The following is a 55,596-nucleotide window of genomic DNA, read 5'->3' on the forward strand; positions in this document are numbered from 1 at the left end:
CACGCTGACGGACTTCAGGTGAAAACTTGTTCGTTGTCTTGCTCATGGTGGCTCCACTTTCTCAGAAGTTGGAGCCTCCGGCAAACCCGGCGCGGTTCATGAATTCAAAGTCGGCGGCAATTTTTCGTACTTAATTGAGCACGGAAAACGCCGTATTCTGGTAATCGCCAGCGGAAACTTTGTCCCAGGTAAGTTCAAAAACATTAAGGCCGACGTCGTGTTCCTTGGAATTGCGACACTCGGCAAGCAAAGTTCCGACTTCGTGGCGACCTACTGGCATGAATCAGTGCAACTAACCGAAGCAAAGCTGGTCATTCCTATTCATTGGGACAGTTTTTTCGATCCGCTGGATGAACCCAGCAAGGCACTTCCCCGCGCCATGGATTCGTTCTCGGATAACATGAAAATGCTCCTTGCGCTTGCGCGCCGCGACAACGTTGAACTGCGCTTACCAACGCCATTTGCTCCAATTGATCTAGGCTCCTCCGATTAAACCCCGGTGGAAATTTGCGAAATGACCTGTAAGTATCTACTCAACGCGGTAGCGGACACTCAAGTTTGGAATAATCAAAAGCGCAGATAGCTTTCTAAGTATATGGTCCTATTGGCATGGGTGCCACTTATCTAGAATGCGCATCTCTGATTTCATGTCTAATCCCGCGATCTCAGCTGCTGACGATGACGTCGCCTCTCCGACCGAATAATTCGTATGGGCAAGCTTAAGAAGGTTTTGACTTGGCTTTCGCACTGGTTAAGCGCGGCGACGCAATCAACGAGTTGGTTCCATCGACTGCATTGCTTTTGCGGTAAAGCTGTCTTCAGAAGCTCGTACAGGTAACAGTGTTCATTTTAGGCATGGCTGATGACGAGGACATGTTCAGCCGATCGGGCGAGTGTATACTCATGGATATTGAGGTGTGCAGCGGCCTCCATTTTGTCAAAATCCCACGATCCCGGAGGCGGTCATAGGGTGATCTCAGCTTGTACTCGCGAACGAGATAGGTGACGCGTTTGGTTGTGAAGCGGGCGTTGCGCTGGTCGCGGCGCGTCACTTAGGGGGGACGGTATCCCTGGTTGTTGAGAGACTCTGCGATCTCGGAAAAAATATGATCATCAAGGAGTTTATCGATCAACACGATGATGTCGGAGTTCGTCTTGACCTGCTGGCTGCGCGATCTTGGGTCATGGTGACGAGCATCTGGGTTTTGCCGCATTGAAACGAATATGGGCCTTGGTAGCGCCTCTCTCGGGTAGTTTGAGGAGGGTGCATGGCTCATCCCCGCGGCGCGTTGTCGAGGCACTCAAAAATTCATATAGACAGACTATTCTGTAATTTCTCAGATTGCGAATTTATACGGTCTGTCTATTATAGGACAAGGCAAATAAGTAGAGGCAGAAGTAACCGCTGATTTCAACTCGTTTGGGCAAAATCGTGGTTCGCGTCTGCTACCTGCAGCGAACCGCGTTTTCAATGTTGAGGTGGTATCGCATGACAGCTTACGCAATCTTCATTCAAGAACGTAGCCGGGATGAGGCGGAACTGCAGACTTATACTGAAATGTTGAGACGATGGTTGGGAACATCGGGACGGACGTCCTTGCCGTCCGAGGTTCTCAATATTTCCTCGAAGAGCGGTGCCAGAGGGCGTTTTAATAGTAAGCTTTTCTACCATGGACGCAGCGCGCGCCTTATACGACAGTCCCATATATCAAGCTGCCGCAGAACACCGCTTTATCGGGGCTACCTATCGTTCCTCCATCATCGAAGGGGTGCGATGGACATTTCCCAGTTCAACAAGATGCTTGGTAATTACTCGAGTGCGAGTGAGCATCGGTTTTATTGCAATGCTGCAAGGCAACTTTCGTCTTTTCTTAGATCATCAGCCTTTAGGAAACGGAGTTCCATAAACTGGATTATGCGATATGTTATAACATAATATCTTGAAGCCTGCGGGAGAAGCTAATGCTGAGTAAAGCCAAAGTACCCCACGCTATCGATGTAGAAGTCGGCTCACGTGTTCGCGTTCGCCGAAAAATACTCGAGATGAGCCAGACGCAACTGGCCGAAAGTCTTGGGGTGACATTCCAGCAGGTCCAGAAATATGAAAAGGGCTCAAACAGGATTGGTGCAAGCCGCCTTCAGAATATGGCGGAAATTCTGTCTGTTCCGATCTCATACTTTTTCGGCGAAAGTGCCTTGAGTTCCATAGGCTCTGACGTGAAGACCGAGCTCTCCGAGGGTCGCGATCTTACAGCGTTTGTTGAAACACCCGAGGCCACAGAGCTTAATCTTGCATTTTCTAAGATCAAATCTCCGATTGTGCGCAAGCGTATTGTCGTGCTGCTTAAAAGCATTGCCATGTGCTCAAACCCCAATGATAAAATGAGAAATGACAGCTTCCGCCGCTGCACATTTAGGATGCTCTGTCCGCCGCCAGGCTGACGGTTAAACACGTAGTTGGCGCGCCGCTAGCATGGCGTCTGAGGACTCATATTCGCACGGAGTTCGGGAATGGATTTGAACAGCCAGTCACCCCATTTGGTTGACGCACATTTAGAGATAGGAAAAGCAGAAAGCGTATTGGAAGCGTTGAGAATCCTTCAGCGTATCTACAGCGTCGATTTCGTGACCTATCATCTTGCACATACGGTCGCAGACGTTGTTGATGCTCCATTTGTTAAAACCACCTACACTGATATCTGGGTTTCCCGGTACTTACTGAGTGGCTACGTCAAAGTCGATCCAGTGGTTAAGCAGGGCTTCCTGAGGCAAATGCCGTTTGACTGGCGAGAACTTGAAATCACATCGACTGCTTATGAATTCCTTCGCGATGCCCAGAACCATGGCGTCGGTCGCAATGGATACTCTGTCCCGATTGTCGACAAGAAACGTCGCGCCCTGCTCTCTTTGAATTCCCGCAAGCCACCTGACGAATGGAGCGGGATCGTAGACCAATTTCGCGGTGAGTGGCTGGAACTTGCATTCCTCATCCACAAGAAGGCGATTCAAGAGATTCACGGAGAGCATGATCCCGTCCCCAGTCTCAGCAAGCGGGAGAAAGAGTGCCTCCATTGGACTGCGCTCGGAAAGACCAGCACGGATATTGCGCAAATTCTTGGGTTGTCCGAACATACGACACAGACGTACCTATCAAACGTACGACACAAGTTTGGAAGCGGTCCTATTACGTCTGCGGTCGCTTTGGCAATTCAGCTTCGCCTGATTAATCCATATGGCAATACCCAGACTTAGGGGAGCCGATCTCTGGAGGTTTATCCCGCAGATGGCGGGCCGGATACTGTCTCCGTCAACAGGAGGCAATGATGTATCTTCTCGTTCAAGCTAATGAATATCACAAATATGCCGGACTGCTCGAGCAATCGCTTCGGCTGAGGAAAAGAGTCTTCGCCGATTGGCTGGGCTGGAAGGTCTCGGTATCTGGTCTCTACGAACGAGATCATTATGACGACCTACAGCCTGCCTACCTCCTCTGGTGCGACGAACAGCGGGAGCGACTCTACGGTTCGCTTCGACTGATGCCGACAACCGGCCCGACACTCCTCTATGACGTCTTCCGTGAAACATTCCCTGAAGCATGCGACCTCGTCGCACCTGGCATCTGGGAGGGCACGCGGATGTGTGTCGACGAAACGGCTATCGCGCGCGACTTCCGTGACATGCGCCCGGAACGGGCTCTTTGCCTGCTTCTCCTGGCACTTTGCGAGGTCGCTCTGAATAATGGGATCCATACGATGATCTCGAATTACGAACCACATATGAAGCGGGTATATCAAAGAGCGGGCGCCCAATTTGACGAGCTTGGTCGCGCCGACGGGTATGGAAGATTTCCGGTATGCTGCGCGGCGTTTGAGGTTTCGCCACGTGTTCTCGCCGAGATGCGCCTGAAGATGCAGATTACCGAACCGCTTTACAGGCGCCCCGAGTTTTTCCGACCAGACGTCATTGTCGCCGAACTAGCAAGCGCTTGAATCGGGGTCTGCATTCCTGCGGTCAGACCGCGCGCAGGAGAAAACTTCCGCTAATGAAAATTGCCGAGGAATAGCCATGGATGATAGTTTTGACGGGGCTCTCCTCCGCCTTGCCGAGTCCCACGCGCACGCCGTCTCTGAGCTCAAAATGCTGCGACAAAGTAAGCTGCGCGCCAGGGACCACGACCCGAACACCGCTCTTCCCCAAGCCCTTGCTCGAGAAGAAAGGGCGCGTGCAGCGCTCATCGAGTGGAGACCTGATTCAAACATCGAAGCGCAAACGAAATTGTTGTACCTGGTGCACTATTTAATCAGCACCAAAAAATCATTGGATCGCAAAGAGATGGAAGAATTGATGGATTCGATCGCGCATTTCGTGGAGAAATAGTGATAGCGAAAAGCGCGAAGTAGGCGCACGTGATTCGTGGTCGATGAAGTGCGTAGCCTTTCGCCCTGAACGTGATGTATGCTTCTATACGTCACGTTTTGGGTCAAGAAGATATGAGTAAGAACTTAGATAGCTACATCGCCGAATTGGGCCTGGTGAAAACCGCCGATCCCGAAAATGAGAAGCCAGTCTATCGTCGGGAAGGTCTTGACGGAATTTCCACATTCGAGGAGCTCGACGCCCGGCTCGGCGAAAAGCTACGCGAGTGTCGTCAGGCGAAGGATCTAAGCAGAGCTGACCTCGCCACGCTTGTGGGCTTGAGCGAACAGGTCTACGGGCGATATGAGCGAAGTTCATCGAGGATGCAGGTGAGCAGGCTGATCCACCTGAGCGAGATTCTTGGAATATCCCCGCTTGGCATGCTCTTTGCTGCGGCGCCCCATCTTTGGGGAAAAACGCCAGAAGAAGCCGATACGAGATTTCGCATGATCAGATTACTAGACGAGTTGCCGACCGATACGATGGCGTCGATCGTCACACTCCTGGAAACTGTCTCTGTGCTCCAGCAGCCCCCCAAAAAAGACCCCACGGCTGAGCGTCCGTAGGCGCTCAGGCATTCCCATGCCCCAGTTTGTCAACGTTCGAGGCTAAACCAGAACCGTCTGGATTGCCCGGTCGTTTCGTCTCGTAGATCGAAATAATGTGGGTCTTGTCGTAGAGGTCTCGCCTTGAACTCCGTATAAGAGCAGGAGCTTGAAGTGCTATAGACGCGTGTCACGCCATCGGAAGTCGTCCGCCTCTGCTCTACGTTCCCAGAACCGAAGAGGTGTTGCCTTCCCTTGCATTGGTTCACAGCTCGCATACAACGCGACTTAGCCCGGCTAAAAGATGAACTGTCATCGCTGTCTCCGTTCGCCGGCGTCCATCCAGCCGGGCACTCTGCATATTGCTCATAGCCCGGCTCGCCGGCCCCGCCCTCGGGGCATGTGGGCCATGAAAACCCGAGCTTCTTCATCGCCGAGATGAGCTTTTCCATGGGCGGTTGGCAGCTTTCCACGCCGCGCCAGGAGGGATTGGAGGAAGCCGCACAAAGCAAAACTTCGCAACCCCAATCGCTCGCTTCTGCAGATGTCGTGGAAAGTCCGGCGAAAGCCATCGAAGCAAACAATGCTAGAAGGTATTTCATTGGAGCCTCCGTTGCTCAATGCGTTATCGGTCCCGACGCTTCGGCTGGCGCCGCGCATCAAAGAAGGGGGGTGAGATCTCGCTACCACGCTCCCTTAGCAGGTTGATGTCGGCCTGCGGCCTGCGCCCCAAGGTCGTGTCGATCGCTTTCCCGCGCCATTCCTTCATGTCGAGCACATAGGTTCCCCACATTCCGTAGCGCGCCGCAATCGCCGACTGCTGCGCCTCGAGATAGCGCCTGTCTTGAGGAATTGGCGTGTTCAGTCTCGCCCATCCCACCCTGAGCATTTCCAGCCCAAGATCGCGGCTGCCGATCCGGCACTTGCCAGTTAATCCGATCGGATGATTATCTACGATCGCGTCACAGTGAACGACGCGGCTTCCCGTCGTTCTTTTCAGCCAGGCCTTTGCCAAGGCGCCGCACGGTACAGGCGCCAGCGAGGCCGCAGTCATTGATGTTGCGTTGGGATTGAATGACCACTGGACCAAGTCGCAACTGTCTATCTGGGACAGTCGCACAAGTAGCCGTTCCGCAGGAAACCAAAGTGTCCGTCCGTCAACGACGGCGACCTTACCACTCACTACTGCAAGCGGCGCCATCTCTGCTGATCCGGGCCGGCTGTCATCCGTGAAGTCTGCTGCAGCGGACACACCTTGTAGTCCGATGAAAATCGTAATAGCACAGATGATACGACGGATCATGGCAGAACTCCCGGCTTTCTGGCGGCGCGGCTTAGCAATATCGCTGGATGCTGAACATCTTTGAACTGCCAAAGGCCACGCCGCGCCTTGCGAGCGACCTGCTCTGCCACGGCATAGGCTGGATAGATCGGCGCCCCGGTGTCATCTAGGCTAGCAAAGCCATAGCCCTCGCTGATCATCATCATGGCAAGATCGAGCCGTTGCCCGCCCACCAACGCGTAGCAAACCGTAAAGGTCAGATCCGTGCGACCGACAATAGGAGCGCAAACCGGGCCGGCATCCTTTACAAACGCGGCAAGCACGGCAATTGATGCCTCGCCACAGTCGCGCTTATGTCCCGACGCGTTGGTATAGGACGTACCTCTCAGGCATGATTGGAGGCCGTAAAGGCGATACCGCTTTCCAGCGGAAATCCATGTGTCGCCCGTTTCAAGAACTGCGCCGGTCGCGAATTCGAAATAGCCAGGGGGTGCAGCGCCAACGGCTTGAGTTGCTATCAGGGCCGATGATACTGCGACCAGCACTCTCCGTCTCATTGCTTTTGAACCCTTGGATCGGCCCACATGCCGAAACCGCCCCTGCCCGTCTTCTCAGCGTCAGAGAGATCGGGTCGCATCGGCGAGCCATCAGGCTTTTTCGATAGCCTGAGAGCCCCAAGCGAGACCAGCTGCTCTTCCAGGCTATCAACGGAATCGAGTGAGCCGGGAAAATTGTAGTATCCGAAGCATGTAGCGTCCTGCAACGAAGCATCGCGTTCCGTCAGGAACGCCCGGCAAAAGATCACTTTCGCTGTCCTTACCAGTATCGCCAGTTGCTCCTGAGCGTAAGCATCACAGGTTCCAGCAAAACCCTCCTTCTGATTGACCATGTCCCCAGCGCAGGGTTCCAGCCCATAGAGATGAAGGCTGGTCTTCCCATCGATAGCGATTTGGACTGGCGTTTCGACGGCGAAGCCGGTTGCGGAGGCAAAACCCTTTCGATTCACCACCTTCCCGTTTGGATCATAATACTCAACGACCAGAACCGCTTTCCCGGGCGCAGCCAACGACTTGACATACGTCTGGTCGATCGTTCCACCCGCCCAGCACGAAGGCGCGACCATGGACGCACCCAGCGCAAGTACGATTGCTCTTTTTCGACCCTTTACCTCTCCTGTTCTCATCGCCGTCACCTTGGTTCGTGTTTTTTCTCTTTTCGATCGGATTTTTTCGATGTAATGATGAACACAAATGGTAACTGAATCAATCAAAAAAATTTGCCTTGAAGATCGCCCTTCCGTACATTTACGTACCAAGATAGATCATGAGATCAAATAAAAATGAAGGGTTTTCGCGTGAAAATGTTTTTATGCCCCCTTTTGATAGCGCCAGTCTTGGCGTGGCAGATCCCAGCCTATGGTTTTGATTACGGACGCTTTTATAGAGGTAGCGCGGAAACGGAAAGCGTTCGTATCCTCGCATCCCAAGCCGGAGAACGCGCTAAAGGTGATGCATTCGAGCTGTCGCCCTCCGGGCGAGTAGACAAAGTTTCATCCATCGAAACCGTGAACACAGATGGTTCCATTGGGCGTATAAGTGATCAAGGCCTTGGGACAAAAGACACCAGATCGGAGTTGGTTCTAAACTCGAACACATCGTATTCACACGGAGGTGACGGACGCGAATTGGCACGCGAGTGCGGCCCATCGCCGATGACTGCCGCCGAGATTGAGGACCTCGTCGGACGTACCGCACAAACTTACGGGATTGATCCGGGTTTAGCGAAGGCGATTGCTTGGACCGAGAGCCGGTTCGACCGAAACCGCAACAGTCAACAAGGCGCCCGCGGTCCGATGCAACTCATGCCCGCCACCGCCGAGGAACTTGGCGTGATCGAAATCTGCGACCCGGTTGCAAATATCGACGGGGGCATCCGCCACCTCAAGCTAATGCTCGACGAATTCCAGAACCCGATCCTCGCCGCCGCCGCTTATAACGCTGGAGCACAAGCCGTCTACGACAATGGCGGCGTGCCTCCTTTTGGCGAGACCGTTCGCTACGTCGCGAATGTCATCAACCGCCAGATGGGTTTGCAGGTCCAACGCAAGAAACGAACGCGTGGAACAACTGCCGACACTGACCCCCCCTCCACTAACGAAATGGCCAGCGATGTGATCGGTGCGCGCGGAAGCCGGTTCATCAAGGGCGTCATGCAGTTCTGAACGCAAAGGAGAGATTCAATGACTGTCAGCCTTTCTTCAAACCAAATGAGGGCAATCCGCGTCGCTGGTGTGATGTCTGCGATCGTCCTATCACAGCTCGCCACGGCTGATTTCGCGGTGGCGCAGGCCACCAATCAGGCCTTTGCACCGCTTCAGACTGTCGTGCAGGCCGTGGTCGACTTTATCACCGGCCCATTCGGTCGTTTGGTCGCCATCATCGCGGTTATCGGCCTGGGTTTCCTGGCCTTCGCGGGCCGGTTGAGTTGGTTTACCGCAGGCGCCGTGGTGCTGGGTATTGGTCTGGTCTTCGGAGCACCCGCCATTGTTGACGAATTGATGTCGACGGTCGGGAACTGACGGATGGCTGAGTTCGAAGACGACAAGCCCGTCCTGACTCCTCTCATCATTGGCCTGACCCGATCGCCCACGCTCTGGGGTGTTCCCTACATGGTGGTGGTCTTGGTGATTGGCATGACGATCATCGCCTGGCTCGCCACGAATACTGTCTGGGCGCTGCTGACAGCGCCTGGCTCATACGTGATCCTGTTCACGCTGTGCAGTTGGGACAGCCGGATCCTGGACGTGTTGCAGGTGGCAACCCGCCTGACGCCGAAGACACCGAACAAAACATTTTGGGGCGCCAACTCTTACGGACCGTAACGACCATGTTGAAGCTCATTCGAGAAGAACTCGGGTTTGGCAACAGACTCGCCCGCGAAAAACCAATGGCGAAGCATATACCGTACTTGCGGCATGTCGCCGACACGGTCGTCAAGCTGGAGAGTGGGGCCCTGCTCGCGGTCGTTCGCCTCAATGGCCTGTTTTTCCAGACGGAGGACCAGGCTGAACTCAACATGCGATCCGTCGTGCAAAACACGATGATCAGGGCGCTCGGCTCCAGCCGCTATTCACTTTGGTCAACCGTCATCCGGCGGCAGGTCGATAGTGATCTGGACGGTCAATTCAAAGACCCCTTCTGCGACCTGCTCAATCGCCGATACATGGCGCAGTTGAGCGAAAAGCGGATGTTCACCAACGAGCTCTACCTCTCGGTCATCCGATCAGGAATGCGCGGTGCGCTGGCTGTCGGCGACAAGGCGCGGCGCCTCATCGACAAAGCGGGATCCCGCGATGCGGCCGATGATCAACTTCGAGAGGCTGTCAGCGAACTCGAAGAACTTGTCGGTAACATCTGCAAGGATCTCCAGAAATATGCCGCACGTCCCCTCGGTATCGTTCATCGCGATGACGACCCCTATTCAGAGCCCTGCGAGTTCTTCCAGACGATCCTGAGCGGCGGCATTCCCCGCCGCATGCGCCTGCCCCGGATGAGCATCTCCAACTACATCGGGAGTTCGCGCCTGCATTTCTCCCGGCGGACCATGCAGGCACAGGGACCAGTCAAGGAGGATGATCGGTTCGGCGCCATGCTATCGATCAAGGAGTACCCTCCCTTCACAGGTCCGGGCATGCTGGATGGCTTGCTGCAGGTCAACCATGAATTCATTCTCACCCAGTCTTTCGCCATCACGGACAAGCCGATCGCCCAGGAGCGCATTTCGCGTCTCAAACGGCAGATTGCGGCCTCTGACGAAGCCGGCAGCGATGTCGAAAACGATATCGACTTTGCCCTGAACAGCCTCATGAATCAGGAGGCTGTGTTTGGCCTCCATCATATGACCCTCTTATGCCTGTCGCGAGATCTGGATGGGGTCAACAAATCGGTATCCGACCTTGGCGCCTGCCTGACGGACATGAACATCAACTGGTTGCGGGAGGATCTCAATCTGGAGGCCGGCTTCTGGGCGCAGCTTCCAGGCAATCACAGCTACATCGCCCGGAAGGCACTGCTCTCCAGCGCCAATTATGCGGGTCTGTCGTCCATGCACAATTTTGCTAGCGGACAGACAGACGGCACCCACTGGAACACGCCGATCACCATTCTGGAGACGACCAGTCAGACGCCCTACTGGTTCAATTTCCATCGGCGAGACATCGGCCATTTTCTGGTGACGGGGCCTACGGGCTCCGGCAAAACAGTCGTCTTGACCTTTTTGCTCGCGCAGGCTTTTCGCGTTCAACCCAATCCCAAAGCCGTTTTCTTTGACAAGGACCGAGGCGGCGAGATCTTCGTGCGAGCCATGAACGGTGCCTACGAGGTGCTGACGCCTGGGACATCGTCCGGGTTCAATCCGCTCCAGCTTGAAAACAACGGACCCAACCGCGAGTTTCTGCTTCGCTTGTTGAAGGCCATGCTCCGACACAGCGATGGCAATACTTTCGACCAGGAGGAGGAAGACATCCTCGAGCGGGCGCTGCTCCGGCTGATGCAGGAGCCAGCGGCCGAAAGAAACCTTGCCAACCTCTCCGGTCTTCTGATCGGACGTGTCCGCGCCGGCCCCAATGATCTCAGCTCGAGGCTCAGACCATGGATCGACGGCGAGAAGGCCTGGCTTTTCAATGCCCAGCACGACGTCCTTTCCTTCTCCGACCGACAGATATTCGGTTTCGACATGACCAGCATCCTCGACAACGAGGAGCTCAGGACGCCAGCGCTCATGTATATCTTTCACCGCCTGGACGAGCTACTCGACGGCAGACCCGTGATGATTTTTATGGACGAAGGCTGGCGCCTTTTGCGGGATGCGACGTTCAGCGACTTCATCGTCGATAAGATGAAAACGATCCGCAAGCTAAACGGCATCGTCGGCTTTGGCACCCAGTCCGCCGCGGATATCGCGCGAGCGCCGGCATCGCATACTTTGATCGAGCAGTCATCGACCAACATCCATTTCCCCAACCCGCGTGCGGACGAAGAAAGTTACATCCGGCGCTTTGGTCTGACGGTCAAAGAATTCAACTTCATCCGAACCACGCCCCCGGAAAAGCGGACGTTCCTAATCAAACACGGCAATGACAGCGTCATTGCAAGGCTTGATCTCAATGCCATGCCTGACATGGTTAAGGTCTTGTCCGGCCGCAAGGAAAGCATCGAAGAGTGCGCGCGCCTGAGAGATGCGCTGGGTGATGACCCTCTCGCCTGGCTTCCTCCATTCTGTGGATGGGAGACATGGCCATGAAGCGTTTCGCACTTCCCCTGTTGGCTGTCGCTGTGTTCGAGGTTCCGGGTCTTGCCTTGGCCGACGTCCCTGTTATCGATGACACAATTCTGCAGGAAGACACCGCGCGCGACGAGACAACGCGCAAAATCGAAACGACTGACAAGGATCGCCATACGATCAACACTTCGGTGACCTGCTCCATGTACCGTCCATCGCGCCGCAACGATCCGGTGGGCGCGGCGGAGCAAAATGCCGAGATCTCCGGCCTTGTCCGCAGGGTGGCACGGGAAGAAGGCGTCAACGAAAACGAGTTTCTCGCGCTGGTCTATCAAGAGAGCCGGTTCAACCCCTGCGCCAAGTCCGGCGTGGGTGCCACCGGGCTTGCACAGTTGATGCCAGGGACCGCGGCCGAACTCGGTGTGAACGAAAACAATATCGAAGAAAACCTGCGAGGCGGAGCGCGGTACTACAAGCAGCAACTGCGCCGCTACAATGGCAACGTGGCCCTGGCGCTAGCTGCTTACAATTCGGGTGCCGGCAACGTCAACAAATATGGCGGTATCCCTCCGTTCAAGGAAACGCAGGGCTATGTGCGCAGCATCACGCAGGATTGGCTGCCGGCTTTCGGCGGATCCGACAAATCCGGCATTCCGCTGAACTTTGGTGGTGGCGAGACGGCCTATACAGGCATGCGATCTTCCACGTTGAATGCTATGGGCACAACGACGGCCACGTCGGAAAGCCTCTCAAATGTCGGAAGCTGGTACCAGCAATTGGCTGGTATGCAGACCGGAACCATTCAGGACAGTTGGGACCACAATTCCACAGCGCGCAACGCCAATCTGGAAATGATGAACAACGTCATCAAGCTCAGCACAGCCATGGCCGATCTCATCAATTCACGCAATTCCGTCACGACCTCCAACCTGTCGAGTTCGTCCCAATCGGCATCCACCGGCAAACATGGGGACAGGCCAAGAGACACGACCAGTCTGTGCGACCCAAAGGTCAACCTCATCTGGGATCCTGAGAAACGAGCCTGCATCGATAAACGTGAAGGTACCTCAAACGTGCAGTTGTTGCTGCAACCACAATAGGAGCCAATCATGAAACTGCTGACAACAACTGCTGCGCTTGCCTTGATTCCGCTTGGCGTCGCCCATGCAGACGTTCCGGTGATCGACAAGGAAAACTATAAGATCGCCAAAGAGACCGCAGACACGACGACCAAGATCCTCGACACAAATTCGAACATTTTGACGACCGTCCAGGACACGCTGAAAGCCGTGACCGGCGACAGAGGGAGCACGTCTCAACCTCTGCAGAACCTCGCCATCGGCCAAGGCTTCAGCGTCGCTTCGATGCCGTCGCTCGACAGTCTTATCAAGGGCGGCGTTCCCAATTTCGGCAATATGAGTGGTGACATTTCCAAGGTCGCGACAACGTTCATCAACGGCCTGCAACTTGTAAAATCGCTATCCAGCAAGGACAACAGCGACTTCTCCGGCGACAAATCCTACGAGCAACTGGTCAACACTGTCCTTGGCGTTTCGGCCCTGATCAACGGATCGCAAAAGGCCACGGAAACACGACGCAGTGCTTTCGAGGCCGCCGGGCAGAAGATTGGCACGGCCGAGGACATTAAGGGATCTATCGACCAGAACACGCAGTTGCAGGTGCAATCCGGCCTGACCCTTAACGAAATGATCGGCGTCATGAACGGGGCGGTATCATCACTTCAGGCCGACAACCAGCGACGCCTGACCGACATATCGAACAGCAAGAAAGCGCTCGCCTATGGCGATTGATGGCATGACCAAACTTCTGCCCGTGGCTCTTCTGTTGGCAACGTCAATGCTCACGGGTTGCGGAACCGTCAAGGAAAAGACTGCCCCGTGCAAGCGGCCGGCGGAGCTGACCTCTTATGCAGTTGACCGCCGGCAGTCCTGCGGGCCGATGCGCAGTGTCAACGATCCAGCCGCCGCCTTTGCCGCGATCGGGTTTGAATAGGGGCTGCTATGGAAGACTTTCTGGGTGACCTGCTGCAGCGCATCGAGGATTCGGGAACGTCGTTCTCGGAGCAGGCCTACACCGTCGTCGGTCAAGAGATCATGCCGCTGCTGCAGATGATGCTGGTTGCCTACGTCGCCTATTACGGCCTCCAGCTCTTTCTTGGGACCGCGCGCATAGGTGTGTCAGAGATCGTCGGCCGCATCGTCCGCATGATGATCATTCTGGCCCTCGTCAGTTCATGGGCAAATTTCAACAATCTGCTCTACCAGTGGATCAACGACACCCCCGAGGACGTTGGCCGTGCCATTCTGGCTGCTTCCGGAACAGGAATAACCGAACCCACCAATGGCCTGTCGCAGATCTGGCGCACCGCCAATCAGGCGGCGTCCGCGTTTGCCGAGCAATCCGGTTACTTTTCGATCCTTCCGAGTATGATCGGCGTGCTGATCATGGTCGGCGCGGGGATTTTCATCGCCGTGGCACTCGCGATCCTGATTCTGGCCAAGGTTATGCTGTGGGTTCTAATCGGCACAGCGCCGATCTTCATTGCCTGCATGCTGTTTGAGCGAACCCGTGGTTATGGCGTCGGCTGGTTCAACCAGGTCCTCACCTATGCACTGATCCCTTTGTTTATCTATGTCGTCGCCTCCTTCCTGATCGCCGCGATGAATCCGGAACTGACCAAGATCGATGCTGCAAGTGGCTCAAGAACGCTCACCCTTGCCGATGTCGCCGGCTTCCTACTGCTGTGCGCCGCAGGGGCCTTTGTCATGCTTTACATTCAGTCGATCGGCCAGGGGATCGCCGGCGGGATCAGCGCGGGAATCGGGGCAGCGGCAAGCCAAGCGACAAAAGCCTTGGGGCTGGGAGCAGTGCGCGGAGGAGTATCCGCTGGACGCGTGGCCTACCGCGGAGGTCGCGCACTTCGCGACAGGTACAGATCCGGAGGCGACAATGACAGTTCCGGCACCAAGGCTGCCATGCAGACGAAAATCACGCAGAACAGTACACCGGCTTAGCGCGCCAAACATCCGAAGGGCATGAGGGGAAATGGCAGAAACGAATGACGAACGACTGCGCACCTATTACCAGAGCGGCGATATCTGGGAACAGGAGGTCGTCAAGAAAGCCAAACGCTCGCGAGCACTTGCCTGGTTTGTAACAACGATCTTCGGCGCGATCACGCTTGTAAGTCTTGGCACGCTTGCGATGCTGGTTCCGTTGAAGAGCTTCGAACCCTATATCGTCGAGGTCGACAAGAACACCGGCTATGTCGAGGTCAAGTCTGGGCTCACAAGGCCCACAAATCTGACCGAGCAGCAGGCGATCACCCAGGCGAATATCGTCCGGTACATACGGTCGCGCGAAGGCTACGATCCCTTTGCGATCGAGCAGAATTTTGGCATTGCAGCACTTTTATCAACGGGTAACGCGGCTCGCCAACTGCAAGATCTTTACAGCGCAGCCAATTTGCAGAACCCCGCAAAGGTCTATGGGCGCAACAAGCGCGTGACGACGGAAATCGCCTCCGTCACCTTTCCAAATGCCAGCACCGGCATCGTACGCTTCACGACTGTCGAGCAATCAGAAACGGAATCGATCCCACGTCATTGGATCGCTGTCGTTCGTTATAGATATACCGACACTCCGGCGACGAACGAATGGCGTTTTGAAAACCCACTAGGTTTCCAGGTGTACGAGTATCGCCGCGATCAGGAGACTGTGACCGAGGGTGCCCGTTGATGATCCCTCGCATTTTTCTCGCCGCCACTCTGACGGTACTCACATCTGGAACATCCGTCTTTGGTGCGCAGACGCCAGCGTCTGGTCGACTCGATCCAAGGGTCACTAGCGTCGTCTATCAGCCGAACAACGTTGTGCGTGTCTTTGCCACCTATGGCATTTCGACGATGATCATTTTCGACGAGGACGAAAAGTTCGAGACCGTCGCGCTCGGTGACACCGAGAGCTGGGATGTTGTGCCGACCGACAAAGGCAATATCCTCTTCGTCAAACCCAAAGCCAAACAAGTCACCACCAACATGAATGTGGTGACGACCAAGCGGATCTATTATCTGGAGCTCAATGATTACGCGCCCGAGGACGGCAAGAAGGTTTTCGGCATCCGCTTCGTTTATCCTGAGAAGGATCTGAACGCTTCGCTTCGCAAGGAGGCCGAGGCGCGCGCCGCCAATCCAAACCTCGCGGGCATCGACAAGGCCAACGTCAATATTGACTATTCATTTTCCGGCGACGGCAAGCTCAAGCCCTTGATGGTGTTCGATGACGGCAAGAAGACATTTTTTAAATTTGGCACGACCGTGCCAGCAATCTTTGCAGTGAACGCTGACTTCTCAGAGACCTTACGAAACTTCCGACGTGAGGGTGAATACATTGTCGTCGACGGAACGGCGACCCAATACACATTGCGTGATGGCAACCAATGGACCTGTATCTTCAATCTCCGAAAGCCGGATCTGGGGACGCCCGATCCCGACATCATGGCACCGAGTCTGGACGATAAGGCAAGAACACGCCGAAGGAGCGGAAACTGATGCAGAGGTCTCCAGAGCTTGAAGCGATGCTTGCCGGTGATGAGGTTGACATCAGAGACAAGCGCGCCCGCCGAAAGCAACTACTCGGAGGTGCTGCCCTCCTGATCGGGGGCGCGGCGGTGGCCTATGTCGTCGTATTTGCTCCTGAACAGCGAAGGCCAGAGAGCGTTAGAGGCGACGAGGAATTCACCACAACGACCTTCCGTCCGCCGTCTTTTCTTCGCGAAGGTGAGAAGCAGCCCGAAAAGGAGCCGGAGCCGATCATCAAACTGCCTGACCCTCCCGTCGAGGAGAAGAAAGAAGCACCCTCGGATACAACGAGGTTCGACGTCCCTGCTCCACCGGGCATCGTCGAAACCAACAATGAACCATTGGCCGAGCCTGAAAAGGTTGAGGAGTTTCCGAAACGTTTCCTTTCGAAGCAGGTGGTGATTGACTCGACCAAGGCCGACGGGCGCGGCTCCTTGGCTTCTGGCAGTAATGAGGGTGGACCAACAGTTGCAGGGGAGGATCGAAACAGCAAGTTTCTGGCATCCGCGTCAGCGATTGGTGATCGGTCCGCCAAAGCCCGCCAGATGGAGCGAATCGACGCAATGATCCCCGAGGGCACTTTAATTCCCGGTATTCTCGAGACAGCGATCAATAGCGACCTGCCTGGTCAGATCAGGGCTATAACTTCACAGGAGGTCTACTCGTTTGACGGTCGCCGCGTCCTGATACCGACCGGAACAAGGCTCATCGGAGAATATCAGTCCGAGGTCACGCGGGGGCAGAAACGTATCTTTGTCATCTGGACACGCTTGCTGCGAGACGACGGCGTGACGGTTCGGCTGAACAGCATCGGCACGGACAGCCTGGGACGATCCGGCCTGACGGGTCTTGTTGACAATAAATGGCGGGAGCGTTTCGGTTCGGCGATCCTGCTTTCGATCGTGGGCGCGGGCTCCTCCTATCTAACAGGCTATGGCAGCAACCAATATGGTTCCGGCAGCGGCAACGATGGATCCTCGGACTCCGACCGCGCCGCAGAACTTGCTCGCGAGACGATTGCACAGACGTTTTCCGACATGGCCAACCAAGCACTGGCGGAGAACCTCAAAATTCCCCCGACGATAAGCGTTCACCAGGGCGAGCGCATCTTCGTCTATGTCCGCCAGGACCTCGACTTCTCCGCCATGTATCCGGACCCGGTCGAGGAAGCGCTGAAGGAAATCAAGCATGAGCGAGGCATCCGCCAAAATCAAAGCCGCTGATCATAGTCCTTACTATTTCCTGCGGCGATCGCTTGACCCACTTTCCACCTTTCTGTCTGATCCGACAGTGGTGGAAATCTCGGTCAATCGGCCAGGGCACGTCTACATCGAACGGCTCGGCGCCGACGTGATGGAGCATCATGAGCTCCCAGGCCTGACAATGGCTGAGATCGAAAACATCGGTGAACGGGTCGCTGGTGCAACACATCAGTTCATCAGCAGAGCAAACCCCATTCTATCAGCAGCCTTGCCGACGGGTGAGCGAATTCAGATTGTTCTGCCGCCCGCGGCGCCCGACGGCGGTGCCATCTCGATCCGCAAGCAGGTGACGAGTGACTTCACCCTCGAAGAATACCGTGACAATGGCTCGCTGGAGAAGGTCTCTGTCGCCGTTGGTGGTCTTACAGATGTCGAACAGGCCCTCATCGAACATCTTAAAGGGGAGCGCATCTATGAGTTTATTCGTTCTGCCATCAAGCAGCGGGTCTCGATCCTGATCAGCGGCGGGACATCCACGGGAAAAACAACCTTTCTCAATGCATGCCTCAAGACGATCGACCCATTCGAACGCATTCTAACCCTGGAGGATACGCGGGAGCTTTTTCCGCCGCAAAAGAACGCTGTCCATCTCCTGGCCTCGAGGGGTGATCAGGGTACGGCACAGGTCACGATCCAGTCGCTCCTCGAGGCGTCGCTGCGGATGCGGCCCGATCGCCTGTTCGTCGGTGAGATCAGAGGATCTGAGGCCTTTGCGTTCTTGCGCGCCATTAATACTGGTCACCCCGGCAGCATGTCGACCGTCCATGCCGACACGCCTCTGGGCGCCTACGAACAGCTTGCCATGATGGTGCAACAGCGCGGAATGTCGGCAGGCTACTCCAAGCAGGATCTGATGTCCTACATCCAGATGGTGATCCCGGTTGTCATCCAGTTGAGCCGCGAGGGTGGCCGCAGGGGTGTTTCCGAAATCTACTACGCAAGGCATATGGCATGAGCAGGACATATCTTGCCGCCTACATCCTATTTTGCGCGCTAATCGCCGTCGCGGTCTGGACGATAGGCTATGCCTTGATCCTGCAGTTTGTATACAAGGACAGCCGTATCCTCCATCTGACTGTGACAGCCAACCCGTTTGCGCCGCTCCAACAATTTTGGCTCTATTCGGGCAATCCAGCGCTTCAGGTCGCAGCTTTGGGCGCGCTTGTTCCCGCTATTGCGGTTGCCTCGGGAGCCGGAATATTCGGGCTGCGCCGGCCATCCAATCCGTTGGGAGATGCGGCGTTCCAGGATATTGCCTCGATCCGGAGAGGAAAATGGTTTCGTAAGGAAGGTCACATCTTCGGCAAAATGGGCCGAAATATACTGAGGCGGCTCGATGATCGGCATCATCTCGTCATTGGTCCCACACGATCGGGAAAAGGCGTCGGATATGTCATTCCGAACGCCTTGATGTTTTCAGGCTCGATGATCGTCACCGATCTGAAAGGCGAGATCTATCAGCATACCGCAGGTTACCGAAAAGCGAACGGGCATCAGGTCTTCCTGTTTTCGCCGGGAGCTTCAACAACGCATCGATGGAACCCGATGGACTTCGTTCGGCAGGATCGCGGCAGCCGGACGATCGACATCCAGAACATGGCAAGCATTCTTATTCCCGAAACGCTCGGCTCAGACAATGCCGTGTGGCAGGGGACGGCTCAACAGGTCATAGCTGGCGTGATCAGCTACGTGTTGGAAAGCGGCCACTACCGAAACCGTCGCAACCTAGGTGAGGTCAATAGCATATTCAACGCGGGCGTTGACCTGCAGGCCCTGATGAAACTGATCAAGGAGAAGGAACCGGATCTATCGAGGTTCACGACCGATAGCTTTAACGCCTACATTTCCCTCAATGAACGGGCGGCAAGGTCCGCGTTGCTGGACATTCAAAAGTCAATGCAACCATTCCGAAACGAGCGGGTAATTGCAGCAACAAATGTTACTGACATCGACCTTGCTTCAATGCGCCGGCGGCCAGTGTCAATCTATCTGGCGCCAAACATCAGTGACGTAACCATCCTGCGACCACTCCTCACTTTGTTTGTCCAACAAAGCATGGACCTGCTGACCCGCGATTTCGACCCCAACGCCCTGCCTGCTTACTTCCTGCTCGACGAGTTCAGGCAGTTGAAGCGGATGGACGAGATCATGAACAAGCTTCCTTATGTCGCCGGCTACAACATTAAAATGGCCTTCATCATCCAAGACCTTAAAAGCCTGGATGAGATCTACGGCGAAACATCTCGCCATTCGCTCCTCGGCAATTGCGGCCTGCAGCTCATTCTCGGTGCCAACGATCAAGCCACGGCCGAATACGCTTCACGGGCGCTGGGCAAGAAAACAATCCGGTACAAGTCGGAATCTCGAACATTGGAATTGATGGGTCTGCCGCGCCGGACGAAAGTTGAACAGATCCGCGAACGCGACTTGATGATGCCGCAGGAAATTCGTCAGATGCCGGAGAATCGCATGCTCCTCCTCGTCGAAGGCCAGAAAGCCATATTTGGACAAAAGCTCCGTTTTCATGAGCTTGCTGCATTTAAAACCGCCGCACATTTTGCTGCTGAGAACCAGCCCGCCGTTCCAGATGCCGACTTTGTAACCTTACTGCCGGTTCCGGCAATTGATGAACAGTATGGAGGCCGTTCGACATCAGCCAATGAGGAACAAGTACAGACTGTTGATCGCGCTCCTAGTGAAAGCACACCCGCTGTTGTAGCCAAGGCGTTGCAATTGGCGCCAATCAGGAAAGGCGTCAATAAGTTTAACAATAAGCTATTTGAAAGGACGGGTGATACAACGGAAGTAGAAGCGGCAAAGCTAGAGTCACGACTAAAACCAACTGCCGAACGGCTCCGAACAGCCATCGATGCAAAACTCACCCAAACGGGGAGCGTCTCATCCCGAAGCAGACGGAGCATCACGGAGATTTTAAAGCAGACAGTCCCAGATCCGGCCGAACTGGGAATAGGCTGAGCGCGAAAGCCGGTAGATATCGGGCTCAAGGGGAAGATCACCAATGGCGCGAGGTAACGTGCTATGTCGTAAATATCAGTCGTAAGTGACTCACTCTAGCTGGAATAGTTGCGACAACGGGGGCGAGTAGTCCACCAAGGAGAGCAGAAAATTTTGTTTCATGTCAACCTCTTAGACTGGTGCAAATATTCCGAGTTCGTCCGAGATCCCAACCTAGCCTTTACAACGCGCGAAATTGCGTATCCGCTAACGACGGCGAGGTAGGAAGTTGTGCGAAACGCTGCGTCAGATCCCCTAAAACAAATGCCGATTGAGCCACGTGGTCACCGTTACCCACGCCACTGTAAGACCGCGATCGACCACCGCAAGAGTCATGACCACGAGGAAAACCGTACCGAATAGCTTAGCCCAGCCAGCGCCGGTTTTTCTGTCTTCCTCGACAACAACGATCCGTCTGTCATCACGCATCGCTTTTCCTCCTATCGCTCGCGCTCATCCTGGTCGCGTTCGCTCCGCTCCTTTGTCTCGCGTTGAATTTCTTCCAGGCGAGGAACATGCTGTTTCGCGGGATCACTCTTGGTCGTATCACCGCTTTCTTGTCGCGATGCAGTGTCCTTCGGCCCTTTCTGTCCGTGGACATCACGTTCATCAGACCGGCTCTGTGTTTGCTCACTTCTAGGCGTAGCGCGATCGACGTTGGTAACTTCGTCGGATTGCGCCCTCGTAGACGACTTTTCACTCTCACGCCTTAATCGATCGCGTTCCAGTGATTGCAGCGCGGTTTTCAGATCGTCATCGATTTCGGCCACCTCGCGAATGATGCCGTTCCCCGATGCACCAAGCTCCGCGGCCCTGGTGATTTGTGTGTCCAGCTCTTTCTTTAAAGCAGGAACTTCGTCAGGCTTTTCTGACGCCTTTCGCTCAATTGCTTCGCGTGTTTTCTCGATATCGAGAAGCGCCTTGTTTGCTGCATCGGCCGCCACGAATCCGTGTCTCTCGACGGCATCGCTCCAGCGTTGTTTATCATCCTGCTGGATATCGCCATTCCGTTCCGAGGACCGTTGATCCGAAACCTCAGACGTCCCACGGACCTCGAGCATCTCGACGATCTCGCGGCGGACATTGACATGCTCGCGTGCCGCTTGCGCAATCTCCTCGAAATCCTTGCGCTCCTCGGGCGGCATGGTTTTCTCTGCCTGGAACAACGCAGTCTCGACCCGCTTTTCATATGCTTCGAATTCCGGTCGCGTCATGTGGCGCATATCGTCACCCTCAGAAACAAGCTCCGCCAACTTTACCAAATGTGTTCGAAAATGCGAGCTGGAATTTCCGCTTTCTTGATGAGCTGTCTCGCGGCTTCCTGCGCTGGTTCTAACTTCATCCAGCCGAATGATCTGTGATCTGATGAAGTCCCGTTGAGACTCAAACTCTTGGGATCGCAATCTTTCCCGCCACTCTCCCTGCGCTGTATCCATATAACCCTGACTGCGGCTCGTTGTCGAAGGACTGGATATGTCGTCTCTTTTGGCATGCAACCGCCGCTCAGCGACAACCGTTGTTCCCTCATGCTGTGTGCGACCGATTGTGTTCACTGGGCGCACCTGGTTCTTCGAATAGGCAGGCGCGCTAGCCCGATCGCGGCGATCGGTCATCTCCATGTTGATGCCATGTGCCCGCGCCTTCTCGGCCATGCCAAGCCTCCACTGGCGAAAAGCGGCAATGGTTGTCTCGACCCGGTCGCCGGCATCCGATCGCATCGCGACTATGGCGTGGACATGAACGTGGGGACGCTTGCCCCCGTCCACCTCCGGCTTCGGATCGCTGCCTGCATCGTGGAGCGAGAAGACGTAGCGATGGCCTGCGAATTGCTCAGCCAGGAAATCCCGCGCCGCATTCTGAAACGCAGCTGTGTCGGTGCCCGCGCGCGCCGAGAGGATCAGATGCATGACATCGCGCGACTTTCGACTGTGAAGCTGGTCCCGCCATTCGAGCTGAACGAGATCGCCAGCTTGCTTCGCATCTGAGATCACGCGTCCCCGTTCGTCCTGCACCTCGCCCTTATGTGATGCCACCATCGATCGCACATGGCCTGTGCCGTACTCCGTGCCGTTGCCGTAGCCGGTAAATCGAAAGGCTGCATTCGCACCGGCGCTCTCCAGGCGCCTCTGTACGATCACCGAAGCCTTGTCGTCCGCCGTCAATCGCTCACCGTGGGTACTTCTAAGCACCGTCACGCCGTCAACGTCGAACCCGCCTCCATCCGCGCGGGCCGTGACCGCAAACGCGAAGGCGCGGTCCCCCAAGCCGTGTTTCACAATCTCACGGGCTCGGTCCATCAGCGCGTCATCAGCGCGTCCGACATCGGCCACCGCGATCTTGAACAGGCCGACGTCCCGGCTCTCGGCGCGGTTCTTCATCAGGTGATCCCATTCGTCGCCGACGGCGGAGAGTTCATCACGGCCACGAAGCTGATCGCCACGCTCGTTCTCGACGACAACGTCGCCATTGCGGGAGACATAATTGATCATCGCACCTAGTCTCGACCCGCCGGCAAACGATGCCATTTTGACGACCGCCGGCTGGCTACCGGAGGCAAGACCGGCAAAGCGCGCGCGCATGGGCCGATCGGCGCGCCGCTGAACGGCGCCCGTACGACCCTCCCCACCCTTCCGAAATCGAAAGCCCGACGACTTTGCCATTCCGGCAGACCCTGCCGGCGCCACAGCCCCTCCCCTGCGGCGGCGTTCATCGTCTTCTGGCGACGGTCGGCGTCCGAGTGTCAGATCGTGGAGGAAAGCTGCCTTGCGCTGCTCCCATTCAGACGTGAACGCGCCAAGGAAAATCTCCATCACACTCTCCCGACGCCCCTACGAGCGCCACGCTCGGCGAAGGCCTGCAGTTCAAACAGCACAATGGCGACGACGCGTTGAACATCATTGATCACCTTTTTCTCTTCTTGGGACTGACCCGCCTCTCCTCTGTTGCGTGCTCGCGACAACTGATTCAGGTTGACACCAACAGCCCTGACGTCGCCAAGAAGCAAGGAAAGAACCGCCCTGTCCGCGTCTGTGAAGAACGGACGAACCCCTGCTTCCTCCAACGTGAGAGAGCGCAAGAACCCCGAAACGGTCATCCCGGCAGCTTTGGCGGCATGCTCGATCCGCTCGATTTCGGTCGTGCTGAAACGCGCGTGGACGACCTTGTCTCTACGCTTTCCCCGTTGATCGCGACTTGCAAACGCGCTCATCAGACCTTCCTTGAATTCGGCCGCAGGCCTCATCGACGGCTCGTCCGTCGATCGTCAGCAAATTTGTATCACAAATTTGCGTATCCTGCCAAAAAACAATTACCTTATCGGTAACGTTTTTCAAGTCTCCAAGCCAGATCTGACCCATGTCTGGTGTCGCATCCTTTCGTTCTCAAACTCAAACTGTCCCGCTGCCTCTCGATGACCCTTTGGTCGATACACGACAAAGGCACACTACAGCCATACACAACACATGCGTAAAGCAACTGTTTTATAGGCTGTATTCCTTGTCCATAGGATTACTCGCCATATTCCGACAACTCGATAGGAAGGTGGATTTGAGCAGAGTGGAATATATTCCACACTGTGGTGATGGATCATACAAACTCAAGAAGCGGGAATTGTGGATGAACACGTTGTATTCATTTTTTTCTTGCGCCTACACCCGTGTTTGCAGCACAATGGCTACACCGGAGTAGATGCGGAAAGATTCCATGACCCGAACCTATGCGGCGGTGAGCAACAAAGGTGGCGCTGGCAAAACGACGCTAGTGACCCTAATCGGCGGTGAATACGCCCTTCGAGGGGAACGCGTTCTGCTGATCGACGCGGACAACCGTCAGAACCTTTCAGGATGGTGGCGTCTGTGCGCGGAAAAGGACAACGTGCCGGGGAATATCGAGGTTACCGTCGCTTCGACGCAGAGATCCATTGAGCAGGCAATCGACAATCTTGGGCAGGGTTTCGATCTTGTGATCATCGACGCACCGGGGGTGGATAGTTCGCTGCAGACCACCATTATCCGCTCCGCTGAATTGGTGATTTCTCCCATCCAGCCGGCGATTAAAGAACTTGAGGCGGCCGGTCAGGCAGTTGCGGCGGTGAACGAGATCAATGACCGGTTCGGGCTCTCCATTGATCATATCAATGTCCGCACTCGTATTTCCATACCTGGGCGCAATCTGGAAGCATATCGCTATATCCGCCCTTTTGTCGCCGGACTGGTAGAGGGAGATTACCGGACGCGCCTGCTCAATACGGAGCTTTTTGAACGCAACATCTACCGTGAGATTCAAAACGGTCTCGGCACCTTGCAGATGCAGGAACTTACGGATCCGGTGCGCAAGGCGAGAATTGAGGTTCACACCCTCGTCAACGAGATCGAGGACCATAGAGCCTCCGCACGAAGTGAGGGCGCAGCGTGAACAAGGCGGGGCTTGGGCTTTCTAACCTATCAATCGCACCGCGCAAAGCCGAGCGCCAGACGGAAGAGGTCGCTGTCGCGGTGACGCCCCCCACGCCGCCGTCCACGGAGAAAGTGGGCGGTACGATGTTGCCAAAACCGAGTGAAAAACAGCGACGGGAGACGGCCGAGGCGCGTGCCATAGCGCAGGAGGACGTGCGTTACAGTCTTAAAAATCTGAAGCGTTCCAAGCAGCGCAATGTGAAATTCTTCATCAACATCGCGCTCGACTATGAGCTGAAAGCCCGGTTACAGCGGGCGGCCTCTGAGAATGATCTCAAAATGACGGCTGTCGTTAAGGCAGCCCTAGATTATTATCTGACGGAGAATGAGTATTGAGGGCGACCCACGATATCGGCGCCGGTCGATCCGGCGCGGAGATCGCAGCCGCGACGGGAATCTGGTCCCTAGTCAGGGACCATGTTCTCCAGCAGGGCGTCGAGCTCGGCGACGACAGCGGCCAGTTCCGCCACAATCTGCTGACGCTCTTTTCGGTCGACTGCGTTGGGAAGCTCAGCGCGCAGTTCTTCGATGTGCTGTTCGATCGTCATCTTCGTCTCCTTGACGTTTGTGAAAGATGGAACCGACGCGGCGGAAGGACGATGACGAGTCAAGGTTCGCGTCAGCGACCGGCGGAGCCGGCACGAGGAGGAACCGATTTTGTCGGAGCAAAGCGCAGGCAAAATTGGAGGGGCCGCGTGACCTTGAGGCGGCATTGGCCTTTTGCCATACTCGCAGATCTCAGCAGACAGGGGTATTCTCTCGTGTGGCACCCTCTTGCAGCGGCGCGTCAAACGAGAGATCGCTTGAAGGCACGGGTGCGATGAGCAGACGCTACCGAATAGGTCACGCCGTTTTGGCAGAGGAGGATCCGGCCTTCGGTGCGACCCTGACAGAGGCATACCGGATCCGGCAAAGACCTGTCTGCCTGTGCTGTGAGAAAGGCGTGGAGATGTATATCGCACGCATCAGCGAGCAGTATTTCATCAAACGGATGCCCCTGACAGGGTCTGACCACGATCCGCTGTGTCAATCCTATGAACCGCCCTATGAGCTTTCCGGTCTTGGGCCGCTGATCGGCGGGGCAATACAGCTCGACCAGGTGAGCGGAACGGCGGCACTCAAACTGGATTTCTCTCTCTCAAAGCGTGGCGCGCAGAAATCTGCGGGTGGATCCGCGCAAGGTGAAGGTCCGGTCAAGAATGAGGTCAGAAAACTGTCGCTGCGCGCACTTCTCCATTTCTTATGGCATCAAGGTGGATTGACCGAATGGACGGCCCATTGGGCCGGCAAGCGCCATTGGTTTCAGGTGCGCAGCCATCTTCTGGAAGCCGCGGCGACGACAACGGTCAAAGGGTCGGCGCTGTCAGACCGCCTGCTCATTCCGGAGAACTTTCGTCTAGACGAGAAGGCTGCCATCGAACAGCGGCGGGCCTCCGCTCTTGCAGATATCCGAGCACCGTCGTCTGGGCCCAGAAAACTGATGGTGCTGATTGGTGAGGTGAAGGAATTTGCGTCAGCCCGCAGCGGTCAGAAGATTATCGTCAAGCATATGCCCGGTTTCCCTCTGATGATGGAGGAGGGCACCTGGCGTCGGCTGCAGTCTCGTTACGCCGGCGAGCTGGAACTCTGGCGGGCCAATGACCAGTTCCATCTTGTCGCCATTACGACGTTTGGTATGACCCATTCCGGCCTCGCCACGATAGACGAGATCGCCCTGATGTCGGCGACCGAGCAATGGCTGCCGATCGAAAATGCCTACGAGCACCGGCTCATCGAAGCTCTGTCGAGGCTCAGTTCGAAAAGCGTCAAGGGCCTTCGGTTCAACATGGCGTCGACACAGCCGATTGCAGCGGCGACCCTGCGGCATCGCCGACCGATGCCCGCAGCGCTCTACATCATACCCCCGGACGCCAATGAAGACTTCGAGGCCACGCTTTCGGAGATGATTTCGGCTCGGGATGATGTTGAGGCCTGGGTCTGGCGTGTGGCTGAAGGCGAGATGCCACCCCTTCCTCTCGGATGATGTGACCTTCGACCGATATCACTGTCGTGAATCGATCCGACACGACCGATTCAAAACTCTCATTGGACGCAGAATCCCAAAAAGACGAATCTGGGTCGATGATTGCCCAGCCCTATCATCTCTATATCGAGCGGATCGATCCTGCGAAAAACATGGCGCGCTTCTATGCGCTCGCTATTCAGCCGACCCTATTCGGACAGGCGTCGCTTATGCGGTGCTGGGGCCGCATCGGTTGCCGCGGTCAGCAGAAGCTTCATATGTTCGAGCGTGAAGATCAGGCAGTCGAAATGTTCCTCGAATTGCTTTCTGAAAAACGCAAAAGAGGCTATCGGCCGCGTGCAAGCTGTGGAAACCCCGCAAATTCTCCGCGATTTGCAGCGGCAGCACAATGACATCGCCCCGATTGACTGTCACTGATTCCGACATTCATAACGATGCGGAGAATTTGACATGACCACAACAAATGAAATTGCTGACAAGATTGCGACCGAGCACGGTCTGACCAAGGTTCAGGGCAAGGCGGTGGTTGAGGCAGTGATCGCGGCCATCACAGATGCAACGATGGCCGGTAACGAAACCTCGTTGCCGGGCTTTGGAAAGTTCAAAATCAAAGATACGCCCGAGCGCGAGGGCCGCAATCCAGCGACGGGCGAGGCCATGAAGATCGCCGCTTCGAAAAAGCTGGCGTTCACGCCAGCCAAGGCCCTGAAGGACGCACTCAACAAGTGACATGACAAAAGCCCCGCTCGGATCGAGCGGGGCTTTGCGAATTTCAGCGGCGGGTATTTCGCGACCAGATGAGTTGCAGGCCTTCCTGGCCCTGGACTTCGGTGAGCGTGGCGTAGATCGGAGCTGGAAAGCTCGGGTCGTCGAGCTTGACCGAGATGTAGTCTCGCTCGGTTTCGCGGGCCTGCTTTTGCCATCCGGCGCCGAACTCGACATTGCCGGCGAGGACCCGGAAGTCGGGAGCGTCTTCGGAGGAGCGCTCGACCCGGATGATCTTGGCCTTGACGTTGAGATTAAGGGTCTTGATGGTGCCGGAGAAGCCGTTGTCCGAAGCGGTGAAAGAGCCGATGGTTGCCATTGTCGTATTCCTTTTCCAGTTGCTCGGACCGCGCCCATCGCGATCTCGATGGCTGTCGATCAGACCGGGGGACGATCGGCCCGCACCTGACAAGGCCGCAACGAAGTGGAGGACGGCCATGGGCCGAGGCTTTCTTGCCTCGCGAGGAATGGCGGCGTAGCCGACAGGGGAAGAAAACGAGCCGGCCGTTGCGGAGATCGATCGAGCCGAACAACGTGAGGTGGTCTTCGGTCAGACATGCCCCATCGAGACCGCAGTGGGTGCCGCTCGTGAGATTGGAAGGAAACACAATGGCTGAAAGAGGCGAAGACGCGTTGCAATGTGGCGTCGGCCTACTGCCCCTCTGCGTCTCAAGGCGGAGACAATCCTAAGAGTGCACGACACCTGTGAGCTTCCGGGAAGCGGCCGCCTGCTTTTGACAGTCAGAGCAATGGTTTTCAAAAAAGCCTGGCTGAAACTACCAAGCGACTTGGTCGATTCAAAATCGAATGCCTTGTCCAGTTCGACGCGGTTATACTCATCGAGAATGATCCAGCAGGGAAAATCCAAGCCGGCCCGTCGGCACTCCATCTGCGTGATGGCAAGCGAAAGACGGTCGGTTGCGGGCAATTGCGACGTGATCGGGAACAGGAATACGGCGCCTGGCATGGCGGCGGTCCGCACAACGACGCAGACTGGTCTCGCCTTGCGGCCCGACTCTTCGCCGACCGCCGCCTGGCGGCTCCACAGATAAAAAAATCGGACGATATTGCCTGGCTCAAGCATCGTCTTGACCCATGATGTCGTCAAGGCCGGTCATCAGTTCCTGATGAATATCCTGTGGCGCATCGAGCAGATTATAGGCCTTGGTATGGGAACTGCCGATCAATTTCCGATATTGATCTGCAGTGAGAATGACAAGCTTGTCCTTGCCACGCTTCGTCAAGGTCACGGGTTCGATCAACGCTGTCTCAAGGATCTCGCCGGAGGCGCGGTTCATGTCTGAGAAGGTGTACTGTTTCATGGTGGTCACTCCATTGAAGTACCTACAATACGTAATCTATGCGATTGCGACAAGCTCCGTCCGCGGGAAGAGATGACATCATGGTCGGAGATGAGCAGGGTCAGGGTCCGTGGCTTGCATCGGAACCGCATCCTGACCGTGGCTCCATCCCACGCAGCCAATATTATGGCCTAGGGCGCCTGCCGTCGTGTCTCTGGCTGCAGCTCGTGAAGATAGGCCACCGCGCGCTGCGCTTGCGCTGCCGCCTGCACGATGAAGCGCTTGTCATTGGCAAGCACCTGAAGCCAGGAGGCGAGGTAACTCGCATGATCAGGTCGCGGCTCCATTTCCGGGACGATATGAAGATCGGCCGCGAGGAAGACCGCCCCCAATTCGGCGATCAGCTCTTCTCGGGCGCGTTCGCTACGATCTTTGGCATATCGTGACAGATCACGGTCGAGCCGGTGGGCAGCGCCCACCCAATGGATGCTCTCATGCGCAAGCGTCGCGTAATAACTTTCGACGTCTCGGAACGTCTCGATGGGTGGCATCTGGATCATGTCTGGGCCCGGCGCATAAAATGCCTTCGCCCCACCGTGGCGGATGTTGGCACCGGTGGAGGCAAAGAAGGCGTCGGCCTCAGTGATCCGGCCGACGGGCCGCTCTACGATCTCCTCCCGGCTATCGGCGTAGCGGTCACCGAGACCGTCGATCTGTTCGACATTGAAGACCGTGTAGGCCTTGAGGAAAGCGATATCGCGCTTGATGTCGTGGTCGCCGCCATCGGTCTCGGTCTTGGTGATGCGGTTGGCATAGACCACCATGGAGCCGGTCTCGCCCTTTCGCACAGATGCACCCAGTTCCTGAGCCTGGCGAAACGTCATCCACGTCGATGCAGCATAACCCCTCGCCGTCGCCTCCGACCACAGAAGCAAGACATTGATGCCGGAATAGGGTTCGCCATTGTGGCGCAACGGCCGCGAGACGCGGCCAGCGAGATGGCGGCTGTTCCAGGGCTGGACCCACGGACGCACGCCTTCGTCAAGGGCCGCGATTATCTTGTCTGTGATACGCGCGTAGACATCGGCCCGCGGTTCGGTCTTGCTATAGGTCCGGCCTTCAACTTCCTTAATTTTCTTCTTCATAATTCCGTCTCCTCTTTGTCGACCGCGCCGATCGCGGTTCGTTACGGCGGTCGAAAAAGCGGCGGCCGGAGGCGGCGCACCCGCTGAGAGCGAGAGCAAATGTTGGGAAATTGTCGATCGGGCCGAAACGAAGTGGAGGACGGCATGGCCGTTGCGACCGACCATCTCCGGCGACGCTAGACCGCTTACCGGGACGAGCCGCGATCGTTGCCTCTCACGTCCGACACAGGAAAAGCCGGCGCGTCAGACGCGCCGGCTTCGCAAAATGAGGAAGGGGCTTTCGCCCCTTCGGATCAGTCGAAGGCCGACATCTGCAGCGATGCCGCTTTTTGATCGATCGACGGTGCTGCGACCGCCGAACCGGTGCGTTCATAAGGCTTCCACGTCTCGCCGGTGATGTCCTCGTAGGCCGAAACCGCGCCTTCGGCTGCCATGCGCAGGACGTGGGCTTGCAGGCCCATGTCGGCTGCGAACTCGCGCTTGCGCTGGGCGCGGCTATCGAAGCCGACGGGGCCGTCGAGGTCCTCGTTGCGATCGTCGTTGGAGAGTTTAGTGGTGAGGTCGCGCGCCTCGGTGACCGCCCGGCTGTAGAACTGCCCCGCGCCGTAGGCCGAGCCAACGAAGGAGCCGACAATGCGCTGCATATGGATCTGCATGGCCTTTTCGGCGATGCCCTCTTTCAGCGCGTCGGCGCTGTCGATGAGCTGGCTGCGATGAAGCTCGCGGATACCGTCGCTATCGACGATGGCCAGGCCGAAGCTTTCGCAGATACGGTTTGCTTGGGGCGCGTCGGGGCACGCGAGGCGGACCATCTCGAGGGTGGTGGCGCGTTGTGCGGCGGGGCGAGATTTCGAGGAGCGGTTGAGCGATGTCATGATCGGTGTCCTTGTGCGTGGTTGAGCGAAGCCCGGGTCTGCCGCTTTCCGCCACTGTCCCTCGGGTGCGGTCGACACGAACCGGGCAAGCGGCCTGGCCCAAGGTCAGGACGATGCGATCGAGCAGGGTGGGGTTGCGGAGGATGCGGACCGCTGGCGGTCTGCAGAAAACGCGGCCACGCCTTGCGCAGCGCGCGTCGTCCTGCCGCCACGCGGCGCGGAACGCGGCCTTTGACCAGGTTGCGACCGGTTCAGACCGCAGCAAACCCGAGGACTGAGCCGGGAGCTGCTCGACGTCTTTGCCGATCGCCGGAGGGCATCGCTCGTGATCGCCCGCGGCACCTCCACCGCCCACCGGACAACCAGCAGGCAGCAAGAGGTCCACCGATCAGCCCTTTGCGCAGGCATGCCATCGGGGCCCTTCGACCGGCCCATCATAAAGCGTGCGCCACCCGCGACGCTCGATCGCCGCCGAAACACGCGCCGACCGATGGAAGACAAACCGGCCTTTGGCCAGCAGCGTCCGGAGCCTGCGTTCTCGACGGTCGCCGGCTCGCCTCTGCGCCGGCCGAGGCCCATGGGCTACCCGGACGTCCCGGCCGATCTCTCCGGCTCGACGCGGCACCTCAACGCCCGGTCCAGCCAATGAAACTCGACGGACCGCCGTACCGGCGATCACGGGACTCATCAACGACATAGCCGAACGCTCCGATATCGTAGAACGCCTCGTCGACAAGGTAGCGCCGCTCCTCGTCCGCTGGCGCGCGAACACCGCTCGAGCGCCTCCCACCGAGCATGGCGATGCATTCGACAAAGCCCGGATGATGATGCGACTGAATAGCTGAAATGACCACCCAACGATCAACGTTGTCACGGTCGAAGTCGCTGCGGTCCTTAGCCCGCGACTGGCCGGGCTGCAGCACCTTGGCATGTGCGTCCTCCCAGGCCTGCGGGTAGACATGACGCAGGATGTCGTCGGCGTGGCGCCTCTCGAAATCGGTGAACAGGTCGGGATAGGCAATTGCCACCGCCACCCAGGCGCAGTCCTCCTCGTAGAAGCCGTCTTCGGCACGCAACAACGATGGCACAAGCCTGTTGCGATCCAGGGAAAGCGCGAAGCCGCCATGGCTTGCGGTGCTATGGACAACGATGCCATCGGCATACAGCACGGCGTGTTGCGAAAGACCCCACGGCGTTGATGCGCTGTCGGCAATCGTCCGTCGCGCGAGCGCTGTCAGCTGGGCGACATGGCGAGACCATTCCTCGACCAACCGGCTAAACTCGGCCTCATCGACGGGATCTGTTCGTTGATCGTGGAAATCGGCAATTGTCCAATCCTCGATCGGTCGTTTCAGGCCCCAGGCCTTGACAAGGTGATAGCGGTTTCCGCTCGGGCTCATGGCGAACGCCTGCTCGCCTACGAGAGCTGCGAAAAGGCCGTCACGGGTTTTTCCTTAGAGAGGGAATGTTGCGGACATTGTCTGCTCCTGTCTTTGTGGAAATGAAAGCGCCGCCGGCAAGCCGGCGGCGTCGGGAAAGTTCAGTGTCTGCCCCTATTCGGCCGCCTCGCGGAACTCGGGGTCGTCCGTGCCGTCGCCGGCACCAGTTTGCGACGTCTCACCCTGCGGGGACGTGCTGGCCCCGTCGTCCGGCTCGGTCTCGGATGTTGTGGAAGCAAAACGGGTCGTCCAGGCCAGGACCTCCTTGGCATCCGGGGCGATCGCAGCCGCCGGCAGGACCAGGCGCTGGTCGGCAAAGTGCTCGACCAGAGCGGCGCGGGTATCCTTGACCTTGATGCGGCCGGGAACGCCCGCCGTTTCCGCCACTTGTTCCAGCGCAGCGCGCGACAGGCATGAGAGGAACGCCTCGCTAGCCATGCTGGGGAGGAACTGGTCGGCACCGATGGCGTCGCCAGCGATGCGGGCGACCAGCCCGCTATCGGAGCGATTGCGACGAAGCGAAAGCACCTCGACCAGGACCGAGCGAACGACTTGGGCAAGGGTTTGGCGATCAAAGCACAGCCTGCCGTCCTCACCGATGAGCCGAACCGCATGCGTGGCGCATTTCGCATGACCGTATGGATTGTCGGATGCGCCACTGGCGATCGTGACATTCTGACCGGCCAGTGCGAGAACCAGAAGCGCCATCAGCGTGTCGTCCTCGATGGGAGCACGCGCGAGCGCCTCATGCAGGGCGTCGGTCCTGAGCTCGCCGACCATGTCGAGGCCCTTTTGGGTGATGTCGGGGCGGACCTTTGCCACTTCGATCTCGTCGACGACCGTCTCGACGCCATCGGCATCCTTGACCACCTTCGGCTTTTTCGCCTCTGGCATACGATAGGCGACCGACTGCACCGACCCGTCGCGGGCATTGATGTACCAACCGGTGAGGTCACCCTTGCCAGGCTTGCCATAGACCTGTTGTGCCTTAGGCGGCAACTTGGCCTGGCCGTATTCGTTGGCCTCGATGATTGCTCCGCGCTTGGGCAGGTTGCTGGAAAGCCATTCCTGTTGCGCGCCCAGGAACGCCTCGACATCCGTCGTGTAGCGGCTGTCCTCGTCGGCGGGCGCGAAGAGATCCTCGACCCAGGTGATGCCGTAAGCCTGCGCCAGCTCCTCGCCGAAGCTCGCATGCTTGGCGAGCATACGGGTCCTCGTCAGCGCTCGGGCGAGTTCCCACCATGAGACCTGCGGATCCTGCTTCCTCGGCTTGTATTTCTTCCAGACCTCGGCCTGCTCGTCCTGGCCGGCAGCGGCGATGGTGCGCAGTTGCTGTTCGTTCGGCATGTCGCCGCGCGCCATCTGATCGAGCATGGCGGGCAGGATATTGGCGAGCAGCCGCAGCTTGCGGATCTGCCGGGCGGGCAACGCCAAGGCAAGCGCGATGGACTCCTCCGTCCAGCCGAGAGCCACCAGGCGTTCGATCGCGCGCCATTGATCGACGGGGTTGAGCGGCTCCCGGGCGATGTTTTCTGCAAACGATTGCATGGCCCCGAGGTCGTCGGTCGGATCGGCGAGCAAAACCGGGATGTCGAGGAGTTCTGCGACAACCGCCTGCGTTGCGCGGCGGTGGCCGAAGACGATGACGTAGCTGTTGCCGCCATCCGGGTCGAGTTTGACGACGGGTGGCTGCACGACACCGATCGCCTTGATCGATGCGCATAACAGTGCGTCGGACTGGGGAGAGGATTTGAACTGGCGGGCCCTGTCGGGATTGTCCTTCAGGCTGCGGGGATCGACGGTGATCAACTGCATGGGAATGACCTTTCGGTTGCGGGCGGACAGGCTGTCCTTGCCCTTTCATCTTCTTCTCGAAGACATCCCCCGGACCGCAGCGCGGGCCGGCGACTGCAACTGCGCCGGAGCCGACCTGGCTTGCGGTCAAGCGCGGCAAACTGCCGTGCGCAGGACGCGGGCCCGGTCTGGCGACTGGGGCGATTGAGGGCACCGTCAGTCGCCGGACTGGTCTGCGAACCGCCTCGTTTTTCTCCCGATCCTCTCATTTCTGGTCCTGTCACATCATTTTAAGCAATTGCTGCTGAACTTCAGGAATGACCAAACCGCCGCGCAAGACATCGAAACCGCTGTTGCGGGACACAGAAGCGCCGATCCGATCCCGGCCTCGAAAGGCCAGAGATCCGGCACAGCCGCACCTGCCGTTCGACCCGATACCGGATCGGATCGATCCGTGCCTGGCTTTGCTTGCGGCAAAACCGCCCCTAGGGCCGGACTGGACCTTCGAGATCAAATGGGACGGATATCGTGTCGCGGTGCATATCGAACCGAGCTCGGTGCGCATCATCACACGCGGCGGGCATGACTGGACGCATCGGTTCCCCGCGATTGCTGCCGCCGCACGCCAGATCGGGGTTGGTTCGGCCATTCTTGATGGAGAGGCCGTGGTTCTCGACGAACAAGGGCGATCCGATTTCGGCGCTTTGCAGCGCTCGCTTGGTGGGCGCGGTGGAAAGAATGCTTCCAACGAGGCGATACTCTATGCGTTCGATCTTCTTTATTTCGACGGTCATGACCTGACGAACATGGAGTTGTCAGGCCGTCGTCACCTGCTGGAAGACCTGCTCGGCGAAAGCGAAGGGGTGATCCGACTTTCACAGGAGGTGGAAGCCGATGGCGCAGTGCTACTGGCCGCGGCTTGCGAGCACGGACTTGAAGGCATCATCGCCAAGCATCGCGATCGCCCTTATCGTCCGGGGAGACTTGGCGACTGGCTCAAGATCAAGTGCATCCAGAGCGAAAGCTTTGTCATCGTTGGATATGAGCCTTCGGCTGCCGCGCTGGGTGGTATCGGTCGCTTGCTGTTGGCAGCCTATCGCGACGCCGCACTGGTGTATGTCGGCTCTGTTGGAACCGGCTTCAAAGAAAGTGAGGCCAACGAATTACGGCGTATGCTTGAGAGGCTGAAGACAAAGCGCCCACCCGTGACCGTGGACAAACAGGGTGTCGTCTTCACCCAGCCAACCCTGATTGCGGACATCCAGTACCGCGCCTGGACAGACGATGGCAAATTGCGGCACGCTTCGTATAAAGGTCTTCGGGAAGTCCAGGACAATGCCGATATCTATAAACTGAGCTGACGGATGCCGTTCGACGCATAGCACGTCTGTTTCCAGTCGGGACGATGGGTTTGCGTGCTTGCGCGCACCGCCTTCCCAAGGCCCGCCGCCACGGCTTTACGGACTTGCGCGACGTCATATGGGCCGGCTTAGCGTTCATACGCCTGTCAGCGGAACGATCCTCGACCCGTCCGAAAATCGAGAGAAGCGAAAGGCAAAAGGATCGACGACAGGCCGTGCACCCGTGACAAGATCTGCGGCCAGACGCCCTGCCCCTGGACCCAAACCGAAACCATGGCCGCTGAAGCCGGTGGCAACCACGAGACCGCAGATCGCGTCGATGGACGAAATGACGGGGACCGCGTCTGGCGTAACGTCGATGTAACCGGCCCATCGCTGCACGACTTCGGCGCCTTGAAACACCGGGAACGCCTCGGCGAGCCTTGCCATGGCCAGATCAATCATCTTGGTATTGGGCGCGGGATCGAGAATTCTGGTTCGCTCGAATGCGGACACCTCCCCGGCCTTGACGGGCCGCATGTCACGCCATTCGTCGATGAACCGCTTGCCGATGCGAGGCTTCAGGCTTGACCACTCCAGGCGCAGCGCTGGCAGGAACGGCTTCAGAAAGCGAAAGCTGTCGGGGGTGAGATCGTAGACGTTGGATGCTAAAGTTGAAACCGTGTAGCCGCCATCGGAACGCCGCCTGACCGAAAAGCCGGGACCCCGAACCGTTATATCTGGTCCTCCCTCGACCGGCTGCGTTCGGGCGACGGAATTGAGGACCTTCAGCTGTGGTAGCGTCACCCCTGCCCCGCGCAACAGCAGTCGCGACCACGCACCACCGGCGACGATGACACGCTTTGTTGCGATACGTCCCTGTTCGGTGACCACGCCACAGACCGATCCGGCCCCGGTCTCGATTTCGGTCACCGCGCAGTTCGTCAGGATTGTTGCGCCGATCGCCTTGGCCGCACGTGCAATGGCGGGGGCGGCTTTTTGCGGTTCGGCCCGTCCGTCGGCTGGAGAATAGAGCCCGCCATCATGGTCAAGGTTCATATCCGGGACAAGCGCGCGAACACTGGCGTGATCAATCGCCGTCACCCGATGCTGTGTGCCCTTGATGTGCTCGAGCCAGGCTTCATTTTCGCGTTTGAACGACCGCGAATAAAACGGCACGACGATGCCACACTGGCGATAACCAACATCGGAATTGACGCGCTTGGCCATGCCTTCCCATAGACGGATGGAGGCCGCCATCAGTTCAATTTCTCTGGGATCTCGTCGAGACAGCCGGACCCAGCCCCAGTTGCGGCTGGATTGCTCGCCGGCAATGACGCCTTTTTCGCAAAGCGTCACGGAAAGCCCCCTCTCCGCCAGCTCCAGTGCAATGGAGGCGCCGATAATGCCGCCGCCAACAATGACGGCATCTGCGGTTTTCGGCTGGAATGGTGATGGATCGACGGTATCCGGGGTAGGTCCAGGCATGGAAGCTAATGTCTCGTGCAATCGCTGAAATGCATCGGGCCGGCGCAAGGCTCAAACCCTCTTTCCCGCAAAGAATACATACTATAGTTGATAACGCAAGACGGATGAACATGCCATCCAATCATTCATGGATATGCGTAAACTTGTTGGAAGGAACTTCGCCCGCATCAGGCGCGAGAAAGGTCTCACCCAGGAACAGGTGGAGACGAGCGCCGGATTCAGCCAGCAATATCTGAGCGATCTGGAACGCGGCAAAAGAAATCCGACGATCGTCACCCTGTTTGAACTGGCGCAGGTTCTGGGCGTCGGGCCAGCCGAACTTCTCGAGCCTGATGACGAGGCATAGCTCCCGGACGAAGGGTGGACGTGCGAACGCGAAGCTCATCCAACAGGGATACCTGTTGGAACCGAGAGATGGAAAGAGGCGTAGATATAACTTGTCGATCGCTCGAAGCGATCATCCATCTTCGACATCTTCATCGCGTTGAGAATGACGCGCTTTTCCTTTTGCGTCGAAAACCGACGCTGGCGCTGAAGCAGCTCCGGCATTTCCTGCGTTGCCAGCCCGAACCCGGTCAGCGTCTCGGCAATTGCGCTATATGTGAACGGGTGCATGACGAAGGATGCGACCCAGGGCCGAGACGCGGCGGTTGCGGTGTAGAGGCGGCGAAATGTCCGATCGGTCACGTAGCCGATGCAGCCGGTGCTGATAATCAGATCGGCGTCACGGATCAGTTCTGCTTCGGCATCGCTGATGTCCTGATGTTCCAGATTCGAGGTTACGGCCGCCTCGATCAAGCCAGCGCGCATGGCGTACTCCACGGCGCGTTTTGAAGGATCGAGACCGATGATCGACAGGTCGCCACGTCGCGGCCGATCGGTAAAGTACGCTCTGTGCTTGTCGATGTCGCGGGTCGACAGGACGCCGGTGCGCGGTGCCGCTTCGACATAGAGTTCGTCAAGCGAGATCCGGTGGCTCAGCAGCGAGGCATTGATACCGTAGGAACATCCGACATCGATGATCTTCAGCCGTGTCTTTTGCCTTGCCTGCATGCAGCGCTCGATAAGGGGTTCGAAAACGGACTTGGCCTGCTGCGGAATGATGTAGTCGAGCTGGCGATGTGCCCTGAGATAGCGATCCGGCCAGCGGTTATTATAGGTTGGCGTGAAATCATGTTTCGAGCCGTTGAGATCATGTCGAACCTCTGTCATTGAAAACCCCTCATCGCCATCGACCCCGCGTCCGGCGGTTGCATCGACCGTGCCAGCCTCGCTGCTTAAGCCGGAGATTGTGCTGTATTCCGGGGATTTTCGCAAAATACATTCGTTCGTGCACAGCCGGAATACACGCTGAACTGGCATCAATCATTGCTGTATACCGGCTTTGGCAACCCGGTACATCGTCTTGACAGTACATATTATAATATGTATTCCTGCCCTACTTTCAGGACGAGGATACGATGAGGACATCAACGCCAGGTCAATCCGATGAAGACACACCAAGGGCACGCTTCTCGAACCTCCATCGCAATTTGCGCGACCGCATTTGCCTTTTGCGTTACCCGCCCGGAACCGCCATCAGCGAAGCGGAGCTGACACGAGAATTCGGTATAAGCCGGACACCCATTCGACGGGTGCTGCAGATGCTGGAAGTGGAGGGGTTGGTCGAGACGAAGCCAAACGTCGGCTCGATCGTGACGGCGGTCGATCTCAAGGCACTGCGTGATGCGTTCGCGCTGCGCGTGAAGCTGTCCGAACTGCTGGGCGATATGAGCCCGGCTGCGGAGGTAAAGACGGTTGTCGAAAGATTGACCGTTCTTGGATCTGGATGCCGCTCACTGCTGACGAAGCCGGACGTGGCGGCGCTTTGCCTTGTCAGCCACCAGCTGCAGAACGCGCTCCTCGATCTTTCTGGAAATTCGGAATACCGGCTCGTCACCGAGGCGCTCTATTTCAAGACAATCCGCGCCTACTACACGATCCTGCCCGATCTGGACTGGACGATGGAATGCTTGTCGCAAATCGAAGAGATCACAGAAATCATCATCTCCCTTGAGGCACAGGACGTGCGCGCCGTGGGATTGGTTCGCCGCAACCACATCGTTCGCACACTGTCACGCATCATGTCGTTCCTGATGGCGGGGTCAATTCATCCACAGGAGGTGGCCGCATGCTGAATGCCGCGGTCAAAAACCGCCCGCCTTCCGGCGCCACGTTCGAACACGCGGTGGTGTTGCAAAATGTCGTCAAGAGCTATGATGGAACGACGCAGGTTGTCAAAGGCGTCGACCTGTCTGTGCGTAGCGGTGAGTTTCTGACCATCCTTGGTCCGTCCGGCTCCGGCAAGACGAGCTTGCTGATGATGCTTGCCGGTTTCGAGCAACCAAGCGATGGCGCCATCATCATTGGTGGCCGCGACGTCTCGCGACAGCCGGCGCATAAGCGCAACATAGGCATGGTGTTCCAGCAATACGCCTTGTTTCCGCATTTGACGGTTGCGCAGAACCTTGCCTTTCCTCTTGAGATGCGCCGAATGGGACGTCGAGAGATCGATGATCGTGTCGGGTGGGCGCTGAACCTGGTGAAACTGGAGGGGCTTGGCGCGCGACGTCCGGCGCAACTGTCCGGCGGGCAGCAACAGCGGATAGCGGTCGCACGCGCACTAATCTTCGAGCCGCAACTGGTGCTGATGGACGAGCCGCTTGGTGCGCTTGACAAGCAGTTGCGCCAGCAGATGCAGGACGAAATCGCCCGTCTGCACCACGAGCTGCGGCCGACGATCATCTACGTCACGCATGATCAGGGTGAAGCCATATCACTGTCGGATCGCGTTGCGGTGTTCGAGGGTGGAAAGATTTCGCAGATCGATCCGCCTACCGCGCTTTACAATGCACCACGCAATGACTTCGTCGCCGGCTTTATCGGCGAGAACAACCGGATTCCGGCGCGTATCATCAGCCACGGACCGCCATCGAGGCTTGCGGTGTCTGGGCGTGCCATTGTCAGCGCCCTCTCCGTTGATATCGCTCCAACTGAAACGCATGCCTGCATCATGATCCGGCCGGAGCGCCTGCGCCGGGTTGCCCATCTTTGCCAACTTCCCAACACCATCGACGTGGTGGTGAGCGAGGTCAGCTATCACGGCGACAGCTACCGCCTGCGGGCCAGCCTCGATGACGGCATCGACGTCATAACCCGTATCCCCAATGACGGAACGCAAAGCATCCCCGATATCGGTGAGAGCATCCTGCTCGGCTGGAGCACCGAAGATGCCCGCGCCTTTGCGGGAGGAGTATCTGCAACCATACGATAGACAACAAAGGATTCAAACATGAGCATTTCCCGCCTTGCCCGTGCGACCGGCCTCTGTGTACTCGGCCTTGGAATTCCATCGAGCTTTGCTGCCGAATCTCTTACAATCGCGTCCTTCGGTGGCCAATACACCGCAAGTCAGCGTCAGGCACATTACGAACCCTTCAGTAAGGAGACTGGCGTCGACATCAAGTCGGTCGATTATAATGGCGGTCTGGCAGAGCTCGTTGCGCAGGTGCGCTCGGGGAGCGTCAGCTGGGATGTCGTCGATGTCGAAATGCAGGATCTCGACCGGGGCTGCGCTGACGGGCTTTTCGAGAAAGTCGACATCGATGCACTTCCGGCGGGTGCGGACAAACGTGCCGCAAAAGATGACTTTCTCGACGGGGCGCTTCAACCTTGCGGAGTCGGTTCCGTAGTGTGGTCAAACGTCATTGCGGTCAACGAACCGGCCTTCCAGGATGCAAAGCCACAAACGATCGAGGACTTTTTCGACGTAGAGCGTTTTCCGGGAAAACGGGGCCTGCCGAAACGCCCGAATGCGCTTCTCGAATGGGCGTTGATGGCCGACGGTGTGGCACCGGGCGACGTATACGCCACGCTCTCGTCAGAGGAGGGTGTCGACCGTGCCTTCCGCAAGCTCGATACAATCAAGGATCAGGCCGTGTTTTGGGAAACCGGTGCCCAGATGATCCAGTTGCTCGTCGATGGCGAGGTGGCCATGTCGACCGCTTATAACGGGCGCGTGCAGGGGGCGATCTCGGATGAAGGGAAGCCGCTGCGCATTCTGTGGGACCGGCAGATCTGGAACGCGGACTATTATGCCGTGGTCAAAGGCACGCATGCGAAAAAGGAAGCCGATGCCTTCGTTCGATATGCCACGGGCACAGTGCCACTTGCTGCACAGACCGGTTTTATCGCCTATGGACCCGTACGTCGTTCAGCTGAAGCGCTGATTAATCCAGCAAAGGCGGCAAACCTTCCCACGGCCAAAGCCAACTTCAGACACGCGCTGGCATTCAATTCGAAGTGGTGGACAGATCACGGCGAGGCGATTTCCGAGCGTTATGCGTCCTGGCTCGCCCGATGAGACAGCGTAGTCCACATCGAACGGGGTGGACGCTGGTCCTGCCACTGCTGGTCTTTACACTCGTGACATTCCTCGCGCCTATCGGTTTCATGCTGTGGAAGAGTGTCTACGATCCAGAGGTGGCAGGATTGCTCGGGCAAACCCGCCAGGCGCTCGCCAAATGGCAGACGTCGACGGGTCTGCCAGGCCCAGAAGGGTTCGACGCTCTGAGCAGGGATCTGCGCGACTTGACCGGCGATGGCCGCGTCAGCCAACTGGCGCTACGGCTAAACCGCGAACGGTCGGGAATGCGCCAACTGATCGAGGTGACGGCTGATGCGATAGCAGAGTACGATCGTCCCTTGTTGGAAATCGATCCTCGATGGGGTGATCCGGACACGTGGGTGTTGCTAAAGCGCATGACCCAGCCATTGACGGCCCGGTATTTTCTCAGCGCCGTCGACCTGCAGCAAACGCCGCAGGGATCGATTGTCCGACAGGATGAAAGCCGTCGCATCTATGTCTATCTATTCGGTCGAACCATCCTTGTTGCATCGGTGGTGACGGCCGTCTGCATCATCCTTGGTTATCCGTTCGCCTATGCACTGGCCACTGCGCGGCCGCGAATGCAAAGGCTTCTGTTCTTTATTGTCATGCTGCCCTTCTGGACATCACTTCTGGTGCGCACGACGGCCTGGATCGTGCTGTTACAACGGCGGGGCGTGCTCAACGAGATCCTCGTGGCGATGAACATCGTCAGTGAACGCAGCCGCCTGGAACTGATCTACAATCTCTCCGGTACGCTAATCGTGATGACACATGTGCTGCTGCCGTTTTTCGTGCTTCCGCTTTATGCTGTGATGAAGGGGATACCGAAGCAATATGTCCGCGCTGGTAAGAGCCTGGGGGCCGGCCCGGTCCGGGTTTTCCTGCGCATCTATCTGCCAATGACATTGCCGGGCGTGCTGGCGGGAGCTGCGCTTGTCTTCATTCTTTCGCTTGGCTACTACGTGACGCCCGCTCTGGTCGGCGGCCGTACCGGCCAGCTGATCAGCAATCAGATCGCTTTCCACGTTCAGACAAGCCTGAACTGGGGACTGGCGGCAGCGCTTGGCAGCATACTTCTTGTCATTGTCGTCGTCTTGACGATGCTGCTTTCGCGCGTCACTCAGCGGGGAGTGCTGTAGCGATGAATGTGCTCAGACTTTCGCTAGGCTTCGCCGTCGGCGCAATCAGCCTGTTTCTTATCTTGCCGATACTGGTTGTCGTTCCGCTTTCCTTCAATCCCGAACCCTACTTCTCGTTCACCAGAAGCATGCTGCTGCTGCAGCCGGACGGCTGGTCTCTGCGCTGGTATCGGGAGGTTGCCGAGAGTGCGCAATGGCGCCTTGCGTTGAAGAACAGTGTGACGATTGCCATCATCGTCACACCCGTTGCCACCGCTCTTGGAACGGCAGCGGCACTTGGACTGCGCCATCTTGGCGGCTCAGTGCGAACACTGGTCGCCGCGGTGCTTGGCGCACCGCTCATCATCCCCGTCATCATCGTGGCGACCGGCACCTACCTGTTCTTTGCGCCTTTGGGCCTGACACAATCGTTGACAGGGATCGTGATCGTTCACGTGGTTCTGGCAGCGCCATTCGTGGTCGTCACCGTCAGCGGGACACTGACCACATTCGACGCGCAACTGTCCCGCGCGGCCGCGACGCTTGGAGCGTCGCCTCTCAGGGCCTTTGCAAGAGTGACACTGCCGCTCATCGTCCCGGGTGTTATTTCAGGTGCGCTTTTTGCCTTTGTGACATCCTTCGACGAGGCCGTCGTGACGCTTTTTCTGGCAAGCTACGATCAGCGCACCGTTCCGCTTCAAATGTGGTCGGGCATCCGCGATCAACTCAGCCCGGCCGTGCTGGTCGTGGCAAGCCTGCTGGTGCTTTTGGTTGCGATCATGATGGTCGTCGCCAATCTCGTTCAGGCGCTGAAGCGCGGAGGTGAATGAATGGTTGGCTCTATCACGGTTGACCTTTTGGAGCGTGTTGCCATCGCTCTTGCGGCGCGCGAATGGTCGACACCCTATCTCGCCGCCTTGCTGACCGACGAAGGCAGCGGAGTGGTGAGCGGTGCCCAGGAACACTTCACCGCATTGAATCTCATGTCACAACACACACTGGGCGACATCGCCGTTCCCCCGCGTTTCTGCAACCCGGACGCATTGGATGACTGATTTCCCCTATGGCTCGATTGGTGACTTTCGCTCGAAGGTGTTGAACGATGGGCAGGACGCGGCCAATGATCTGGAACGTCTTCGTCAGTACGCCGCAGGGACCAACCCGGCAAACCATGCCTACATCACCATTTCCGGCTCTCTGCCACACGACGGCAAGGAGCAATTGCCGATGGCCGGGCCGCTTGCTGGCGTGCCCTATGCCTGCAAGGACGTCTTTGAGACAAAATCGATGATCACGACGGCAGGGTCGCGGGCCCTTGCAGATTATCAACCGAAGACCGATGCAAAAGCAGTCGAGATCCTTGAGCGTGCGGGAGCCGTCCTCATCGGCAAGACAAACATGCACGAATTTTGTTATGGCATCACAGGCAAGAATCCAGTCTATGGCACGCCGGTCAATCCGCACGACCCATCGAGGCTTGCCGGTGGGTCCAGCAGCGGATCGGCGGTCAGCGTTGCCACCGGATCGGCGGTCTTTGCGCTCGGATCCGATACCGGTGGGTCTGTCCGCGTTCCCGCGGCACTTTGCGGTCTTGTCGGTCTAAAGCCGACCTACGGTCTGATCAGCACCAAGGGCATGATCCCATTCTGCTGGACCCTTGATCACGCCGGGATCATGGCGCGCAGCTGCCTAGATACGGCATCAGTGCTTCAGGTTCTGGCGGGGTGGAACGATGCGACGAAAGGCAGGGCAGAGACGCGTCTGGAGCGCCGTCTGCAGGCGCTGTCGACCGAATTTCTCATCGGCAAACGCATCGGCATTCCGCGGCGATATTTTTTCGATAATCTGGATGATGAGATCGCATCCGCTGTCGAGAAAGCGCTGCTGTTCTGTCAGGAACACGGGGCAGAACTGGTCGAGGTCCAGACCCCTGATATGACCCATGTGCGACCAGCGTCGCTCGCGATCCAGCTTGTCGAGGCGCTATCATGGCACGGGCCGCGGATGGATGAGAATGCGCACCTCTACGGAGATGATGTCCGCAACGGACTGGTCCAGGGACAGTTCATCCTGGGCGAGCACTATGTGCAGTCCTTGCGGCTGATGGAGCTCAAGCGCCGAGAATTTGCGACGTTCTTCAAGTCCATCGACATTATGATTACACCGACGACGCCGGTGATTGCCCCCGAACTTGCAACCCAATCTGTGAGCCCAGGCATGGAGGCCGAATTGGTTGGCAATGCGTTGGCCCGCTATACCTGCGTGTTCAATCTGACCGGTCAGCCTGCACTGACAATCCCGTGTGGCCTTCATTCGTCTGGACTGCCAATGGGATTGCAGATTATCGGAAAACCCTACGAGGACCTCAGCGTGCTGAGTATCGGGCATGTGCTTGAGAAGGCCGGTGCGCTTGGCTGGATCCAACCGATAAGCGGAGTACCGTCCGAATGAGCGCGACGTCACGGCATAGGATTCTTGAAACGAACCCCCACCCCGCCAACGTTTTCCGGGATAAACTCGATGCCCGCCTCTTCAAGTTTGGTCTTGATGTCTTCTACGGTTTTCGTTCGGAGATTTTCACCTCTCTCCAACCGACTGATCGTTTGCGTGGAAACTCCTGCTGCATTCGCCAAATCTCGGACGCCCCAACCCAGCGCTACACGTGCCAATTTGCACTGAATAGCATTCATATCACAACACCGTTGTGATTATTATTGTGCATGATATCGCAATCCGGTACCCTTTCGAATTAATCGGCCGGGTATGTGTTCGAGCACATTACCCAGCCTGACCACATTCTAGCTGTATGGAGCTTGGATCATGGCTGATTCTAAGACTAGCAGAACTTTGCCGCCAATCACTCATCGAAATCTGCTTTTCACCGCGGCAGCACTACTGAGCGCATACGATACGAAACCGCGATCAGAGGTCAGTCACGAAGACCGACAACTGGATGCTGCCCTGCTTTGCTGGCAGGAATGGGCCACTGCGCAGGCACGGTTGACGCAATTGAATGACACGCAATCACGGCTCGAAAAGGCAATGGCGCGGGAGGTCCTCCCCGCTCATGTCATGCTGGAGATTCTCGAGCGCCCCGCGCCGGTCTTTGCCCAGACTGACGAGGAAATTCACCATTGGATGAAGGGTCCTCACTACAAGAAAGCCCGGCTGAGCGCCAAAACCGAACTGGCGAAGAGACGCGCCGCATGGAATGCCGCCGACATCCGGATCGGATTTACCAAAGCCAAGAGAGCGGAGGAAGCGGCGGCCGATCGCAGCGCCCAACTGTCGGACCAGCTTCTGGACCTTCCCGCGAGCTCTGTCGCCGGCCTCGCCGCCAAACTGCATGTCGTGATCACAGACGGTCAGCCGGGTCCCGACAATGGTGAATTCCCCTGGCCACAATTGCGCTCGATCCTGCTGGATCTCGTGCGGCTGCTGAATACCAGGCAAGCCGCTGCCGATCCTCCGTAAGGAGCGCTTGCAGGTGACAGATTGGTGTCTTCGCTGCTTCGATGCTGGAGATGATGACATCGATCCTGTCATGCCGAAATCGCTGCGCGCCTGGCCTAGCGTCCGTTCGAGCCGTGCATGAAGATCCAGGCAATGGCCTTGGCAACCGCATTTGGCAGATCGTCCTTCTGTCTGTGAAAGCAAGAGGTTACGATTGCAGCAGCCCCATGTCCGTCGCCGCGCTCCAGGCAATCCAGAAGCGCCAGAAATTGCTCGGACAGCACATAGTCCCGTGTGCTTTCGCGGACTTCCCATGTTCGAACGAAATGGGTGCGATCGCAGATATTGTCGATGATGTCGAATAGCACAGTGCTACCTGACATCTGCGCGATGCCGCGAAGGAGGCTCTCGATGAACGTCGCGGTATCGTCCGGCTTGGCTTGCAGCACATGTGTCGCACGGGCAGCAGACTGAAATCCAAGGGCGGCCGGACGTAAAAGCTGATCCGCTGCGAACGGCCGTGTGCTGGTCGCCAGGCATCGCAACAGGATCGTATGTGTCAGGTCATGGAGTTCCTGCATCTCCTCCAGATGCAGATCGCGCGCATAAAACCCGCGTGTCGGCTGAACCCGGACCAGCCGTTCGGCATGCAGGCGGACAAGTGCCTCTCGGACCGGCGTGTTGCTCACCCGCAGCGACGCGCAGAGCCTGGAGATCGAGAGGTGGTCTCCGGGGCGAAACCGGTAATGGATGAGATCGTCTTTCAATCTTGCGTAGACCACGTCGCGCCGTGATTGAGACAGGCCGCCTTTGCGCGAAAGTGGTTCGATCGGGTTCATCACATGGGTATCTCGATCTTCGAAGCCTGCGTCTCATCTCGATTTCAAAATGGCAATCTCGGAAGGATATTGTGTCAGATAGTCGAAGCCATCATCCGTCACTACGATGGAATCTCCGATACGTCCGCCAAACTGGCCGGGAACGGTGAGGCCGCCATCGACCGCAAATGTCATGCCCGCGCGAAGTTCCATGCGCTCGCCGCGTTTGATCTCCGGCGCCTCCAGCAAGGAGAGGCCGATCGAGCGGCCTGTGCGATATCCCGGCGAATATCCGGCATCGAGATAGACCGCTTCGGCCGCCGCGTTGATCTCCTCGCAGCGCATGCCGGGGCGAATGGCAGCGAGTGCGGCCCGTTGCGCGGCAATCGCCACCTGATGGACGACAATTTGATCGTCCCGGGCATCTTCGACATAGAACTCCCGGTCGAAGCCGAGTTTGTACCCACGGAAGGACACCATGCCACAGAAACACAGATAGACAGGGTCTCCGCGTTCCAGGCGTCGGGTGGAAGCGCGCCGATGCACCATGCAGGTGTCGGTGCCCGACTGAAGGATTTGGATGTTCTGGATGATCGGCGAAACGAAACGATCGTCCGGCTCGCGAAGATATTCAGCTGCCTTGCGCGTTCCTGCTGCCATGGCCGCAAGTGTGATCTCATACTCGGGAACACCGACAGCGATCGTCTGGCGCGCTGCGTCCATCATCGCCGCGGCCACCTCGCCTGCCTGGCGCATGATGTTGATCTCGTCGGTCGATTTGATCATTCGTTGTGCGCTGATGAGTGGAGCGATATCGACCAGGTCGCTCGACTGAACACGCGTTTTCACATAGGTCGCGACAAGGCTTGGCATTGTTCTGGTCTCTATGCCAACGGAAGAAGATGGCCATTGCGTCAAGATCTCCGCCAGAGGCAGGCGCCATTCGTCACCCCCATCGCTCCAGGGCCGGATGTCGCCGATCCATGTCATTCGTGCACACATCTCCGATTCCATCAGGGGCGTCAGGAGGATGGGCTCGCGATCTCGGGGAATGACGAGCAGCGTCGGCCGTCCGAACTCGACGCCGAGGTAGTTCCAATAGCCACCGAAATACGCAACAGAATCGGGATCAGCGATGACGGCAACGGATATATCATGTTCATCGAGCGTACGTTGAAGCAGCTTCGTACGGAAGGAATAGCATTCGTTCATGGCTGACCTGTATGCACCGTTTGACTCTAGCAAAAAGATAAATCCGAGACAGGCGAGGAGTCAACGTGGTTTTATAAAAACGACTGAAATGATAAAAGTTTGTGCTGTGTACAGCTCTGGACAAACGGGTGTGATGTCGCTAGATTGACACTGTCACGAGATATGAACATTTGGTGTTCACACTTTAGCCGCGGAGAATAACGTGATGCCCCAGGAAATCGGCGAGAGCGCGCCAGAACCGTCGCATCGTGGTCAGCCAAACGACATCTACAGGATTTTACGCGATCGCATCTGCCTGCTGCACTATCCGCCAGGTTACAAGCTTGCCGAGAGCGAGCTTGCCGAAGAATTCTCGGTGAGCCGGACACCGATCCGCCAGGCCCTGCAACGGCTGGAATATGATGGACTGACCGAGATCCGAAACGGCGTTGGAACGACGGTCCGGCAGGTCGACCGCGCGGCCTTCGACGACATCTTCGCGTTGCGTCTGCGCTTGAGCGAACTGATTGGCGAATTTCCAGCCTATGATGAAGTGCCGCTCGCGCTCGCGACGGTCGATGGCCTCCTGAGACCCGCAAAGCAGGCAAAGGCAGACAACAACAAGGCAGATTTCTGGCGGTTGAACCACCAGCTGCAAGAGGCCACGAGCAAACTTATCGCCAATCACGCCCTGCGCGATACGCATGAACGTTACTATCTGCAGGCATGCCGGATCTGGTACAGTGTCATCGACGATCTGTTCGAGGCGCAGAGTTCCGATTTCATCGTCGAGGTAACCGACATCGGCAGGGCTCTCCAACATGGCGACGTCAGAGCAGTCGGCTACATCCAGCGCAACCACATCTCATACGGCATGCGCCGGATCGTCGAACTGTCCAAGCGGCATCCCGCCCCGACCTGAACTGCCGTGACCCCGCGTCGTTCACGAGGCCGCGACAATACTTGTGACCGGGAAAAGTCCAGCTCGATCAAGACGATCGGATATGCCGCGGTTTACGCGACCTTCCGGTCGTCATCATCCTGCCCGTCGGCGGTTGCCGCCAGATCTTTTTCGATCTCGTCCAGCTGGCTCAGCTTGAGTTCGAGCTCGGCTTCGAATGAGAAGCTTTCACCCAGTCGCGGCGTATAAGAGGCGAGACGCCGTTTCGCATCGACGAGCCGATTGCGATGGTTCTCGCGTTCCTGTTCAAACCCGCTAATCGCGTGCTCGAAGCGGGAGATGGCACCGATCGGCGTCGTTGTTACGGCCAAGTCGATCTCGTAATCTCCGCCGCTGCGCTCCAACAGTGTCTCGTAGCGGTAGCCATCCTTGCCGAAGCGCTCGCCATGATAGGCGAGATCGAAGCCGCCGATGGTGGCGATGATTACCTCCTTCTCCTGCTGCATTTGTACCAGCGTCAGGATCTCCTTCATCAGCGCGCGGCCGGCGAGTTTGCGCTCGTCAAACTCGGTTTCCCCAACCTGCATCGCGAATGCGTCGCCCGCGGTCGGGACCAGACGGTTGATGTCCTTGCCCACATCCTCGATCCGGCGGCTGGAAAATTCGATATCCCGTTCGGCGTCGCGGATCTGGCGCCGGATCGCATGCTGATCGTCGATATGGGCGGCCCGCAGCCGATCGAGACGGGCGATCTCGGCCTCGAGCCCCGCCTTCTGGATCAGCCGCTCGTCGCCAGACGCGATGGCCTTGGCCATGGCGAACTGGTTTGCCTGCCCCTCACCCATGTCCTCAAGGCGTCGAACGCTGGTGTCACCGGAAAGAGCGGCCGCAATAAAGCGCGCCTTGCGCTCGTTGTTCTGCCACATCGTGGCATCAAGGCTCCCAAGCGTCGCGTAGGCGAAGACATCGACCTCATCATGCTGGTTGCCCTGGCGGATGATCCGGCCCTCGCGCTGCTCGATCTGCGATGGCAACCACGGCACATCAAGGTGATGGAGCGCCTTCAACCGGGCCTGGACATTGACACCGGTACCCATGGTCTCCGAGGACCCGATCAGCACGCGGACCTTGCCGGCATTGAAGTCGTTGAACAGCCGCTGCTTGGCGTCCGACTTCTTGTAATCCTGCATGAAAGCGATTTCGGAGGCCGGCACGCCGAGGCGGACGAGCTCATCGCGGATCCATCTGTATGCGGAAAAACCGCGGGATGCCTCGACATTGATCGTGCCGAGATCGGAGAAGATCAACTGGCCGGCGCCCGGCCGGTCGAACGGCTTGCCGTCCTTGCGACGATACTCTGCCCCTCCCGTTTCCTGCCAGATCCGGTGGACATTGGTGACCAGTGCATTCAGCTTGTTGGCCGCCTCATTGCCCATCGTTTGATCCACAAGCCGCAGATCGATCGCCGCATGGCGGCCGTCGGTGATGACCGAGAGCAGGATATCGTCGCCGGGCTTGGCCGGACCATCCCGCATTTCGATCGCCTTGATCCGCGCGTCCAGCTGTTTCTGGTAGGACTTGAAAGCGGCCGTCGGCTCGGCGGTGACGATCTGGCGCTTGCCGCCGGAGACCTCCGGCACTTTCACATAGGTCTTCAGATCGACCGGCAGCACGACGTCGGCAAACGATCGGAACATGGCGATCAGTTCGGGCACGTTGACGAACTGGCTGAAGCGCGTGACCGGCTTGTATTTACCCGATGGCTGCAGCTCGAGTTCCGTCGAGGTGTCGCCGAAGGTCGAGGCCCAGGCGTCGAACTCGTGCAGACCACGTTCCGACAATGCTGCCGGATCCATCATCCGCTGCACGGAAAACATCTCGCCAAGCGTGTTGGTGATCGGGGTGCCCGAGGCCAGCACCAGCGCCCTGCCGGGGTTCTTCGTCTCGATGAAGCGAGATTTTACGAACAGGTCCCAGGCCCGCTGCGAACCGTTCGGATCGACACCACGCAGGGTCGACATGTTGGTGGCGAACGACAGCTTGCGGAATTCCTGCGCCTCGTCGACGATGATCTGGTCGATCCCGAGCTCCGAGATGGTCAGCAGGTCGTCCTTGCGGGTGGCGAGTGCTTCTAGCCGTTCCTTGTGACCTTCCTTCATGCGCTCGATGCGCTTGCGCGATAGCCGGTCGTCGCGTTCGACCTTGGTGAGTAGTTCCTCGTAAAGCTCGAGCTCATCCTGGATCAGCTGGGCTTCGAACGCCGATGGCACGGATATGAACCGAAACGCCGAATGGGTGATGATGATGGCATCCCAGTTGGCTGTCGCTGCCCGCGACAAGAAGCGATGGCGCTTTTCCCTGACGAAGTTCGTTTCGTCGGCGACCAAGATGCTGGCATTGGGATAGAGCGCCAGAAACTCGCGGGCAGCCTGCGCCAGGCAATGGCCGGGCACGACCAACATCGCCTTCTTGATCAGGCCAAGTCGGCGCTGCTCCTCGATGGCGGCAGCCATGGTCAGCGTCTTCCCTGCGCCGACGGCGTGGGCAAGATAAGTGCTACCTGCCGAAATAACCCGCCAGATGCCGCGCTTCTGATGCCCATATAGAGAAAAGGCGCCTGAGGCGCCCGGTAGCTGAAGATGATCGCCGTTGAAGTGCCGCGGCGCGATATTGTTGAACGTGTCGTTATAGACGCGCGCCAGTCGGTCGGTGCGATCTGGATCCGACCAGATCCAGTATTGGAAGGCGGTCTTGATCTTGGCAAGCTTTTCCTTTGCAGCTTCCGTCTCGACCGTGTTCAGCACCCGGCGCTCGGTCTCGCCGTCGCGGACTGTATCGAAGATCTGCGGCACGGACGAGTTCAGGGCGTCGGATAGAAGCTGTCCGGCATGGCGGCGATGCGTGCCCCACTCCGTGGTGCCAGCGGCCGACCATTCCAGCTGCCGCGCATTGACCGTCCAGGTCGCCAGTTCCGGTAGATGATAAATGGAGATATCGGCCTCCATCATCTGTTTGACGAAAGCCACGACATCATCGGCCGGGATCCACGGCGCGCCGAGGCGGGCGGTGATGTCCGAGGGCCTGAGGTCAGCAGGCTGGACACGTTCGAGCGCTGCGACATTCCCGGCGAAGGCGGGATCGAGTTCGGCGGCGGCGCGAGCAACAGTGAGCTTCGAGCGGACTGCGCCGGACAGATAGGCATCCGCCATCTGCCAGGAGCCGTTGGACGGATCGCGGAAGATGGCCTCCCCCAGCTCCTCGATCACACCTTCCACGTCGCGGTGCAGCAGCTCGGCGATATGATCGGGATCGACATGACCGCGCTCGTTCAGCACCACGGCAAGCGCATCGAGCGCCGATGTAATGATAGGTGCCGGAGGCGGCGCGATGACACGCTCGGTAAAAATCGGCCCGGGCTTGGCGGTGTTTGTCTTCAGATCGTAGTCCTCGATCGAGGCGACCAGCCAGCAATCGGGGTCGTCGAGGAACGGCGCGAGGTTTGGCCGGCGGTGGACCTCCCTGACCTCCCCCGTCTCCGGATCCTCCGATGTCGAGACGGAGGTGAAGTTGATCGGGCCGAATTCTCGCAAGAAACTCGACCAGGCGATGCGCAATGAGACCTGCGCCTTTTGCCAGGGCTGGTCGCGCTCCTGAAGCTTGAGAATGAGCCGGACCGCGTCGCGGATCGGGATCAGCTTTCGGATGATCAGGGCGTGCTTGGCGAAGATGCCGTCGGTGCTGCGGCCCGTCCTGACTTCAACCGGGACAGCAACACCGTCGACCACCTGCATCAGTGCCGTGGCCTTGCCGATGAAATAGCTGCCCTCGCGAACTTTTGGGTCGTCCGGGCGCTCTGCTATGGCGTCGGCGACCTCGTCCTCGATCGCAAAATCGAACGTGCTGGCCTCGCCGTCGTAGATGTCGGCTGGTAGGTGACTGATCGCGGCGTTCAAGCTCGATTCAAGATCATCACCGATCAGGAGGCATGTGTAGGTTTCGCCGAAGGGACCTGACGTAATCGCATGCCGTCCCAGCACCATGTCGGAATGATCGGCGAACCACCTGTTGATACGGACGCTGTCGCCCTCACCTTCCACCTTTGCATCCGCGAGATCGAGCCAACTGCTGTCTCCAGCCGGCTCGTCGGCGCGTCGCTTCCGGAAGAAGAGGATATCGACGACCACATCCGTGCCGGCGTCCGCGCGGAAACTGGATTCGGGAAGGCGGATCGCGCCAACGAGATCGGCCATGCCGGCGATATGTTCACGGGCGCGGGCGTCAGCCTTGTCCATGGTGCCGGACGAGGTCACAAAGGCGGCAAGCCCGCCAGGCTTCAGCCGGTGGATGGACTTGGCGATGAAATAGTCATGCAGCCGCAAGCCGAGAGACCGGAAGGCCGGATCACTCTTCACCGTCCTGTCAGAAAACGGTGGGTTGCCGACCGCCAGATCGAAATGGTCGGGCAGGTTGGTGCGGGCAAAATCGCCGCAGACGATTCTGGCCCGTGGCTGCAGCAACCGGACGATACGCGCGGTGACGGGATCAAGCTCGATACCGGTGACGTGGCTCACCTTGGAGAGAGCATCCGGCATCAACGCAGGAAAGATGCCGACTCCGATACCGGGTTCCAGCACCCGGCCGCCGGCAAAACCGATCCGCGCCAAGGCTGCCCAGATGAAGCGGACGATGAACTCCGGCGTGAAGTGGGCATACTGGGTGCAGCGCGCCAGCGAGGCGTAGTCCGCGTCGCCGACCGCGGCCTCAAGACTCGCGCCGAGATCCTCCCAGCCTTTGCGAAAGCCGGTTTCGCCCGGGCGCCGGAACATGCCGTTAGCGAGAGCGGAAGCACCGAAGCCGGTAAAGCGGATCAGCTTTTCCTGCTCGGACCTTCGGGCCGGCCGGTCCTGGCGTTCGATTTCGCGGGCGGTGAGGATCGCCGCGACATTGTCGGCGGCGCGTCCACGCCAGGATTCGGCAAGCTGGCGGTTACCCTCCATCCGAAAGTCGATGCGTTCGCGCACGCGCGGGCGCTCGGATGCTCGCTCCGGTAGGCGCGACACCGGAGCCGGATCTGGTCTCGAAACCGGCTGAGGCACGAATGCCGGATTCCGTTGCTCATCGACCGGCGACGGCAAGGCGGTGGCGCCAAGATCGAAGGCGCCCGAGAAGGCGGTGGTGGAAAACAGGTCGAGGGTGAAGGGAACATGGGCCATCAGATGTCAGTCCTTTCGGGAAAAAGGGGCGCAACTCTGCCGGCGGCTGATCGCCACCGGGGATGCGGATGCGGGGAGATTGGGCTCGGAAAAGCTTGGCGACGGTCAGGCGGCGACATCGACCAGGTGACGGAACTGCACAGGCAGCTTGGCGGCGATCTCGGCATCGGTGAGATCGGAAAGCCGTTTCCATAGTTTTGCCTGAGTGGCGTGAAACACCGTGACGATGCGTTCGTCGGCAAAGCCTGGAACGAAGCGCCGGTCGGCATAGGCGCGAAACTCGGCCGTGGTTATGCTCCAGATATGCTCGAGCTTTTCGGACCGGCTCATCGCCCGCACGGGGCGGGACTCGCGGGCGAGGATCTCCGTGCGCATGCAGCCGATCGAGGCAGCGTCGGCCAGATCGCAATAGCTGTGAAACCAGCGGAAGCGGTCGTCAATCTTCAGGGCAAAGAACACGCTGGTCACCTGCGCTGCCTGGAACTCGCGCATGGCGAAATGGTCTCCGCGCAGGAACAAGGGCGGCAGGATGTCGAACATCCGGTTATGGTCGGCTTCCGATATCTCGAACCACTCGCCGGCATAGAGACCACCACTCATGCGTCGCTCCCCGCACGGCGCCTGGTTATGGCGGTTCATCATCGCGTAGAATTCGGCTCGGCTGGCGAGGCCCTCGAAGACCTTGCGCGGTGCTGTCGGATCGGTCATGGCTTTCTCCTGGGGTTGGGGCCGAAGAGCCTTGTCTCCGGACTTTTGATCACCCCATCCCATCGCCGCCTGGCGGATTGCCGGGTCAGGGGCCGCGCAAGCGGGCGAAGCCTTGCCCTTGACGCGGCCAACGCCCATGCGGCAGCTACTCCCCCCTCCCCTCCCCCTTTCTCCCTCCTCAGCCTACCCTTCCCGTCTCTGCGTCAGGTCGTCGTTCCAGTCGTCACCGACCGGGCACCGGCGCTGGAAACCGCAATCGGCGTCAACCGCGATCCGCCTCAACGTGTCGGCATAGGCCTCCCCCTGGCTGTTGCGGTCGGTGGCCGCGACCAGCAGATCGAGCCTCTTCGTCAAGGCGACGACGGCGCGTTCTGTTGCCGGGGACCAGCCACCGGCGGTGCTGGCGTAGAGCGTGTCGCGGCGATGACCTTCGAGCGCCGAGAGGCTGAGCGCATCGATGGCCGCTTCGCTGATGCAGAGCCGCGGGCCGGTCGCGTTTCCAAAGCGGAACAGCACCTTGGCGCCACCGCTCGAATATCCACGCCAGGACGGTCCCCGCTCCTCCCAGCCGCAAATCGCGCCGTCGTCGCTGTGATGGGCAAACCAGGCGCTGCCGGCCGGACCCTGGCGGATCAGACGGGCGGCAACGGCAAGATCGAGCACTGGAGCCGGAATGGCGCGCGCGCCTGAGAGATAGGCATGCGCCGGCGACCCCTCGCGCAACAGCGGCCGGGCCGCCC

58 protein-coding genes (1 of these 58 only partly in view) are annotated in these 55,596 nt (G+C 58.1%); 36 read left to right on the top strand and 22 right to left on the bottom strand.

What is annotated here, in order from left to right:
* Positions 1–217: 217 nt before the first annotated feature.
* The 7 genes from ASG39_RS23670 to ASG39_RS05445 all read left to right on the top strand — a co-directional run bounded on the left by ASG39_RS23670 (position 218) and on the right by ASG39_RS05445 (position 4,982).
* Positions 218–493: a hypothetical protein gene (locus tag ASG39_RS23670; RefSeq protein ID WP_156468033.1), complete on the top strand. Its 276-nt coding sequence runs from the start codon at positions 218–220 to the stop codon at positions 491–493.
* A 1,177-nt stretch (positions 494–1,670) separates the two neighbouring features.
* Positions 1,671–1,907, top strand: a complete 237-nt coding sequence (locus ASG39_RS24405; protein ID WP_082476966.1) for a DUF1330 domain-containing protein — start codon at positions 1,671–1,673, stop codon at positions 1,905–1,907.
* 55 nt (positions 1,908–1,962) lie between these two features.
* Positions 1,963–2,442: a helix-turn-helix transcriptional regulator gene (locus ASG39_RS05425; protein ID WP_082476967.1), complete on the top strand. Its 480-nt coding sequence runs from the start codon at positions 1,963–1,965 to the stop codon at positions 2,440–2,442.
* 69 nt (positions 2,443–2,511) lie between these two features.
* On the top strand, positions 2,512–3,252 hold the full coding sequence (locus tag ASG39_RS23025; protein ID WP_082476968.1) for a LuxR family transcriptional regulator: 741 nt from the start codon (positions 2,512–2,514) through the stop codon (positions 3,250–3,252).
* A 71-nt stretch (positions 3,253–3,323) separates the two neighbouring features.
* On the top strand, positions 3,324–3,989 hold the full coding sequence (locus tag ASG39_RS05435; RefSeq protein ID WP_062594132.1) for an acyl-homoserine-lactone synthase: 666 nt from the start codon (positions 3,324–3,326) through the stop codon (positions 3,987–3,989).
* A 76-nt stretch (positions 3,990–4,065) separates the two neighbouring features.
* On the top strand, positions 4,066–4,377 hold the full coding sequence (locus ASG39_RS05440; RefSeq protein WP_062593727.1) for a hypothetical protein: 312 nt from the start codon (positions 4,066–4,068) through the stop codon (positions 4,375–4,377).
* Positions 4,378–4,490: 113 nt separating this feature from the next.
* Entirely contained in the window at positions 4,491–4,982 is a 492-nt protein-coding gene (locus tag ASG39_RS05445; protein WP_062593729.1) for a helix-turn-helix transcriptional regulator, read from the top strand.
* A gap of 604 nt (positions 4,983–5,586) precedes the next feature.
* Here the strand turns inward: ASG39_RS05445 and ASG39_RS05450 are convergent.
* Genes ASG39_RS05450 through ASG39_RS05460 form a run of 3 tightly spaced genes read right to left on the bottom strand, consistent with a single transcriptional unit; the run spans position 5,587 to position 7,366 of the window.
* The gene (locus ASG39_RS05450; RefSeq protein ID WP_244481135.1) at positions 5,587–6,264 is read right to left on the bottom strand and encodes a thermonuclease family protein; all 678 of its coding nucleotides are present in this window, start codon (positions 6,262–6,264) and stop codon (positions 5,587–5,589) included.
* Positions 6,261–6,800, bottom strand: coding sequence for a hypothetical protein (locus ASG39_RS05455; RefSeq protein ID WP_062593731.1), 540 nt, complete (start codon positions 6,798–6,800; stop codon positions 6,261–6,263). The genes ASG39_RS05450 and ASG39_RS05455 overlap by 4 nt, the downstream gene beginning before the upstream one ends.
* Complete coding sequence (locus tag ASG39_RS05460) at positions 6,797–7,366, bottom strand: hypothetical protein (protein WP_062593733.1); 570 nt, start codon at positions 7,364–7,366, stop codon at positions 6,797–6,799. Before ASG39_RS05460 ends, ASG39_RS05455 begins: the two co-directional genes overlap by 4 nt.
* A gap of 216 nt (positions 7,367–7,582) precedes the next feature.
* Here ASG39_RS05460 and ASG39_RS24410 point away from each other — a divergent pair, with 216 nt between their 5' ends.
* Genes ASG39_RS24410 through ASG39_RS05525 form a run of 13 tightly spaced genes read left to right on the top strand, consistent with a single transcriptional unit; the run spans position 7,583 to position 20,362 of the window.
* Positions 7,583–8,464: a lytic transglycosylase domain-containing protein gene (locus tag ASG39_RS24410; RefSeq protein ID WP_244481136.1), complete on the top strand. Its 882-nt coding sequence runs from the start codon at positions 7,583–7,585 to the stop codon at positions 8,462–8,464.
* Positions 8,465–8,482: 18 nt separating this feature from the next.
* The gene (locus ASG39_RS05470) at positions 8,483–8,821 is read left to right on the top strand and encodes a TrbC/VirB2 family protein (RefSeq protein ID WP_062593737.1); all 339 of its coding nucleotides are present in this window, start codon (positions 8,483–8,485) and stop codon (positions 8,819–8,821) included.
* Positions 8,822–8,824: 3 nt separating this feature from the next.
* Complete coding sequence (locus tag ASG39_RS05475; RefSeq protein WP_062593739.1) at positions 8,825–9,124, top strand: VirB3 family type IV secretion system protein; 300 nt, start codon at positions 8,825–8,827, stop codon at positions 9,122–9,124.
* A 5-nt stretch (positions 9,125–9,129) separates the two neighbouring features.
* Positions 9,130–11,544: a VirB4 family type IV secretion system protein gene (locus ASG39_RS05480; RefSeq protein ID WP_062593742.1), complete on the top strand. Its 2,415-nt coding sequence runs from the start codon at positions 9,130–9,132 to the stop codon at positions 11,542–11,544.
* Positions 11,535–12,623 (top strand): lytic transglycosylase domain-containing protein, encoded by a 1,089-nt coding sequence (locus tag ASG39_RS05485; protein ID WP_082476969.1) that lies wholly within the window; start codon positions 11,535–11,537, stop codon positions 12,621–12,623. The genes ASG39_RS05480 and ASG39_RS05485 overlap by 10 nt, the downstream gene beginning before the upstream one ends.
* A 9-nt stretch (positions 12,624–12,632) precedes the next feature.
* Positions 12,633–13,334 carry a type IV secretion system protein gene (locus ASG39_RS05490; protein ID WP_062593744.1) on the top strand — a complete coding sequence of 234 codons (702 nt, stop codon included), beginning with the start codon at positions 12,633–12,635 and terminating at the stop codon, positions 13,332–13,334.
* Positions 13,335–13,338: 4 nt separating this feature from the next.
* Positions 13,339–13,536 (top strand): hypothetical protein, encoded by a 198-nt coding sequence (locus ASG39_RS05495; RefSeq protein WP_062594139.1) that lies wholly within the window; start codon positions 13,339–13,341, stop codon positions 13,534–13,536.
* A gap of 8 nt (positions 13,537–13,544) precedes the next feature.
* Positions 13,545–14,558 (top strand): type IV secretion system protein, encoded by a 1,014-nt coding sequence (locus tag ASG39_RS05500; protein WP_062593746.1) that lies wholly within the window; start codon positions 13,545–13,547, stop codon positions 14,556–14,558.
* Between the two features lie 31 nt (positions 14,559–14,589).
* The gene (locus ASG39_RS05505) at positions 14,590–15,282 is read left to right on the top strand and encodes a type IV secretion system protein (RefSeq protein ID WP_062593748.1); all 693 of its coding nucleotides are present in this window, start codon (positions 14,590–14,592) and stop codon (positions 15,280–15,282) included.
* Positions 15,282–16,094 carry a P-type conjugative transfer protein VirB9 gene (gene virB9 / locus ASG39_RS05510; protein ID WP_082476970.1) on the top strand — a complete coding sequence of 271 codons (813 nt, stop codon included), beginning with the start codon at positions 15,282–15,284 and terminating at the stop codon, positions 16,092–16,094. The genes ASG39_RS05505 and virB9 overlap by 1 nt, the downstream gene beginning before the upstream one ends.
* Positions 16,094–17,347, top strand: a complete 1,254-nt coding sequence (virB10, locus tag ASG39_RS05515; protein WP_062593750.1) for a type IV secretion system protein VirB10 — start codon at positions 16,094–16,096, stop codon at positions 17,345–17,347. The genes virB9 and virB10 overlap by 1 nt, the downstream gene beginning before the upstream one ends.
* Positions 17,313–18,341, top strand: a complete 1,029-nt coding sequence (gene virB11 / locus ASG39_RS05520) for a P-type DNA transfer ATPase VirB11 (RefSeq protein ID WP_062593752.1) — start codon at positions 17,313–17,315, stop codon at positions 18,339–18,341. Before virB10 ends, virB11 begins: the two co-directional genes overlap by 35 nt.
* Positions 18,338–20,362: a type IV secretory system conjugative DNA transfer family protein gene (locus tag ASG39_RS05525; RefSeq protein ID WP_062593754.1), complete on the top strand. Its 2,025-nt coding sequence runs from the start codon at positions 18,338–18,340 to the stop codon at positions 20,360–20,362. The genes virB11 and ASG39_RS05525 overlap by 4 nt, the downstream gene beginning before the upstream one ends.
* 294 nt (positions 20,363–20,656) lie before the next feature.
* On the opposite strand, the gene ASG39_RS23675 is transcribed toward ASG39_RS05525, so the two are convergent.
* Genes ASG39_RS23675 through ASG39_RS05535 form a run of 3 tightly spaced genes read right to left on the bottom strand, consistent with a single transcriptional unit; the run spans position 20,657 to position 23,609 of the window.
* Positions 20,657–20,830, bottom strand: a complete 174-nt coding sequence (locus tag ASG39_RS23675; RefSeq protein ID WP_156468034.1) for a hypothetical protein — start codon at positions 20,828–20,830, stop codon at positions 20,657–20,659.
* 11 nt (positions 20,831–20,841) lie between these two features.
* Positions 20,842–23,211 carry a hypothetical protein gene (locus tag ASG39_RS05530; protein ID WP_062593756.1) on the bottom strand — a complete coding sequence of 790 codons (2,370 nt, stop codon included), beginning with the start codon at positions 23,209–23,211 and terminating at the stop codon, positions 20,842–20,844.
* A complete protein-coding gene (locus ASG39_RS05535) occupies positions 23,211–23,609 on the bottom strand; it encodes a hypothetical protein (protein ID WP_062594143.1) in 399 nt (132 codons plus the stop codon). Before ASG39_RS05535 ends, ASG39_RS05530 begins: the two co-directional genes overlap by 1 nt.
* A 494-nt stretch (positions 23,610–24,103) precedes the next feature.
* Between ASG39_RS05535 and ASG39_RS05540 the strand changes: the two genes are divergently transcribed.
* Together ASG39_RS05540 and ASG39_RS24415 are read left to right on the top strand one after the other, a co-directional pair.
* Positions 24,104–24,814 (top strand): ParA family protein, encoded by a 711-nt coding sequence (locus ASG39_RS05540; RefSeq protein WP_062593757.1) that lies wholly within the window; start codon positions 24,104–24,106, stop codon positions 24,812–24,814.
* A complete protein-coding gene (locus ASG39_RS24415) occupies positions 24,811–25,191 on the top strand; it encodes a hypothetical protein (RefSeq protein ID WP_244481137.1) in 381 nt (126 codons plus the stop codon). The genes ASG39_RS05540 and ASG39_RS24415 overlap by 4 nt, the downstream gene beginning before the upstream one ends.
* 68 nt (positions 25,192–25,259) lie before the next feature.
* On the opposite strand, the gene ASG39_RS24170 is transcribed toward ASG39_RS24415, so the two are convergent.
* Positions 25,260–25,403 carry a hypothetical protein gene (locus ASG39_RS24170; protein WP_200943857.1) on the bottom strand — a complete coding sequence of 48 codons (144 nt, stop codon included), beginning with the start codon at positions 25,401–25,403 and terminating at the stop codon, positions 25,260–25,262.
* A gap of 272 nt (positions 25,404–25,675) precedes the next feature.
* Here ASG39_RS24170 and ASG39_RS05550 point away from each other — a divergent pair, with 272 nt between their 5' ends.
* The 3 genes from ASG39_RS05550 to ASG39_RS05560 all read left to right on the top strand — a co-directional run bounded on the left by ASG39_RS05550 (position 25,676) and on the right by ASG39_RS05560 (position 27,607).
* Positions 25,676–26,878, top strand: coding sequence for a DUF1173 domain-containing protein (locus ASG39_RS05550; protein WP_082476971.1), 1,203 nt, complete (start codon positions 25,676–25,678; stop codon positions 26,876–26,878).
* Positions 26,879–26,976: 98 nt separating this feature from the next.
* Positions 26,977–27,270, top strand: a complete 294-nt coding sequence (locus ASG39_RS05555) for a WGR domain-containing protein (RefSeq protein ID WP_062593761.1) — start codon at positions 26,977–26,979, stop codon at positions 27,268–27,270.
* A 58-nt stretch (positions 27,271–27,328) separates the two neighbouring features.
* Entirely contained in the window at positions 27,329–27,607 is a 279-nt protein-coding gene (locus ASG39_RS05560; protein ID WP_062593763.1) for an HU family DNA-binding protein, read from the top strand.
* Positions 27,608–27,650: 43 nt separating this feature from the next.
* Here ASG39_RS05560 and ASG39_RS05565 read toward each other — a convergent pair whose 3' ends face one another.
* The 7 genes from ASG39_RS05565 to ASG39_RS05595 form a co-directional block, all read right to left on the bottom strand.
* Positions 27,651–27,962 (bottom strand): DUF736 domain-containing protein, encoded by a 312-nt coding sequence (locus tag ASG39_RS05565; protein WP_062593765.1) that lies wholly within the window; start codon positions 27,960–27,962, stop codon positions 27,651–27,653.
* A gap of 231 nt (positions 27,963–28,193) precedes the next feature.
* Positions 28,194–28,751, bottom strand: coding sequence for a hypothetical protein (locus ASG39_RS24420; protein WP_244481138.1), 558 nt, complete (start codon positions 28,749–28,751; stop codon positions 28,194–28,196).
* Complete coding sequence (locus ASG39_RS05575; RefSeq protein WP_062593767.1) at positions 28,720–28,965, bottom strand: type II toxin-antitoxin system Phd/YefM family antitoxin; 246 nt, start codon at positions 28,963–28,965, stop codon at positions 28,720–28,722. The genes ASG39_RS24420 and ASG39_RS05575 overlap by 32 nt, the downstream gene beginning before the upstream one ends.
* A gap of 170 nt (positions 28,966–29,135) precedes the next feature.
* Positions 29,136–30,089 (bottom strand): zincin-like metallopeptidase domain-containing protein, encoded by a 954-nt coding sequence (locus ASG39_RS05580; RefSeq protein WP_062593769.1) that lies wholly within the window; start codon positions 30,087–30,089, stop codon positions 29,136–29,138.
* Between the two features lie 293 nt (positions 30,090–30,382).
* The gene (locus ASG39_RS05585) at positions 30,383–30,964 is read right to left on the bottom strand and encodes a hypothetical protein (RefSeq protein ID WP_062593771.1); all 582 of its coding nucleotides are present in this window, start codon (positions 30,962–30,964) and stop codon (positions 30,383–30,385) included.
* A gap of 626 nt (positions 30,965–31,590) precedes the next feature.
* The gene (locus tag ASG39_RS05590; RefSeq protein ID WP_156468035.1) at positions 31,591–32,364 is read right to left on the bottom strand and encodes a hypothetical protein; all 774 of its coding nucleotides are present in this window, start codon (positions 32,362–32,364) and stop codon (positions 31,591–31,593) included.
* Between the two features lie 153 nt (positions 32,365–32,517).
* A complete protein-coding gene (locus ASG39_RS05595) occupies positions 32,518–34,218 on the bottom strand; it encodes a ParB/RepB/Spo0J family partition protein (RefSeq protein ID WP_062593773.1) in 1,701 nt (566 codons plus the stop codon).
* Between the two features lie 296 nt (positions 34,219–34,514).
* On the opposite strand from ASG39_RS05595, the gene ligD reads away from it, so the two are divergent.
* Entirely contained in the window at positions 34,515–35,558 is a 1,044-nt protein-coding gene (gene ligD, locus ASG39_RS05600; RefSeq protein ID WP_062593775.1) for a non-homologous end-joining DNA ligase, read from the top strand.
* A gap of 135 nt (positions 35,559–35,693) precedes the next feature.
* On the opposite strand, the gene ASG39_RS05605 is transcribed toward ligD, so the two are convergent.
* The gene (locus ASG39_RS05605; protein ID WP_062593777.1) at positions 35,694–37,025 is read right to left on the bottom strand and encodes an FAD-binding oxidoreductase; all 1,332 of its coding nucleotides are present in this window, start codon (positions 37,023–37,025) and stop codon (positions 35,694–35,696) included.
* Between the two features lie 127 nt (positions 37,026–37,152).
* On the opposite strand from ASG39_RS05605, the gene ASG39_RS05610 reads away from it, so the two are divergent.
* Positions 37,153–37,371: a helix-turn-helix transcriptional regulator gene (locus tag ASG39_RS05610; protein WP_062593779.1), complete on the top strand. Its 219-nt coding sequence runs from the start codon at positions 37,153–37,155 to the stop codon at positions 37,369–37,371.
* A gap of 35 nt (positions 37,372–37,406) precedes the next feature.
* Here the strand turns inward: ASG39_RS05610 and ASG39_RS05615 are convergent, their stop codons facing one another.
* Positions 37,407–38,387, bottom strand: a complete 981-nt coding sequence (locus ASG39_RS05615; RefSeq protein ID WP_244481139.1) for a class I SAM-dependent methyltransferase — start codon at positions 38,385–38,387, stop codon at positions 37,407–37,409.
* 98 nt (positions 38,388–38,485) lie between these two features.
* Between ASG39_RS05615 and ASG39_RS05620 the strand changes: the two genes are divergently transcribed.
* From ASG39_RS05620 to ASG39_RS05650, 7 genes are all read left to right on the top strand, one after another.
* On the top strand, positions 38,486–39,202 hold the full coding sequence (locus tag ASG39_RS05620; RefSeq protein ID WP_244481140.1) for a GntR family transcriptional regulator: 717 nt from the start codon (positions 38,486–38,488) through the stop codon (positions 39,200–39,202).
* A complete protein-coding gene (locus tag ASG39_RS05625; protein WP_062593785.1) occupies positions 39,196–40,338 on the top strand; it encodes an ABC transporter ATP-binding protein in 1,143 nt (380 codons plus the stop codon). The genes ASG39_RS05620 and ASG39_RS05625 overlap by 7 nt, the downstream gene beginning before the upstream one ends.
* An 18-nt stretch (positions 40,339–40,356) precedes the next feature.
* On the top strand, positions 40,357–41,427 hold the full coding sequence (locus ASG39_RS05630) for an ABC transporter substrate-binding protein (RefSeq protein ID WP_062593787.1): 1,071 nt from the start codon (positions 40,357–40,359) through the stop codon (positions 41,425–41,427).
* Between the two features lie 62 nt (positions 41,428–41,489).
* A complete protein-coding gene (locus ASG39_RS05635; RefSeq protein ID WP_244481141.1) occupies positions 41,490–42,593 on the top strand; it encodes an ABC transporter permease in 1,104 nt (367 codons plus the stop codon).
* A 2-nt stretch (positions 42,594–42,595) separates the two neighbouring features.
* A complete protein-coding gene (locus tag ASG39_RS05640; RefSeq protein WP_062593790.1) occupies positions 42,596–43,402 on the top strand; it encodes an ABC transporter permease in 807 nt (268 codons plus the stop codon).
* A complete protein-coding gene (locus ASG39_RS05645; RefSeq protein WP_062593791.1) occupies positions 43,403–43,627 on the top strand; it encodes a hypothetical protein in 225 nt (74 codons plus the stop codon).
* Entirely contained in the window at positions 43,620–45,023 is a 1,404-nt protein-coding gene (locus ASG39_RS05650) for an amidase (protein ID WP_062593793.1), read from the top strand. The genes ASG39_RS05645 and ASG39_RS05650 overlap by 8 nt, the downstream gene beginning before the upstream one ends.
* A gap of 8 nt (positions 45,024–45,031) precedes the next feature.
* Here ASG39_RS05650 and ASG39_RS23030 read toward each other — a convergent pair whose 3' ends face one another.
* Complete coding sequence (locus tag ASG39_RS23030) at positions 45,032–45,262, bottom strand: helix-turn-helix transcriptional regulator (protein WP_082476972.1); 231 nt, start codon at positions 45,260–45,262, stop codon at positions 45,032–45,034.
* 130 nt (positions 45,263–45,392) lie between these two features.
* Between ASG39_RS23030 and ASG39_RS05655 the strand changes: the two genes are divergently transcribed.
* On the top strand, positions 45,393–46,046 hold the full coding sequence (locus ASG39_RS05655) for a hypothetical protein (RefSeq protein WP_156468036.1): 654 nt from the start codon (positions 45,393–45,395) through the stop codon (positions 46,044–46,046).
* A gap of 95 nt (positions 46,047–46,141) precedes the next feature.
* On the opposite strand, the gene ASG39_RS05660 is transcribed toward ASG39_RS05655, so the two are convergent.
* Both ASG39_RS05660 and ASG39_RS05665 read right to left on the bottom strand, forming a co-directional pair.
* On the bottom strand, positions 46,142–46,864 hold the full coding sequence (locus tag ASG39_RS05660; protein ID WP_062593797.1) for a GntR family transcriptional regulator: 723 nt from the start codon (positions 46,862–46,864) through the stop codon (positions 46,142–46,144).
* Between the two features lie 33 nt (positions 46,865–46,897).
* On the bottom strand, positions 46,898–48,055 hold the full coding sequence (locus ASG39_RS05665; RefSeq protein WP_062593798.1) for a Xaa-Pro peptidase family protein: 1,158 nt from the start codon (positions 48,053–48,055) through the stop codon (positions 46,898–46,900).
* 205 nt (positions 48,056–48,260) lie between these two features.
* Between ASG39_RS05665 and ASG39_RS05670 the strand changes: the two genes are divergently transcribed.
* Positions 48,261–48,956: a GntR family transcriptional regulator gene (locus ASG39_RS05670; protein WP_082476973.1), complete on the top strand. Its 696-nt coding sequence runs from the start codon at positions 48,261–48,263 to the stop codon at positions 48,954–48,956.
* Positions 48,957–49,048: 92 nt separating this feature from the next.
* Here ASG39_RS05670 and ASG39_RS05675 read toward each other — a convergent pair whose 3' ends face one another.
* The 3 genes from ASG39_RS05675 to ASG39_RS05685 all read right to left on the bottom strand — a co-directional run.
* On the bottom strand, positions 49,049–54,148 hold the full coding sequence (locus ASG39_RS05675) for a helicase-related protein (protein ID WP_062593799.1): 5,100 nt from the start codon (positions 54,146–54,148) through the stop codon (positions 49,049–49,051).
* A gap of 105 nt (positions 54,149–54,253) precedes the next feature.
* Positions 54,254–54,856 (bottom strand): DUF1419 domain-containing protein, encoded by a 603-nt coding sequence (locus tag ASG39_RS05680; RefSeq protein WP_062593800.1) that lies wholly within the window; start codon positions 54,854–54,856, stop codon positions 54,254–54,256.
* Between the two features lie 183 nt (positions 54,857–55,039).
* A protein-coding gene (locus tag ASG39_RS05685; protein ID WP_062593801.1) for a DUF3991 and TOPRIM domain-containing protein crosses the window boundary here: on the bottom strand, positions 55,040–55,596 show its 3' portion. 340 nt of this gene lie beyond the right edge of the window; only the last 557 of its 897 coding nucleotides appear in the window; its start codon lies off the right edge, out of view; it ends in the stop codon at positions 55,040–55,042.

The sequence above is a fragment of the Rhizobium sp. Leaf371 genome, from assembly GCF_001424045.1.
GTDB lineage: Bacteria > Pseudomonadota > Alphaproteobacteria > Rhizobiales > Rhizobiaceae > Ferranicluibacter.

What these genes read in the sequence shown, in the direction of transcription:
- ASG39_RS24405 (WP_082476966.1), top strand. Translation starts at nt 1,671, where the DNA reads ATGGACGCAGCGCGCGCCTTATACGACAGTCCCATATATCAAGCTGCC.
- ASG39_RS05425 (WP_082476967.1), top strand. Translation starts at nt 1,963, where the DNA reads ATGCTGAGTAAAGCCAAAGTACCCCACGCTATCGATGTAGAAGTCGGC.
- ASG39_RS23025 (WP_082476968.1), top strand. Translation starts at nt 2,512, where the DNA reads ATGGATTTGAACAGCCAGTCACCCCATTTGGTTGACGCACATTTAGAG.
- ASG39_RS05435 (WP_062594132.1), top strand. Translation starts at nt 3,324, where the DNA reads ATGTATCTTCTCGTTCAAGCTAATGAATATCACAAATATGCCGGACTG.
- ASG39_RS05440 (WP_062593727.1), top strand. Translation starts at nt 4,066, where the DNA reads ATGGATGATAGTTTTGACGGGGCTCTCCTCCGCCTTGCCGAGTCCCAC.
- ASG39_RS05445 (WP_062593729.1), top strand. Translation starts at nt 4,491, where the DNA reads ATGAGTAAGAACTTAGATAGCTACATCGCCGAATTGGGCCTGGTGAAA.
- ASG39_RS05450 (WP_244481135.1), bottom strand. Translation starts at nt 6,264, where the DNA reads ATGATCCGTCGTATCATCTGTGCTATTACGATTTTCATCGGACTACAA.
- ASG39_RS05455 (WP_062593731.1), bottom strand. Translation starts at nt 6,800, where the DNA reads ATGAGACGGAGAGTGCTGGTCGCAGTATCATCGGCCCTGATAGCAACT.
- ASG39_RS05460 (WP_062593733.1), bottom strand. Translation starts at nt 7,366, where the DNA reads ATGGTCGCGCCTTCGTGCTGGGCGGGTGGAACGATCGACCAGACGTAT.
- ASG39_RS24410 (WP_244481136.1), top strand. Translation starts at nt 7,583, where the DNA reads ATGAAGGGTTTTCGCGTGAAAATGTTTTTATGCCCCCTTTTGATAGCG.
- ASG39_RS05470 (WP_062593737.1), top strand. Translation starts at nt 8,483, where the DNA reads ATGACTGTCAGCCTTTCTTCAAACCAAATGAGGGCAATCCGCGTCGCT.
- ASG39_RS05475 (WP_062593739.1), top strand. Translation starts at nt 8,825, where the DNA reads ATGGCTGAGTTCGAAGACGACAAGCCCGTCCTGACTCCTCTCATCATT.
- ASG39_RS05480 (WP_062593742.1), top strand. Translation starts at nt 9,130, where the DNA reads ATGTTGAAGCTCATTCGAGAAGAACTCGGGTTTGGCAACAGACTCGCC.
- ASG39_RS05485 (WP_082476969.1), top strand. Translation starts at nt 11,535, where the DNA reads ATGGCCATGAAGCGTTTCGCACTTCCCCTGTTGGCTGTCGCTGTGTTC.
- ASG39_RS05490 (WP_062593744.1), top strand. Translation starts at nt 12,633, where the DNA reads ATGAAACTGCTGACAACAACTGCTGCGCTTGCCTTGATTCCGCTTGGC.
- ASG39_RS05495 (WP_062594139.1), top strand. Translation starts at nt 13,339, where the DNA reads ATGACCAAACTTCTGCCCGTGGCTCTTCTGTTGGCAACGTCAATGCTC.
- ASG39_RS05500 (WP_062593746.1), top strand. Translation starts at nt 13,545, where the DNA reads ATGGAAGACTTTCTGGGTGACCTGCTGCAGCGCATCGAGGATTCGGGA.
- ASG39_RS05505 (WP_062593748.1), top strand. Translation starts at nt 14,590, where the DNA reads ATGGCAGAAACGAATGACGAACGACTGCGCACCTATTACCAGAGCGGC.
- virB9 (WP_082476970.1), top strand. Translation starts at nt 15,282, where the DNA reads ATGATCCCTCGCATTTTTCTCGCCGCCACTCTGACGGTACTCACATCT.
- virB10 (WP_062593750.1), top strand. Translation starts at nt 16,094, where the DNA reads ATGCAGAGGTCTCCAGAGCTTGAAGCGATGCTTGCCGGTGATGAGGTT.
- virB11 (WP_062593752.1), top strand. Translation starts at nt 17,313, where the DNA reads ATGAGCGAGGCATCCGCCAAAATCAAAGCCGCTGATCATAGTCCTTAC.
- ASG39_RS05525 (WP_062593754.1), top strand. Translation starts at nt 18,338, where the DNA reads ATGAGCAGGACATATCTTGCCGCCTACATCCTATTTTGCGCGCTAATC.
- ASG39_RS23675 (WP_156468034.1), bottom strand. Translation starts at nt 20,830, where the DNA reads ATGCGTGATGACAGACGGATCGTTGTTGTCGAGGAAGACAGAAAAACC.
- ASG39_RS05530 (WP_062593756.1), bottom strand. Translation starts at nt 23,211, where the DNA reads ATGGAGATTTTCCTTGGCGCGTTCACGTCTGAATGGGAGCAGCGCAAG.
- ASG39_RS05535 (WP_062594143.1), bottom strand. Translation starts at nt 23,609, where the DNA reads ATGAGCGCGTTTGCAAGTCGCGATCAACGGGGAAAGCGTAGAGACAAG.
- ASG39_RS05540 (WP_062593757.1), top strand. Translation starts at nt 24,104, where the DNA reads ATGACCCGAACCTATGCGGCGGTGAGCAACAAAGGTGGCGCTGGCAAA.
- ASG39_RS24170 (WP_200943857.1), bottom strand. Translation starts at nt 25,403, where the DNA reads ATGACGATCGAACAGCACATCGAAGAACTGCGCGCTGAGCTTCCCAAC.
- ASG39_RS05550 (WP_082476971.1), top strand. Translation starts at nt 25,676, where the DNA reads ATGAGCAGACGCTACCGAATAGGTCACGCCGTTTTGGCAGAGGAGGAT.
- ASG39_RS05555 (WP_062593761.1), top strand. Translation starts at nt 26,977, where the DNA reads ATGATTGCCCAGCCCTATCATCTCTATATCGAGCGGATCGATCCTGCG.
- ASG39_RS05560 (WP_062593763.1), top strand. Translation starts at nt 27,329, where the DNA reads ATGACCACAACAAATGAAATTGCTGACAAGATTGCGACCGAGCACGGT.
- ASG39_RS05565 (WP_062593765.1), bottom strand. Translation starts at nt 27,962, where the DNA reads ATGGCAACCATCGGCTCTTTCACCGCTTCGGACAACGGCTTCTCCGGC.
- ASG39_RS05575 (WP_062593767.1), bottom strand. Translation starts at nt 28,965, where the DNA reads ATGAAACAGTACACCTTCTCAGACATGAACCGCGCCTCCGGCGAGATC.
- ASG39_RS05580 (WP_062593769.1), bottom strand. Translation starts at nt 30,089, where the DNA reads ATGAAGAAGAAAATTAAGGAAGTTGAAGGCCGGACCTATAGCAAGACC.
- ASG39_RS05585 (WP_062593771.1), bottom strand. Translation starts at nt 30,964, where the DNA reads ATGACATCGCTCAACCGCTCCTCGAAATCTCGCCCCGCCGCACAACGC.
- ASG39_RS05590 (WP_156468035.1), bottom strand. Translation starts at nt 32,364, where the DNA reads ATGAGCCCGAGCGGAAACCGCTATCACCTTGTCAAGGCCTGGGGCCTG.
- ASG39_RS05595 (WP_062593773.1), bottom strand. Translation starts at nt 34,218, where the DNA reads ATGCAGTTGATCACCGTCGATCCCCGCAGCCTGAAGGACAATCCCGAC.
- ligD (WP_062593775.1), top strand. Translation starts at nt 34,515, where the DNA reads ATGACCAAACCGCCGCGCAAGACATCGAAACCGCTGTTGCGGGACACA.
- ASG39_RS05605 (WP_062593777.1), bottom strand. Translation starts at nt 37,025, where the DNA reads ATGCCTGGACCTACCCCGGATACCGTCGATCCATCACCATTCCAGCCG.
- ASG39_RS05610 (WP_062593779.1), top strand. Translation starts at nt 37,153, where the DNA reads ATGGATATGCGTAAACTTGTTGGAAGGAACTTCGCCCGCATCAGGCGC.
- ASG39_RS05615 (WP_244481139.1), bottom strand. Translation starts at nt 38,387, where the DNA reads ATGCCAGTTCAGCGTGTATTCCGGCTGTGCACGAACGAATGTATTTTG.
- ASG39_RS05620 (WP_244481140.1), top strand. Translation starts at nt 38,486, where the DNA reads ATGAGGACATCAACGCCAGGTCAATCCGATGAAGACACACCAAGGGCA.
- ASG39_RS05625 (WP_062593785.1), top strand. Translation starts at nt 39,196, where the DNA reads ATGCTGAATGCCGCGGTCAAAAACCGCCCGCCTTCCGGCGCCACGTTC.
- ASG39_RS05630 (WP_062593787.1), top strand. Translation starts at nt 40,357, where the DNA reads ATGAGCATTTCCCGCCTTGCCCGTGCGACCGGCCTCTGTGTACTCGGC.
- ASG39_RS05640 (WP_062593790.1), top strand. Translation starts at nt 42,596, where the DNA reads ATGAATGTGCTCAGACTTTCGCTAGGCTTCGCCGTCGGCGCAATCAGC.
- ASG39_RS05645 (WP_062593791.1), top strand. Translation starts at nt 43,403, where the DNA reads ATGGTTGGCTCTATCACGGTTGACCTTTTGGAGCGTGTTGCCATCGCT.
- ASG39_RS05650 (WP_062593793.1), top strand. Translation starts at nt 43,620, where the DNA reads ATGACTGATTTCCCCTATGGCTCGATTGGTGACTTTCGCTCGAAGGTG.
- ASG39_RS23030 (WP_082476972.1), bottom strand. Translation starts at nt 45,262, where the DNA reads ATGAATGCTATTCAGTGCAAATTGGCACGTGTAGCGCTGGGTTGGGGC.
- ASG39_RS05655 (WP_156468036.1), top strand. Translation starts at nt 45,393, where the DNA reads ATGGCTGATTCTAAGACTAGCAGAACTTTGCCGCCAATCACTCATCGA.
- ASG39_RS05660 (WP_062593797.1), bottom strand. Translation starts at nt 46,864, where the DNA reads ATGAACCCGATCGAACCACTTTCGCGCAAAGGCGGCCTGTCTCAATCA.
- ASG39_RS05665 (WP_062593798.1), bottom strand. Translation starts at nt 48,055, where the DNA reads ATGAACGAATGCTATTCCTTCCGTACGAAGCTGCTTCAACGTACGCTC.
- ASG39_RS05670 (WP_082476973.1), top strand. Translation starts at nt 48,261, where the DNA reads ATGCCCCAGGAAATCGGCGAGAGCGCGCCAGAACCGTCGCATCGTGGT.
- ASG39_RS05675 (WP_062593799.1), bottom strand. Translation starts at nt 54,148, where the DNA reads ATGGCCCATGTTCCCTTCACCCTCGACCTGTTTTCCACCACCGCCTTC.
- ASG39_RS05680 (WP_062593800.1), bottom strand. Translation starts at nt 54,856, where the DNA reads ATGACCGATCCGACAGCACCGCGCAAGGTCTTCGAGGGCCTCGCCAGC.